Consider the following 57671-nt stretch of genomic DNA (forward strand, 5'->3'; position numbering starts at 1 on the left):
TCGAATCGACACTCAGATCCGCCTCCAGATCCAGATCCGCCTCGATCATCTCCACCGGATAACCCGTGCGTTCCGCGATCACCGCGAGGACCGTCCCCAGGACGTCCGTCTCGGGCTCGACGGGAGCGACGGGAGCCGCGGACACCGGAGCCGCCTCGACGGGCACAACCACCGCCGGAGCGACCGGGGCCACCGGAGCCGCAGGCGCCACCGGCACCCCGCCCGAACCGAAGTACGTCAGGAGTACGTCCCGCTGCGCCGCCACCATCTCGCGGCTGCTGCGCAGGAATTCGTGGAGGAGGGCGTCCCGGTCCACCGGGGCTCCCGTCGTGTTGTCCGTACCGGAACCGGTCACAGTCGTCGTCTCCGTGATGAGTCGGGAAAGCCCTGGGATGCGCCGTGCGGGGTGCAGCGCGCCGGGCAGGAGGTCGCCGCCCGCCGTGCGGACTACGTGGCCGTCCACGGTCCAGCCGGGCCGCGCCGGGATCGCGCTCGCGTCGACGGCCACCGCGTCGCGGCCCGCGAAGAGCCGTGCCGCCGCGACCGGGACGCCCGCCACGGCGAGCCCGGCCAGGCATTCGAGGAGGCCGTGCAGGCCCGCGTCGGGGCGGGGCTCGAAGGGCAGTGCCGCGTGCGGCCGGTCGCCGAGGACCTTGCCGACCAGGCCGGTGAGGACCGTGCCCGGCCCCGCCTCGACGAAGACCCGGGCCCCCGCGTCGTACATCGCCTCGATCTGCTCGGCGAAGCGGACGGGCGCGCCGATCTGCTCGGCGAGCTGACCGCGGACGTCGTCGGGGGCGGACGGATAGCGCGTGCCGGTGAGGTTGGCCCAGACCGGGAACTCCGGTGTCCGGACGGGGACGCGGCCGAGCGCCTCGGCGAAGCGGGGCACCGCACCGGCGACGAGCGGGCTGTGGAAGGCGCAGGCGACGGGCAGTGCGCGGGCGCCGTACCCGGCCGCCGTCAGCGCGTCGACGGCCCGGCCCACGGCCCCGGTCGGGCCCGAGATCACCGTCTGGGAGGGCGCGTTGTGGTTGGCGGCGACGACGTCGCGTACGAGATGGGCCTCGGCGAGCACGCGCGCCACCTCGTCGGCGGACGCGGCGACCGCCGCCATCGTGCCGGGGTCGGCGTCGGGGCCCGGGCCGGTCGCCGCGAGGATCGCGTCGGCCCGTTCGCGGCTGAGCGCGCCGAGTCCCGCGGAGTCGATGGCGCCCGCCGCGCAGAGGGCGACGAGTTCGCCGTAGGAGTGCCCGGCCGCCATGTCGGGGTGCACGCCGAGCCCGCCCAGTACGTCGTACGCGGCCAGGGACACCGCGCCGAGCGCGGGCTGCGCGCTCCGGGTGTCGGTGAGCCGGGCCCGCTGCGCGGCGCGTTCGGCGTCGTCGAAGGCGGCGGGCGGGAACATCGCGTCGACGGGGGCGTCGCGCAGGTGCCGCTGGGTCTCGGGGAACGCGGCGAACAGTTCGGCGAGCATGCCGGGGCGCTGGCTGCCCTGTCCGGGGAAGAGGAAGGCGACCTGTCCTTCGGCTCCTTCGGCGAGGGGCTTGTCGCCGTCGGCGCGGAAGATGCCGGGGGCGCTCTCGCCCGCCTTCAACTTCCGGAGCAGGGCGGGCAGTTCCTCCAGGGAGCGGGCGACCACCGCCGACCGCACCGGGCCCGCGCCCGCGCCCTGTTCGGCCCTGTGCGCCGCGCTCAGTGCCAGGTCGCGCAGGCGCCAGGGGCGTCCGGCCCGCTCGCTCGCCTCGCAGAGTTCGATGAGGTCGTCGACCGCGGCGTCGGTACGGAAGAGGAACAGCTCGGTGGGCCAGGCGTCGGCGCCCTGCCGGGGCGGTGCGCCTCCTTCGTACCCCTTCATCACCACATGGAAGTTGGTGCCGCCGAAGCCGAACGCGCTGACGCCCGCGACGCGTTGCCCCGCGGGCTCGGCCCAGGGCAGCGCGCGGTCGTGGAGGGCGAAGGGGCCTTCCGCGGACCAGGCGGGGTTGGGTTCGGTGACGTGGAGGGTGGCCGGGCGGACGCCGGTGTGCAGGGCGAGGGCCGTCTTGATGAGTCCGGCGAGGCCCGCGGCGCACTTGGTGTGGCCGATCTGCGATTTCACGGAGCCGACGACGCAGCCGCCCGGTGCGGCGCCCGCCTCCTCGAACACCCCGCTGAGGGTGGCGAGTTCGGTGCGGTCGCCGACGACGGTGCCGGTGCCGTGCGCCTCGACGAGGCCGACGTCGGCGGGCGAGACGCGCGCCTGGGCGTACGCGCGTTCAAGGGCGGCCCGCTGGCCCTCGGGGCGCGGCGCGGTCAGGCCGAGCGAGCGGCCGTCGCTCGCGCTGCCGACTCCCTTGATCACGGCGTACACGCGGTCGCCGTCGCGCTCGGCGTCCGCGAGCCGCTTCAGGACGACGCAGGCGACGCCTTCGCCGAGCGCGATGCCGTCGGCCGCGGCGTCGAAGGTGCGGCAGCGGCCCGTCCCGGAGAGGGCGTGGACCGAGGAGAAGAGGATGAAGTCGTTGATGCCGTTGTGCAGGTCGGCGCCGCCGCACAGGGCGACGTCGGCGGCTCCGGACGTCAGTTCCTTGCAGGCGACGTCGACCGCGGTGAGCGAGGAGGCGCAGGCCGCGTCGACGGTGTAGTTGGCGCCGCCGAGGTCGAGGCGGTTGGCGATGCGCCCGGAGATGACGTTGGCGAGCATGCCGGGGAAGGAGTCCTCGGTGAGCTTCGGCAGCTGGTCCGCCAACTCCTCGGGCAGGCGCCCGAGATAGGAGGGCAGGACGGTCCGCAGCGTCGTCGCGTTGGAGGTGTCGCTGCCCGCTTCCGCGCCGAAGACGACGCAGGTGCGCTCGCGCGGGAACTCGCGCCGGTCGTAGCCCGCGTCGGCGAGCGCGCGCCGTGCCGCTTCGAGCGCGAGCAGTTGTACGGGCTCGATGCTGGCCAGTGAGGTCGGCGGAATGCCGTAGGCCAGCGGGTCGAAGGGGATCTCGGGCAGGAAGCCGCCCCAGCGGGACGCGGACACGTCGTGCACCTCGGCGTCGTCGCCGTAGTGCAGGTCCTGGTCCCAGCGGCCCGCGGGCACCTCGGTGACGGCGTCGGTGCCCGCGAGGACGTGCGCCCAGAACGTCGCCAGGTCGGGGGCCTGCGGGAACATCCCGGCCATGCCGACGACGGCGATGTCCAGCGGTTCGGGGGCGGGCTGTTCGGGGGCGGCGTCGTGCCGGGCCAGTTCGCGGGCGCGGCGGGCGTAGAAGTCGGCGGCGCCGTCGGCGACCGAGGCGTGCAGGCGGGCGACGGTGGTGGTGGCGCCGCGAAGGACGGCGACCTCGCCGGCCATGAACATGCCCTCGCCGAGCTGGCGTTGCTCGTCGACGTCGAGGAGTTCGTCGCCGATCCGCTCGATGCCCTTGCTGGCGATGCGGAGCCGCCCGACGTTGAGCCGCTCCAGCTCCTCCCAGGCCTGCCGGTCGGGTACGCCCTGCTCCCGCAGCTCGTCCTTGAGCGCCTGGTAGGCGTCGCTGAACGGGCTGGGCACGCAGCGGGTGGCGTGTCCTGGGGCGGTGTGCAGGAGCGCGGTGCTCTCGGCGGTGATCACCTGGCGCTGGAAGAGCGGCTGGATCGCGCCGGACGCGACGGCCTCCTCGGTGAAGAGGTAGGCGGTGCCCATCAGGACGCCGATGGACACCCCGCGCCCGGTGAGCCCGGCCGCGAGCGCGGCGACCATCGCCGCCGAGCGCTCGTCGTGGATGCCGCCCGCGAACAGGACCTGCACGTCGGCCGGGTCCACCGCGTCGTCCGCGTGCTCGTCGAGGTAGTCCTCGATGACGGCGAGCTGCGCCTCCCACAGCGGGAAGCTGTTGCGCGGCCCGATGTGCCCGCCGCACTCGGCGCCCTCGAAGACGAAGCGCCGTGCGCCCGCCGCGAGGAACTGGCCGAGCAGTCCGGGCGAGGGCACGTGCAGGAAGGTCTTGATCCCGTCGGCTTCGAGCGCCGCGGCCTGCGAGGGGCGGCCGCCCGCGATGATCACGTGGGTGGGGCGCAGTTCGCGGACCGCGTCGAGCTGGGCGGTGCGCACCTCCTCCGGCGCGAAGCCGAGGATGCCCACGCCCCAGGGGCGGTCGCCGAGCGCGGCGCGGGTCTGCTCCAGCATGCTGCGGGTCTGCGCGGGCGCGGCGAGCGCGAGGGCGATGAACGGCAGCCCGCCGTCGTCGGCGACCGCCGAGGCGAACCGCGCCTGGTCGCTGACGCGGGTCATCGGGCCCTGCGCGATCGGCAGGGCGGTGCCCATCGCACGGCACATCGCGGAGCCGGAGCGCAGGACGCCCGGATCCGCGTGCAGCGATCCCTCGATGCCGTCGCGCACGCCGCGTACGGCCGCGTCGACCGTGCCGTACCGCTCGGCGAACCGGGCGGCGAGGAAGGCGTCCTGGCCGAGCGGGAGCAGCCGTTCGCGCAGGGCGGCGGGGACGCCGGGGCGGCGCCGGTCGAGGACCCGGTGGCCGCCCACGACGACGGTCTCCGAGCCGTCGGCGGTGCGCAGCAGCGCGGCGACGGCGGGCGGCGGCTGCGCCTCGTCGAGGAGTGCGAGCTGGACGTCGAGGACGACGCCGCGGGCCCCGGCGAGCACGGCGGCCGCGGCGGTGCGCGGGCCGATGCCGCCGCAGGCCCAGACGGGGACGGTCACGGCGGCGTCGGCGAGGACGTGCTGGAGCAGCACGAAGGTGGAGAGCTCGCCGCAGGGGCCGCCGCTCTCGCTGCCGCGCACGACGACGCCCGCGGCGCCCTGGGCGACCGCGTCCCGCGCCTCGGCGACGCTGCGGACCTCGGCGAGGACGGTCGGCGCCGGGACGTGGGCGATGCGCCAGGGGGCGTCGGGGGCGAGCAGGACGGTGTGGGGGCCGGTGCCGTCCGGGGAGTTGAGCTCGTCGATGTGCAGGGCGCAGCCGGCGGGGACGCGGACGCCGAACTCCCCGGGGCACCACTGGCGGGCGAGGTCGAGGGCTTCGCGGGCGCGGCGGTCGCCGGGGCCGAGGTCGAGGATGCCGAGCCCCCCGGACCGGCTGACGGCGGCGGCGAGCCGGGCGTCCGGCTCTCCGAACGGGCTGACGCCGATGACGGTGTGCGTCACGGGAGGAGACTCCTCTGTGCGATCAGTTCTGTGCGATCAGTGCGGCGGTACACGGTGCAGCGATACGACAATCCGATACAAACGGGAACGTAAGGGATCATCAGCACCGGCGCAATGACGCTACGAAGCCAATGCATCACATGGCGTAACTCGATCGCGCCGGTGCCACGACCGGCCCTGACGGACCGTCACTTCAGTGGCCGCGGCCCCCGCAGGACCGTTCGAGCAGCACCGCCGCCGCTCCCGGTACTGTTCGCCGAATGAGCTCGCTGAATCTCGACGACTTCACCGACCTGATCGAGCGGCCCGACGGCGGGGTGCGCCGCGACGCCGAGGAGCGCAGGGAGCGGCAGGTGCTGCCGCCCGGATCCCTGGGCCGCCTCGACGAACTCGGCGAATGGCTCTCGGCGGCCCAGTCGGCGGTGCCGCTCCGTCCCGTGGAGCGGCCGCGCGTGGTGCTGTTCGCGGGTGACCACGGGATCTCCGAACTCGGCGTCTCGGCGCGGCCCGCGGGCGGCGCCGCCGATCTCGTACGGTCCGTGCTCGCCGGTGAGAGCCCGGTGGCCGTCCTCGCGCGCCGCCTCGACGTGCCCGTCCGCGTAGTCGACATGGCGCTCGACTGCGACCCCGGCGAACTGCCCGCCGAGGTCGCGGGCCACCGGGTGCGGCGCGGCTCGGGGCGCATCGACATCGAGGACGCGCTGACCGCCGAGGAAGCGGAGCAGGCGGTGCGCGCGGGCATGGCCGTCGCCGACGAGGAGGCCGACTCCGGCACCGACCTGGTCGTGCTCGGCGATGTGAGCGTCGGCGGCACGACGCCCGCGGCGACGCTGATCGCCGCGCTCTGCGGCACCGACGCGTCCGTGGTCACCGGGCGGGGCGGCGAGGCCATCGACGACCTGGCGTGGATGCGCAAGTGCGCGGCGGTGCGGGACTCGCTGCGGCGGGCCCGGCCCGTGCTCGGCGACCAGCTGGAGCTGCTCGCGGCGGTGGGCGGCGCCGACATCGCCGCGATGACCGGGTTCCTGCTGCAGTGCGCCGTGCGGCGTACGCCGGTGATCCTCGACGGCGTCGTGGCATCGGCGGCCGCGCTGGTGGCCCAGCGGGTGGCCTTCCGGTCGCCGGACTGGTGGCTCGCGGGGCACGACAGCGGGGAGCCCGCGCAGGCGAAGGCGCTGGACCGGATGGCGCTCGAACCCCTCCTGAACCATGGGGTCAAGGTCGGCGAGGGCGCCGGGGCGCTGCTCGCGCTGCCGCTGGTGCAGGCCGCCGCCGCCCTGTCGGCGGAGTTGCCCCTGCGCGCCGAGTAGGCACTCCGTGCCGGGCTCGCGACGCCTCCGTCGCGGCGCCCGGCACCGTGGTGTCGTGCCCGCCTGTTCCGCCCTGCGGAACGCTTGCCCACAACGCGGCCCATATGATCCCTTTTCATGGGAGATGAGCAGGTCGTCGCCGGGCGACAGAAATCACGGACCGTCATACAGCGCCGCGCCGCCGGTTTCGCCGTCTGGTACCTCCGCGCCGTCACCTTCATCAATTTCCTGAGCGCGGTCTGGGTCTCCCTCGGGCAGGACCTGCGCCAGCACAACACGGCGAACTACTTCACGCCCTACATGCTGACCGCGGGCTTCGGCTCCGGTGTGTTCACGATGATCCTGGCGGTCACCATGCGGCGCCGAAAGCGCGCCGCGTGGATCCTCAACCTCGTGCTCAGCGGGCTCTTCCTGCTGCTCTTCGCCTTCGCGATGATCTTCCCGGAGATCCGTCAGCACGCGCAGAACTGGATCTCGCTCGTGCTGACCGCCGCGTTCGTCGCGGCGCTGCTCGTCGGGCGCAAGGAGTTCTACGCGAAGGGCGACCGCTCCAACCCCAAGCTGGCGTCGGCCGTCGCGGTCGGCGGCCTGCTCGCGACCTCGCTGATCGCCACGCTGCTCGTCACCGTCACCAACCGCGCCCACGACGACTACCGTTCGACGTTCCTCGACCGCTGGCGCTACGGCACGATGCGGCTCGTCTCACTGGCCGCCGACGACAAGCGCTTCGAGGGCATCACCACGCCCGGCTGGGTCAACGTCACCATCAACGTCCTGAGCGTGCTGCTCCTGTTCGCCGTCCTGTACGCCGCGTTCCGCTCCCGCAGGGCCGTCGACCCGCTCACCGAGGAGGACGAGGAGAAGCTGCACGCGCTGCTCGACCAGCACGGCGAGCGGGACTCGCTCGGCTACTTCTCGCTGCGCCGCGAGAAGAGCGTCGTGTGGTCGCCGACCGGCAAGGCGGCCGTCGCGTACCGCGTGGTGGGCGGGGTCTCACTGGCCTCCGGCGATCCCATCGGCGACCCGGAGGCCTGGCCCGGCGCGATCGAGCCGTGGCTCGCCGAGGCCCGCGAGCACGGCTGGATCCCCGCCGTGATGGGCGCGAGCGAGGAGGCGGGCACGATCTACGCCCGGCACGGCCTGGACGCCCTGGAGCTGGGCGACGAGGCGATCGTGGAGATCGCCGCCCGAGGCGAAGCCTCTAAAGAGCACTTCACCTTGGAGGGGCGGGCCATGCGCACCGTCCGCCAGGCGTACAACCGCGTCAAGCGCGCCGGGTACACGGTCCGCATCCGCCGTCACGCGGACATCCCGGCCGACGAGATGGCGTACCTCCTGGAGCGCGCCGACGACTGGCGCGACGGGGCCACCGAACGCGGCTTCTCCATGGCGCTCGGGCGGCTCGGGGACCCGGCGGACGGGCAGTGCGTGATGCTGGAGTGCTCCGACGGCGACGGCGAGTTGCGGGCGCTGCTCTCCTTCGTGCCGTGGGGCCCGCACGGGCTCTCCCTCGACCTGATGCGGCGTGACCGCGACTCCGAGAACGGCCTGATGGAGTTCATGGTCATCGAACTCCTGCAGCGCGCCCCCGAGATCAAGATCACCCAGGTGTCACTGAACTTCGCGATGTTCAGGTCGGTCTTCGAACGTGGTTCGCGGCTCGGCGCGGGCCCGGTCCTGCGCATGTGGCGCTCGCTGCTCAGCTTCTTCTCCCGCTGGTGGCAGATCGAGTCGCTCTACCGCGCCAACGCGAAATACCGGCCGATCTGGGAACCCCGGTTCCTCCTCTTCGAGAAGAGCGGCGACCTGCTGCGCATCGGCATCGCATCGGCCCGCGCCGAGGGGTTCCTCGAAGCGCCGGGCCTGCCGAAGTGGCTGCACCGCAAACACCTGGAGTCGAGACGATGAGCACCCTGGCCCGCTACGCCCGCGCCGAGTGGGGACCCCTGTTCTCCACCGTGCGGGACGCGCTCGTCGCCCGGCGGTGGCGTGCGGTGCCCATGACGCTGACGGCGGTCTGTCTGACGGCGGCCTTCCAGTACGTGCAGAACCAGCCCTGGGGCTACCAGTTCGTCCAGAACATCGGCTCCGTGCGCGCCGAGGAACCCCTCTGGCTCGCGCTGCTCCGCACCCCGCTCTCCCTCTTCGTCCCCGCCCTCGACCTGCCCGTATGGGGCGCGCTCGCGCAGATCCTGCTGGTGTTCGGCATCGCCGAGATCTGCCTCGGCTGGTGGCGCACGCTCGTCATCGGGTACGCGGCCACACTCGCCGGCACGCTCTACGCGCGCGTGGGCATCGAACTCGGCCCGGGGAACCCGTTCGGGCTTCCCGCGTCCGACGCGCAGGTCGTCGACACGGGCCCGTCGGCCGCGGTCGTCGGCCTCGCCGTGTTCGTCTGCTGGCGCTACCGGGCGTACTTCACCGCGGCCCTGGTCACCGCCATGATGGTCGCCGAGCTGCTGGTCAAGGACAACCTCGCGGGCAAGGAGCATCTGGCGGCGATCGCGGCCGTCGTCGTGCTGTGCGCCGTCTCGGCGGCCTTTCACCGGGGCGGCGGCACCCGCTCCGGATCCGGCTCCGCTTCCGGCTCCGGGGCCGCGGCGGGACCCGGCTCCGAGAATCCGCCGACCCAGTCCTGAAACTTGCGGCGCGGGCCCGACCAGCGCCGGTCGTGCCGGAAGGCCCGCAGGCCCGCGCGGGCCCTGGCGCGGTGCCGGTTGCGGTAGAACCGCCGGGCCCACGCCGAGCCGGGGCGGGCCAGCCGGATCGCGCCGACCAGCGCGACGAACGGGACGACCATGCCGATCAGGGCCGTCCGCAGCTTGCCCTTGAGCAGCGCGATCAGGGCGAAGCCGCAGTTGATGCCGATGTTCAGCGCGAGCAGGGCGCGGTTGTGCCGCTCGGTGACCGACAGGTCGTTGACCCCGAACGGCGTGAAGCCGGTGAGCACGAGCACCACCAGGGCGGCCGTGAGCATCACGACCTCCACGCTCTTGCGGCCCTGCTCGCTCCAGTAGACGTCGTCGAGATGGAGGATCAGCGCGAACTCGTCGAGCACGAGCCCCGCGCCGATCCCGAAGATGACCGCGGCGTACAGCGCCCCGACGCCGTGCCGCCCCGCGGCCACCGCCCAGAACCCGCCGACCAGCATCAGGAAGATCCCCGGTACGACGTGGTGGATGTGCACGTCGCCCGAGCTGATGTTCCGGAACGGCCCCTTGCCCGCGCGGATGAGCCGCGTGATGGTCCGGGTGACCAGGAACGAGCCCACGAAGGAGAGCAGCGCGAGCAGCAGCGGCAGCTTCCCCGGCTCGACGATGTTCCGGTACCACCAGTCACCCATGGGCTCATCCTCCGTCCCCGAAGAGCGATCCGCAGGGCGGGACGTTCCCCCGGGGTAGCCTGCCGCGGTGTCCAGAACCTCCCCCGCCGACGGCATACGTTTCGCCTTCGGCACCCTCACCGCGCTCCCCGTCCGCGTCACCAGGTGGGACCGCGACGCGGCCCGCGCGGGCATGCAGTGGGCTCCCCTGCCCGGCCTGGTGATCGGCCTGTGCGCGGCCGCGCCCGGCGGCGCGCTGCTCGCCCTCGGCGCGGGCCCGCTCCTCGCGGCGGTGGCGAGCGCCGCGGTCCCGGCCGCGCTCACCCGCGGCCTGCACCTCGACGGCCTCGCCGACACCGCCGACGGCCTCGGCAGCGCCAGACCCGCCGACGACGCGCTGCGCATCATGAAGCAGTCCGACATCGGCCCCTTCGGCGTCATCACGCTGCTCTTCGTGCTGCTCGCGCAGGTGGCGGTGCTCTGCCAGCTGTACGACGAGTCGTGGGCCAAGGGCGCCGTCGCCGCGGTCGTCTCGGCCGTCGCGGCCCGGCTCGCGCTCACCCTGGCCGCGCGCGCCGGTGTGCCGCCCGCCCGGCCCGAAGGTCTGGGCGCCGCGGTCGCAGGGGTGGTGCCGAGGGGGCGCGCGCTGCTGGTCGCGGGCGTCGGGGTGGCGGCCGCGGGGGCCGCGGGCGCGCTCTTCGGGGCGTCCGGGGCGGTGCGCTGCGCGGCCGCCGTCGTGCTCGCGTGCGGCGCGGCGGAACTGCTGCTGCGGCACTGCGTACGGCGCTTCGGCGGTGTCACCGGCGATGTCTTCGGCGGCCTCGCGGAGACGGCGGCGACCGCCTCGCTGATCGTGCTCGCACTGGGCTGAGGCCGAGGCCGTACGAAACCCTGGCGTACCCGACACCGCGCCGAACACGCACAGTGAGGCGCACCGCAGCGCTCACGGGCGTAGGCTCGCGACGGGCTCACCACCCCACAGCCCGCCGCAACTCACTGAAAGAGGACCTCACCACCGTGACTGCTCTGACTCTCAGCACCGCCGCCGCGTCCGGTCTCCGTGCCGACGCGATCGTCGTCGGTGTCGCCAAGGGCGCTGGATCAAAGGGGGGCCTGGTCGTCTCCTCCGGCGCAGAGGCCGTGGACAAGGCGTACGACGGCAAGCTCGCGTCCGTCCTTGAGACCCTCGGCGCCACTGGTGCCGAGGGCGAGGTGACGAAGCTGCCCGCGCCGTCCGGCTTCAAGGCGCCGGTCGTCGTCGCGGTCGGCCTCGGCGAGGTCCCGAAGAAGGACGAGACGTACGGCACGGACGCGCTGCGCCGCGCCGCCGGTACCGTCGCCCGCGCCCTGACCGGCGTGAAGAAGGCCGCGTTCGCCCTGCCCGTCGAGGACGCCGGGGACGCCGGTGCCATCGCCGAGGGCGCCCTGCTCGGCGCGTACTCCTTCGACGCCTACAAGGACCAGGGCGACGCCAAGGGTGCGAAGAAGAAGGGCAAGGACGCCAAGGCCCCGCTCGCGGAGATCGCCGTGCTCGGCGGCAAGCCCCGCGACAAGGCGTACAAGGCGGCCGTCGACCGTGCCGTCGCCGTCGCCGAGGAGATGAACCGCGCCCGCGACCTGATCAACACCCCGCCGAACGACCTCGACCCCGAGGCCTTCGCCGCGGTCGCCACCGCCGCCGCCAAGGAACACGGCATCAAGATCCAGGTGCTCGACGAGAAGGCGCTCGCCAAGGGCGGCTTCGGCGGCATCCTCGGTGTCGGCGTGGGCTCCGAGGCCCCGCCGCGCCTGGTGAAGCTCTCGTACACGCACTCCAAGGCGAAGAAGCACCTCGCCTTCGTCGGCAAGGGCATCACGTACGACTCGGGCGGCATCTCGCTCAAGCCCGCCGGTCACAACGAGACCATGAAGTGCGACATGGCCGGTGCCGCCGCCGTCTTCGCCGCCGTCGTCGCCGCCGCCCGCCTGGGCCTCGAGGTGAACGTCACCGGCTGGCTCGCGCTCGCCGAGAACATGCCGTCCGGCTCCGCGACCCGCCCCGGCGACGTCCTGCGGATGTACAGCGGCAAGACCGTCGAGGTGCTGAACACCGACGCCGAGGGCCGTCTCGTGCTGGCCGACGCGATCACCAAGGCCTCCGAGGACAAGCCCGACGCGATCGTCGACGTGGCGACCCTGACCGGCGCCATGATGATGGCCCTGGGCAGCCGCACCTTCGGCATCATGGCCAACGACGACGCCTTCCGCACGTCGGTCCACGAGATCGCCGAGGAGGTCGGCGAGCCCTCCTGGCCGATGCCGCTCCCCGCCGACCTGCGCAAGGGCATGGACTCCCCCACCGCCGACATCGCCAACATGGGCGAGCGGATGGGCGGCGGCCTGGTCGCCGGCCTGTTCCTGCAGGAGTTCGTGGGCGAGGGCATCACCTGGGCCCACCTGGACATCGCGGGCCCCGCCTTCCACGAGGGCGCCCCGTTCGGCTACACCCCCAAGGGCGGCACCGGTTCCGCGGTCCGCACCCTGGTCCGGCTCGCCGAGTGCACCGCCGCGGGCGACCTCGGCTGATTCGCGTACGACGCCGTGGGGCCCCGGACGTTCCCTCGTCCGGGGCCCCACGCGATTTCGCCCTCGACGAAATCCGTACGTTCATACGCCCACCCGTCTCCCGCCACCACCCTTCCAAGGCCGCGCTTCGCGCCTTCCCCTACCGTCGAGACGGTGGATCAGACGTCTCACAGCCCGGCCCGGCGTCCCGTCTCCCGCCGACAAGTGCGAAGATGGGTTCTCGGCAGGACAGGGCCCCCACCAAAGGGCCGAAACAAGAGCGGCCGAATACCAGCCGACCGACCGGTCGTCCCCGGCGAAACGGGGTCCGGCGTACGGCGCACATGCATGGAGGACGTGACGTGGCGAACGACGCCAGCACCGTTTTCGACCTAGTGATCCTCGGCGGCGGTAGCGGCGGTTACGCCGCGGCCCTGCGCGGAGCGCAGCTGGGCCTGGACGTCGCACTGATCGAGAAGAACAAGCTCGGCGGCACCTGCCTGCACAACGGCTGCATCCCCACGAAGGCGCTGCTGCACGCCGGCGAGATCGCCGACCAGGCGCGCGAGGCCGACCAGTTCGGCGTGAAGGCCACCTTCGAGGGCATCGACATCGCCGCCGTCCACAAGTACAAGGACGACGTGATCTCCGGCCTGTACAAGGGCCTGCAGGGTCTCGTCGCCTCCCGCAAGGTGACGTACATCGAGGGCGAGGGCAAGCTCTCGTCGCCGACCTCCGTGGACGTGAACGGCCAGCGCATCCAGGGCCGCCACGTGCTCCTCGCGACCGGCTCCGTGCCGAAGTCGCTGCCGGGCCTGGAGATCGACGGCAACCGCATCATCTCCTCGGACCACGCGCTCACCCTGGACCGCGTCCCGCAGTCCGCGATCATCCTGGGCGGCGGCGTCATCGGCGTCGAGTTCGCCTCGGCGTGGAAGTCCTTCGGGACCGACGTCACGGTCATCGAGGGCCTCAAGCACCTCGTGCCCGTCGAGGACGAGAACAGCTCCAAGCTTCTTGAGCGCGCGTTCCGCAAGCGCGGCATCAAGTTCAACCTCGGCACCTTCTTCGAGAAGGCCGAGTACACGCAGGACGGCGTCCGCGTCACCCTCGCCGACGGCAAGACCTTCGAGGCCGAGGTCCTCCTGGTCGCCATCGGCCGCGGCCCGGTCTCCGCCGGTCTCGGCTACGAGGAGCAGGGCGTCGCGATGGACCGCGGCTACGTCCTCGTCGACGAGTACATGCAGACCAACGTCCCGACCATCTCGGCCGTGGGCGACCTGGTGCCGACCCTCCAGCTCGCGCACGTCGGCTTCGCCGAGGGCATGCTGGTGGCGGAGCGCCTGGCCGGTCTCAAGACCGTCCCGGTCGACTACGACGGCGTGCCGAAGGTGACGTACTGCCACCCCGAGGTCGCCTCCGTGGGCATCACCGAGGCCAAGGCCAAGGAGATCTACGGCGCGGACAAGGTCGTCGCCCTCAAGTACAACCTCGCGGGCAACGGCAAGAGCAAGATCCTCAAGACCGCGGGCGAGATCAAGCTCGTCCAGGTCAAGGACGGTGCCGTGGTCGGCGTCCACATGGTCGGCGACCGCATGGGCGAGCAGGTCGGCGAGGCCCAGCTGATCTACAACTGGGAAGCGCTGCCGGCCGAGGTCGCCCAGCTCATCCACGCCCACCCGACGCAGAACGAGGCGCTGGGCGAGGCCCACCTCGCCCTGGCGGGCAAGCCGCTGCACTCCCACGACTGACCCTTCAGTCACACGGGCGCGACGACCAGACTTTCCGCAAATTCGTAAGGAGCAACAGAAACCATGGCGGTTTCCGTATCCCTTCCGGCGCTCGGCGAGAGCGTCACCGAGGGCACTGTCACCCGTTGGCTGAAGGCCGAAGGCGAGCGCGTCGAGGCCGACGAGCCGCTGCTCGAGGTCTCGACCGACAAGGTCGACACCGAGATCCCCTCGCCGGTCGCGGGCGTGCTGCTCGAGATCGTCGTCGGTGAGGACGAGACCGCCGAGGTCGGCGCCAAGCTCGCCGTCATCGGTGCGCCGGGTGCCGCTCCGGCCGCTGCCGCTCCGGCCGCGCCCGCCGCCCCGGCTCCGGCTCCGACTGCCCCCGCGGCTCCGGCTGCCCCGGCCGCTCCCGCCGCCCCGGCCGCCCCCGCCGCTGCCGCCCCGGCTCCGGTGCAGCCCGCGGCCCCGGCCGCCCCGGCTGCGCCCGCCGCTCCGGTCGCGCCGTCCGCCCCGGCCCCGGTCACCCCGGCCGACGACGGTGCCTACGTGACCCCGCTGGTCCGTAAGCTCGCGTCCGAGAACGGCGTGAACCTCTCCGATGTCAAGGGCACCGGCGTCGGTGGCCGCATCCGCAAGCAGGACGTCATCGCCGCCGCCGAGGCCAAGAAGGCCGCCCCGGCTCCGGCCGCCGCCGCGGGTTCTGCCTCTGGCCCTGCAGCCTCGAAGGCCCCGGCCCTGGAGGTCTCTCCCCTCCGCGGCCAGACCGTCAAGATGACCCGCATGCGCAAGGTCATCGGCGACAACATGATGAAGGCGCTGCACTCGCAGGCCCAGCTGACCTCGGTCGTCGAGGTCGACATCACCAAGCTGATGAAGCTGCGCGCCAAGGCGAAGGACTCCTTCGCGGCTCGCGAGGGCGTCAAGCTCTCCCCGATGCCGTTCTTCGTCAAGGCCGCCGCCCAGGCGCTGAAGGCCCACCCGGTCATCAACGCCCGGATCAACGACGACGAAGGCACCATCACGTACTTCGACTCGGAGAACATCGGCATCGCCGTGGACGCCGAGAAGGGTCTGATGACGCCGGTCATCAAGGGTGCGGGCGACCTGAACATCGCCGGTATCTCCAAGAAGACCGCCGAGCTGGCCGGCAAGGCCCGTGGCGGTGGCCTCACCCCGGACGACATGTCCGGCGCCACCTTCACGATCTCCAACACCGGTTCGCGCGGCGCCCTGTTCGACACGGTCATCGTGCCGCCGAACCAGGCCGCGATCCTCGGCATCGGTGCCACGGTCAAGCGCCCGGTCGTCATCAACCACCCGGACCTCGGCGAGACCATCGCCGTACGGGACATGACGTACCTGTCGCTGTCCTACGACCACCGTCTGGTGGACGGCGCGGACGCCGCCCGCTACCTGACCGCGGTCAAGGCGATCCTCGAGGCCGGCGAGTTCGAGGTCGAGCTCGGCCTGTAGGTCACCTGCACAGACGCTGTAACACTCGTCTCATCAGCGCGTACGCCCCCGTCCGGAGTCCTCCGGGCGGGGGCGCCGCCGTATTGTCTAGGGGTCAAACGCCCTTGGGGTCCCAAGCCCCTGCCGGAGGAGCCCACATGACCGCGCCCGTCGTTCACTCGCTGCGCGAACAGATCCGCGAGCACATCGTGGAGGGGATCGTCAGCGGGCGCTGGAAGCCGGGCGAGCGGATCGTGGAGCGGCGGATCGCGGTCGAGCTCGAGGTGTCCCAGACTCCCGTACGCGAGGCGCTGCGCGAGCTGGAGACGCTGCGGCTGATCGAATCGGCCCCCAACAAGGGCGTACGCGTACGCAACCTGACGGCCGCCGACCTGGAAGAGAGCTACCCCGTCCGGGCGGGCCTGGAAGCGATCGCCGCGGAGCTCGCGGCGGAACGGCTCGCCGAGGACTGCTCGGCCCTTGAGCCCCACGTCACGGCCCTCTACGAGGCGGACCGCGCCGCGGACGGCACCGGGCAGGTGCGGCACACCGTCGCCTTCCACCGGGAGCTGGTGCGGGCCGCGGACAACTCCGTCCTCCTGCACACCTGGGAGGGCCTCGGCATCGAGGTCTTCACCGCGCTGTCCATCCGGTGGCTCGGCACGGTCCAGCAGTCCTACGCGGAGGAGCACGAGGCCCTCGTCTCCGCCTTCCGCCGCCGTGACCCCGCGATCGCGGACCTGGTCAAGTCGCACGTCCTGGGCTGCGCGCCCCGGGCGTAACGCCTTCGCCCCGGGGGGCCGGGCCCCCTGCGCTCATCCGTGCCCCCAGACCGGCATCCGTGCCCCTACCTGCGCAAACCCTTCAATTCCAAGGCACCCGGTGCCCCATTTCCTGGCACCGGATGCCGACTTTCTCGATCTGGAGAAGTTTTTCCCTCAACGCTTTGATCGATCATCGATCACGGGCTTACAGTCGACGACGGCCCTGTTGCAGGAGCGACACAAACGCTTCCGCGCCAGAGCCCCACGCCCTGTCCTGCCAAGACAAAGGCACCCCCACCCCTTACCGAAACAGGGGACCCCCTCCGACTCAGGAAGGCGGCGCAATGACCGACCCCTCCGCAATCCAGCCGAGCGAGCTCGACCAGCTCCCGGACCGCGACCCCGAGGAGACCGCCGAATGGCAGGCCTCCCTGGACGCCGTCACCGAGGCGGCCGGGCCGCACCGTGCCGCGTACTTGATGCGCCGCACGCTGGAGCGCGCCGAGGGCGCGGGCCTGGCGCTGCCCAAGCTGCTCGAGACCGACTACGTCAACACCATCCCCACCTCCGCCGAGCCGTCCATCGACGGTGACGAGGAGATGGAGCGGAAGATCACCGCGTGGAACCGCTGGAACGCGGCCGCGATGGTGACCCGTGGCTCCAAGCACGGCGTCGGCGGCCACATCGCGACCTTCGCGTCCGCGGCCTGGCTGTACGAGACCGGCTTCAACCACTTCTTCAAGGGCAAGGAATCCCAGGAGTCTCCCGGATCGGGTGACCAGCTGTACATCCAGGGCCACGCCTCCCCCGGCATCTACGCCCGCGCCTTCCTCGACGGCCGTCTGAACGAGGCGCAGCTCGACAACTTCCGGCAGGAGTCGGGCGGCAACGGCCTCCCCTCCTACCCGCACCCGCGCCGCCTGCCCTGGCTGTGGGAGTTCCCGACCGTCTCCATGGGTCTGGGTCCGCTCTCCGCCATCTACCAGGCGCGCTTCAACCGGTACCTCACCAACCGCGGCATCAAGGACGTCTCCGCCTCGCACGTGTGGGCGTTCCTCGGTGACGGCGAGATGGACGAGCCCGAGTCGACCGCGGCCCTCGCTCTTGCCGCACGTGAGGGTCTCGACAACCTCACGTACGTCATCAACTGCAACCTGCAGCGCCTCGACGGCCCCGTCCGCGCCAACTTCCGCGTGGTGCAGGAGCTGGAGGCCCAGTTCCGCGGCGCCGGCTGGAACGTCATCAAGGTCCTGTGGGGCAACGCCTGGGACGAGCTGTTCCAGCTCGACACCACGGGCGCCCTGGTCCGCCGCCTCCGCGAGGTCCCGGACGCGCAGTTCCAGACGTACGCGACGCGCGACGCCGCGTACATCCGCGAGCACTTCTTCGGCTCCGAGCCCGCCCTCGTGGCCCTCGGCCAGCTGCTCAGCGACGACAAGATCAGCGAGTGCTTCCACCTCTCGCGCGGCGGCCACGAGGCCCGCAAGGTCTACGCGGCCTACCGCGCGGCGCTGACCCACAAGGGCGCGCCGACCGTGATCCTCGCGCAGACGGTCAAGGGCTTCACGCTCGGCAAGGGCTTCGAGTCCAAGAACGCCAACCACCAGATGAAGAAGCTCACGGTGGACGAGTTCAAGGACATGCGCGACCTGCTTGGTCTGCCGATCCCGGACAGCGACTTCGTCGACGGCCAGGTGCCCTACGGCCACCCCGGCGCCGACTCCCCCGAGGTCCGCTACCTCCAGGAGCGCCGCGCGGCGCTCGGCGGTCCGGCCCCGGCCCGTCGCACGCAGCCGCTCGCCCCGCTGCCCGCCGCCGCGGACAAGGCCTTCGCGTCCTTCGACAAGGGCTCCGGTGCGCAGTCCGTCGCGACGACCATGGCCTTCGTACGCCTGGTCAAGGACCTCGTACGCGACAAGGAGACCGGCAAGCGCTGGGTGCCGATCGTCCCCGACGAGGCGCGCACCTTCGGCATGGAGTCGCTCTTCCCGTCGCTCGGCATCTACTCGCCCAAGGGCCAGACGTACGAGCCGGTCGACCGCGACCAGCTGATGTACTACAAGGAGGCCAAGGACGGCCAGATCCTCAACGAGGGGATCACCGAGGCCGGTTCGATGGCGGACTTCATCGCCGCCGCGTCGTCGTACGCGACGCACGGCGAGGCGATGATCCCCTTCTACATCTTCTACTCGATGTTCGGCTGGCAGCGCACCGCCGACCAGATGTGGCAGCTCGGCGACCAGCTCGGCCGCGGCTTCCTGGTGGGCGCCACCGCCGGTCGTACGACGCTGACCGGTGAGGGTCTGCAGCACGCCGACGGTCACTCGCCGGTGATCGCCGCGACGAACCCGGCCGCCCTGTCGTACGACCCGGCGTTCGCGTACGAGATCGCCGCGATCGTCAAGGAGGGTCTGCGCCGTATGTACGGCGAGGCGGCCCCCGGTGAGGACCAGGACGTCTTCTACTACCTCACCGTCTACAACGAGCCGATGCCGCAGCCCGCGAAGCCCGCGGGTGTCGACGAGGGCATCATCAAGGGCCTGTACCGCTTCAACACGGCCGAGACCGCCGGGCTTTCGCCTGCCGCCAACGCCGCGCGCATCCAGCTCATCGGCTCGGGCACCGCGATCCACTGGACCCTTGAGGCCCAGAAGCTGCTCGCCGAGGAGTGGGGCGTGGCCGCCGACGTGTGGTCCGCGACGTCCTGGACCGAGCTGCGGCGCGACGCCCTGGAGGCGGACGAGGCGCTGCTGCGCGGCGAGGAGCGTACTCCCTTCGTGCGCAAGGCACTTGAGGGTGCGCAGGGCCCCGTGCTCGCCGTCTCCGACTACATGCGCCAGGTTCCCGACCAGATCGCGCAGTGGGTCGAGCAGGACTACTCCTCGCTCGGCGCGGACGGCTTCGGCCTCTCCGACACGCGTGAGGCGGCGCGTCGCCACTTCGGCGTCGACGCGCAGTCGATCGTCGTCGCGGCGTTGGCTCGGCTCGCCGCGCGGGGTGAGGTTCCCGCCTCCGCGGTGAAGGAAGCTCGCGCCAAGTACGGGCTGTAGTTCTGCGGGGTTACTGAGCCGCCGCTTCGCGGCGGATTTCCCCCACCCGCCCGCCCTTTCGTCCCGCTTCGCGGGTGAAGGGCGGGCGGGTGTTTTGGTACGCGGCATCATGGGGGCCATGCGCGCTGCCCGCCTCATCAAGATGGTGCTTCTCCTTCAGGCCCGGCCCTCCATGACCGCCGCCGAGCTGGCCGCCGAGCTGGAAGTGTCCGAGCGGACCATCACACGCGACGCCCAGGCGCTGTCCGAGGCGGGCGTGCCCGTCTACGCCGACCGGGGGCGCACCGGTGGGTACCGGCTCATCGGCGGCTATCGCACCCGTCTCACCGGGCTCGGCCGCAGTGAGGCCGAGGCGTTGTTCCTGTCCGGGGTGCCGGGCGCGCTGCGGGAGATGGGGCTGGAGGACGCGGCGTCGGCGGCGCGCCTGAAGGTGTCGGCGGCGCTGATGCCCTCGCTGCGGGACGCCTCGCAGAACGCCTCGCAGCGGTTCCATCTGGACGCGCCCGGCTGGTTCAAGGAGACGCCCGCGCCCGAGCTGCTGCCCGCCGTCGCGGACGCGGTGTGGGACGACCGGCGGGTCACGGCCCGCTACCGCCGCCAGGAGGCCGAGGTGGAGCGGGAGTTGGAGCCGTACGGTCTCGTGCTCAAGGCGGGCGTCTGGTACTTGTGCGCGCGGGTGCCCGACGTGCCCTCGTCCTCGGGGGCGTACCGCGTGTACCGCATCGACCGCTTCACCGCGGTCGCTGTCGGCGAGGAACGCTTCGTACGCGACGAGGAGTTCGACCTGCCGGGCTTCTGGGAGGAGCGTGCGGCGCAGTTCGAGCGGGCGATCCTGCGGGCCGAGGTCGTGGTGCGGCTCTCCCCCGCGGGGGTGCGCCAACTGCCGTACGCCACCGAAGCCGCGTCCGCGCGCGAGGCGATGGAGTCGGCGGGCGAGCCGGACGCGACGGGCCGGGTGACGGTCACCCTGCCCGTCGAGAACGAGGACGTGGCGTACACGCAGCTCATGGCGCTCGGGCCTGAGGCGGAGGTGCTTGAACCCGCCGCCCTGCGCAAGCGGTTCGCGGACGCCGCCGCGCGGGCCGCCGCGCTCTACCGGTAGCTCTACCGGTAGCCGGTGACGTCCGCCTCCTTGCTCTCCTGGTCGACCTCGGTGATGTAGCGCCAGGCGTCGGGCGCGGAGCCGTCCACGTCCGTGAAGCCGTACTCCTTGGCGAGTCCGCCGCTGGAGAGCGACTTGCCGTTGTGGCGTGCCACGTCGGGGTCGGCGGCGAGCGCGACGAGGGCCCGGCCCACGAACGTCGGGGTCTCGGAGATGGCGAAGTGCGGGTTCTGCTCGGTGCCCGCGAGCCAGTTCTCCTCGGTCACCTTGAAGTAGGTGTCGAGCATCGCCTCGGAGCGCAGCCAGCCGGGCGTCAGACAGAGCGCCGTGCAGCCGTACTCCTCGACCTCCTGGGCGAGGTCGTGCGCCATCCGCAGCGGGGCCGCCTTGGCGAGGTCGTAGTAGAAGGGCTTGCGGTAGTTCGCGCGGTTGTACTCCTCGGTGCCGTCGGTGACCTCGACGACCAGGCCGCCGCGGTTCCTGATCAGGAGCGGCAGCGCGTACCTGCTGGTGACGATGTGGGTCTCCATGCCCAGGCGCAGGATGCGCAGCCCCTTGTCGAGGTCGTGCTCCCACATCTTCTTGTCCCACTCGACGTGGCCGTCGCCGCCCCAGATGTCGTTGACGAGGATGTCGAGGCGGCCCTGTTCGCGGTCGATGCGCTCGACGAGGGCCTCGACCTGCTCGGGCTCCAGGTGGTCGGTGGGCACGGCGATGCCCTTGCCCCCCGCGGCGTCGACGAGCTCCGCCGTCTCCTCGATGGTCTCGGTGCTCCGGCCGATCTCGCTGGTGTGCTCGCGGGTGGTGCGTCCCGTCACGTACACGGTGGCTCCGGCGCGGCCGAGCTCCACGGCCATCGCGCGGCCCGCGCCGCGGGTGGCGCCCGCGACGAGGGCGATCTTTCCGGTCAGTGTCTGCGTGGTGTCCATGCCTTTGACGCTTCCACCAAAAGCCGACATCCCCTGTCGGTTTTTCCATGGGCATGTGCACGCATAACGAGACAGCCGCATTCCGGCGCACTCCGCGTGCGCCCCCACTCCGCAGGACCGATGCTTGTCCCGTGATGGACGAGACCGAGTTCTGGGAGATGGTGGACGGTACTCGCGAGGCCGCCGGCGGCGACCCCGAGGATCACGCCGAGCTGCTCGTCGAGCGACTGCTGCAGTCCGACCCGGACTCCGTCCTCGACTTCGCCCGTCACTTCGAGTCCCGCTACAACCGCGCCTACCGCTGGGACCTGTGGGGCGCCGCCTGGGTGCTGCTCGGCGGCGCGAGCGACGACGCCTTCGACTACTTCAGGTGCTGGCTGATCGGCCAGGGCCGCGAGGTCTTCGAGGGCGGTGTGCACGACCCGGACTCGCTCGCCGAGCTCCTGGACGAGTTCGACGAGGAGCTCGACGGCGACGGCGAGGAGCTCGGCTACGCCGCCGACGAGGCGTACGAGCAGCTCACCGGCGTCGTCGCCCCGGACCTCGGCATTCCGCCCGCGCCCCCGGAGCCGGAGGGCACGCCCTTCGACTTCGAGGACGACGCGGTGATGGCACAGCGCTATCCGAAGCTGTGGGCACGGTTCATGGCGGACTGACGTACGACGGATCCGTACGGCTCAGGATCATCTCCGTGCGCCGCGGCAGGCCCGCGTCGATCATCTCCGGCTGCGGCGTGACCCAGTAGCGGCCGTCGGCGATCTGCTCGAAGCAGCGGCGGGCGTGCTCCTCGGCGGTGATGCCCTGGGCGTCGGCGCGCTCCTGGAGCCGGGCGCGGAAGCCCGCGACCTCGGGCGGGGTGCCGTCGCCGGGCCCGGCCGCCCGGAAGATCTCGCTGCGCACGGAGTCCGGCAGTACGACGGAGACCTGGATGTCGGCCTGCTTCATCCGCAGTTCGTGCGCGAGCGACTCGGTGAGCGCGAGCGTGCCGAACTTGGTGACGCTGTACGGCGCCATCAGCGGGCTCGGGAAGAGGCCGCCGACGGAGGAGACGTCGACGATCCACGCCTTGGTGCCGCGTTCGAGCAGCCGCGGCACGAAGGAGCGGATGCCGTTGACGTACCCGCCGACGTTGACGCGCAGGGCGGCGTCCCAGCGTTCGGCGGGGATCTCCCAGGAGTAGCCCATCGCCATGATCCCGGCGTTGTTGACGAGCAGGTCGACGGCGCCGAACCGCTCGTACGCACGGTCGGCGAGCGCGTCGACCGAGGCCGGGTCGGCGACATCGGTGGGCACCGCCTCGACCTCGGCGCCCTCCTTCGCCAGCTCGCCCGCGAGGTCCGCGAGGCGCTCGGCCGCGATGTCGGCGAGGACGAGCTTCATGCCGAGGGACGCGGCGTGCCGGGCGAACCCGGCGCCGATCCCGGCCGACGCCCCGGTGATGACGGCGACCTTGCCGCGGAAGGTCTCTGCTGCGCTGCTCATGGTCGGGTGACCTCCGTGGTCCGGGATCCGTGGCTCAGAAGTGGGTGCCGCCGTCGATGCGGACCTCGGTGCCGGTGATGAAGCGGCCGTCGTCCGAGGCGAGCATCGCGACGACGGAGGCGACGGTCTCCGGGCCCGCGAAGCCCTGGCCGAGCGCGGGGGCGAGCTTGATGAACAGGCTCATGTCGGCGTCCTCGGGCAGGCCGGGGCCGACGCTCTGGCGGCTCGCGCCGGAGCCGTCCGTCATGCCGGAGGAGATGGAGCCGGGCTGCACGGCGGTGAAGCGGATGCCCTGCTTGCCGTACTCGCTGGCGAGGGCGTGCGTCATGGACTGGATGCCGCCCTTGCTCGCCGCGTACGCCGCCATGTACGGGTGGGCGAACATCGCGGAGGTGGAGCTGAAGTTGACGACCGCGGAGCCGTTGCCCTCCAGGAGCGCCGGGATCGACTCGCGGATCATCAGGAAGGTGCCGGTGAGGTTGACCCCGATGACCTGGTTGAAGGCGTCGAGGGTGGTCTCGTGGGTGTGCGAGGAGCGCAGGATGCCCGCGGCGTTCACCAGGACGTCCAGGCCGCCGAGCGCGGCGGTGGCGGCGGCGACGCCCGCGCGGACCGACTCCTCGTCGGCGATGTTCACGACGACGGTGGTGAGGCGCCCGGCGTCGGCGCCCGCCTTGGTGACGGTGTCCTTCAGGCCGTCCTCGCTGACGTCGGCGGCGACGACCCTGCCGCCCTCGGCCAGCAGGCGCAGCACGGTGGCCTGCCCGATGCCGGAGCCGCCGCCGGTGACCAGGGCGCGGCGTCCTTCGTAGCGGTTCAGGGTCTGCATGGCGTTCTCCCACTCTCGCAATCTTGCCTTCGATTACACGGTACGCCTGAGTGGCACGATCTGCCACTTCGGCCAAACATGCCCATGTGGCCGGGGCGGCGTAGGCTTCGGCAGGTGAGCACCCAGTCGACCGCCCCGCCCCTCTCCCTCACGGAACGCCGCAAGCTGGCCACCCAGCTGGAGATCGCGCACGCCGCAGCCGAGCTCTTCACCGAGCACGGGCCCGACGGCACCACGGCCGAGGCCATCGCGGGCCGGGCCGGGGTCGCGCTGCGCACCTTCTACCGGTACTTCCGCAACAAGCAGGACGCGGTGGGACCGCTGCTCGCCGTCGGCGGGGAACGCTGGCGTGCGCTGCTCGCCGCGAGCGAGCCGGGCGCGGGACTGCCGAAGGCCCTGGAGGCGGCGATCGCGGAGGCGCTCGCCGCACCGGACCTGGCCGCCGCGGACGGCCTGCGCCAGGCACGCGGTCTGCTGCGCGCCGCGGCGGACGACCCGGCGCTGCGGGCGGTCTGGTACCGCGTGAACCAGGAGTCCGAGGAGAAGCTCCGCCCCGTGGTCGCGGACCTCGCGGGCAAGGACGCGCCCGCCCTGGAGGTCCGCCTCGCCGCGGCCGCCGCGACCGACGCGATCCGGATCGCCCTGGAGACCTGGGCGGAATCGGACGCGGACGTCACGGGCCCGGACTCACCGGCGGACCTCGCGGTGCGGTGCCTGCGGGAACTCATGGGCGGGATGGGGCTGTTGACGCGGATGAGCACTCCGCCGGAGGTGCGGTCGTGAACCTGCGGGCCGGTGGGGGCCGATCGCGCAGTTCCCCGCGCCCCTTACGGGCCCCGGTGCCCGCCCATGCCCGCGTCCCCCGCAGGGTCCGGCGCGAACACCATCATGGTCACGTCGTCCCGCACGGTGCCCGCGTAGCCGACCACGTCCGCCCAGACCCGTTCGGTGAGGGCCGCCGGATCGTCCAGGAGGACGGCGTCCGCCTTGAGCATCGAGGTGAGCCGCTCCGGCAGCGGATAGAACGCGCCGGTCGCGTCGCGGGCCTCGCTCACCCCGTCGGTCAGACCCAGCAGCAGATCGCCCGCGAGCAACGGCACCGTCAGCTGCTCGGGCGGGGAGAGCCCCGCGAGACCGAGGCCGAGCGGGGCGCCCGCGGCGACGGCCAGCTCGGTGACCTCGGTGCCGCGGAGCAGCAGCGGCGGCGGGTGACCGCAGGAGACCACGCGTACGACGGAGGAGTCGTCGGGGAACTCCAGGAGCACCGCCGTGGCGAACAGCTCGGCGTGCTCGTCCCCCGCCGAATCCACGACGAGCCTGCGGTCCAACCGGGCGGCGACGCCCTCCAGGTCGGGCTTGTCGAGCACCGCCTCGCGGAACGCGCCGAGGAGCGCGGCGACGGTGCCGACCGCGGCGAGGCCGTGCCCCTGCACATCACCGACCAGGGCGCGCACCCCGCACGGCCCCCTGCGGACGTCGAAGAAGTCGCCGCCGACCAGCGACTCGTGCTGCGCCGCCTGGTACAGGCCCGCGCACCGCACCCTGCCGACCCGCTCCGGCAGCGGCGGAAGGACCGCGAACTGGGCCGCCTCCGCGACCGTGCGGACCGTGACGAGCTGGGCCTCGCGGCGGCTGCGCACCCAGGCGAAGAGCACGCTGAGCAGCGAGATGAAGGTGATCGTCAGCTCGTCGCTGCTGCCCGGGTGGCCGAGGCCGAACCCCGGCAGGGACAGCATCATCACCACGACGCCGCCGAGGAGCGCGGTGGCGGCGGGCCCGTACGACAGGGCGGCCAGCGGCGGGGCCGCCGCGACCAGGAAGCTCAGGTCCACCGTCTTCGGGGTGAGCAGCTGGATGAGGACGATCGCGACCAGGAGCAGCGGCGGGGGCCAGTGCACCCAGGGCGGGGGCGGCGTGCCGCGCAGCAGCCAGTCCCGCTGGCCCGCGTCGCGCCGTCTGGACGCAGCCCTGATCATGCCCTCACGCTCCTACGGCGGGGGACACACCGCACCCCGGGCCGGTCCGTCGGGTGCGCCGTCCCCGCAGCTCACAGGGGGCGGCCCATGAGGACGTCGTCGACGTACACGCCGTCGAGCAGGAACTCCCCGGGCAGCACGCCCTCGGTCACGAACCCCTCCGCCTCGTAGAGCCTGCGGGCGGGGGTGTTGTGCCCGAGGACCCGCAGCGTGATGCGGAGCGCGCCCTGTCTGCGGGCCTCCTCGATGGCCGCCCTGATCAGCCCTCTGCCGACGCCCTTGCCGCGCGCGTCCTCGGCGACGGCGATGCCCTGGATCTGCCGGACGTGCGCGTTGACGAGCAGCGGGGTGGGATAGCCGAGCTTCACATAGCCGACGATCCGCCCGTCCACCTCGGCGACCAGGTGGTCACGGGGCCCGAAACGGTCGTTGAAGAAGGGTTCGTACGGCGGCTGGGGGCGCGGCTGCACCGCGTGCAGCGTGGACCAGGTGGCGCGGTCGAGGCGGGCGAGGGCGTCGTCGTCCTCGGGCAGGGCGGTGCGTATGTGCATGTCCGGCATGGCGCCACTGTACGGCGGCCGGAGCGGGCCTCTCCGACGTTTTTGGGGGCAGGATGGGCCCATGGAAACCACACGGTCCCGCGTCGCCGTGGCCGGCGCGTCCGGGCTCATCGGTACGGCGCTGACCCGCTCCCTCACCGAGGACGGGCACGAGGTGGTACGGCTGGTGCGCAGGGCGCCCCGCGCGAAGGACGAGGTGCGCTGGGACCCCAAGAAGCGATACGTCGACACGGCCGGGCTCACCGGCTGCACCGCGGTCGTCAATCTCGCGGGCGCCGGCATCGGCGACCACCGCTGGACGGCCGCGTACAAGCGGGAACTCCGCGACAGCAGGGTGCTCGGCACCGCCGCGCTCGCCGCCGCCGTCGCCTCGCTCGACGAGCCGCCGCGCGTGTTCCTGAACGCCGGCGCGATCGGCTACTACGGAGACACCGGACAACACGCGGTCGACGAAAGCGCCCCTCCCGGAGAGGGCTTCCTGCCGTCCCTGTGCGTCGCCTGGGAAGGAGCCGCCGACGCCGCGCAGCAGGCGGGCATCCGCACCGTCATCGCACGCAACGGCCTGGTCGTGGGCCGCGACGGCGGGGCCTGGGGGCGTCTCTTCCCCCTCTTCAAGGCGGGGCTCGGCGGGCGTCTGGGCAGTGGACGGCAGTACTGGAGCTACATCTCCCTGCACGACGAGGTGGCCGCGCTCCGGCACCTCATCGACACCGAGTCGCTGTCCGGCCCCGTGAACCTGACGGCACCGGACCCGCTCACCAACCGGGAGATCACGGCCGCGATGGGGCGGGTGCTGCACCGCCCCACCCTCCTGACCGCGCCCGCGGTGGCGCTCCGCGTGGTGCTCGGGGAGATGGCGGGGGACGTCCTCGGCAGCCAGCGCGTACTCCCCACCCGGCTCCTGGAGTCCGGTTTCTCCTTCACCTACCCGGGCATCGAAGAAACCCTCCGGGCGGCCCTCCGCTGACACCCCGCCCCACCTGCACCGGGCTTGCGCCTGCGTGCACGACCACCGGCGCCGTGGGCTGTGCCCACGGTGCCGCCCCGCGGCACGATTGCCCGCAGCAGAAACCCGAGGCGGGACGCCCCCGCGCCCCCGCGCCCCCTCCCGACGTGCGACCCACGTGCGACCGTGCCCGGTGCATGCGCGACTGCCTCCGCCCCGCCCCGCTCCTACCCTCGTCCCGAACTCGTGGATTCCGGAGCCCTGTCGGGGGCATCAGGCCCCCACAAGCCCGCACGACCTCTGGAGGGGCACGTGCTAGAGCCTGCGCACCATGCCGATGTCGTCATCGTGGGGGCCGGGGCCGCGGGGCTCTCGGCCGCACACCGGCTGACCAGCGCCGGTGTAACGACCGTAGTCCTGGAGGCCGCCCCTTGCGTAGGCGGCCGCATGTCGACCGAGAAGATAGACGGGTTCCGGCTCGACAGGATCGGTCAGCTGCTCACCACCTCGTATCCGGAACTGCGGCGCACCCCGGGCCTGGACTCCCTCGTCCTGCGCCCCTTCGCACCCGGCCTCCTCGTGCACAGCGAGGGCAGGCACCACCGCGCCGCGGAGCCCCTGGCCGCACGGAGCGCAAGGGGCGCACTCACCGCGGCACGCGCCCTGGCGAGCGCCCCCCGGGCGTCCCGAGCGGCCAGGCCCCCCGGCAGGACGGCGCAGGGCACCCCCACCCGCACGCCCGCCGCCCGCACCACCCCCCTGGGCACCCCCTTCGACCAGGCCCGGCTCGGCTCCGCGCTCGCCCGCATCGCGGCGACCCCCGTCGAGCGCCTCCTGGACCGCCCCGAACTCCCGGCCAGGGACGCCCTGTTCGCCCGCGGCCTGCCGTCCCGCACCATCGACGGCTTCCTGCGCCCGCTGCTCTCGGCGCTCCTGTGCGACCCGGGCCTGACGACGTCGAGCCGCTGCGCGGACCTCGCGCTGCACGCCTTCGCGCGCGGTCGCCTCTGCCTGCCGGAGGGCGGCGCCGAGGTGCTGCCCGAACTCCTCGCCGCCGCCCTGCCGCCCGGCACGGTCCGCACCGGCGTCCGCGTCACCTCGGTCTCCACGACCTCCGTGACCACCGCGGGCCACGGCGAGATCTCCTGCCGGGCGGTGCTGCTCGCCACGGACGCGCGGGCCGCCGCGGAACTCCTGCCGGGGCTGCGCGTGCCGCCGTTCCACGAGGTGACGGTGGTGCACCACACGGCGCCCGAGCCGCCGCTCGACGGCCCCGCACTGCTGCTCGACGCCGACCGCGCGGGCCCGGTCGCCCATACGGCGGTCATCAGCCAGGTCGACCCGTCGCGCGCCCCCGCGGACCGCGTGCTCGTCTCGTCGACGGTGCTCGGCCCGCCGCCCGACCAGCGCGCCGTCCTCAGCCACCTCGCCGACCTGTACGGCACCCCGACCGACCGCTGGGAGCTGCTCGCCGTCCACCACACCCGCGAGGCCGTCCCCGCGATGCCGCCCCCGCACGACGTGCGCCGCCCGGTGCGGCTGCTCTCGGGGCTGTACGTGTGCGGGGACCACCGGGACACCAGCACGGTGCAGGGCGCACTGCACTCGGGCCGACGCGCGGCCCACGCCGCGCTCACGGACTTCGGCATCGTCACGGCGTACGCCCCGGAGTCGCTGCCCGCGGCCGCCTGACCCATCCGACCTCTGTCCCGCTCCCCCGGAAGCCCCTGCGCCCCCCACGCGGGGGCTTCTCCCTTCCCGCCCGCCGCCCGCACCCGACACCCCACTCCCACAGAACCCTGCAACTCCCCTTGCCACACGGGTAGTACGCGGTTACGTTCCCCCGGGATCGCCCAGCAGCGGGAGGACTGACGTGCGTCGTACCTTGCCGGTGATATCGCTCATCCTCGGCCTATTCATGGGAGCTATGTCCTTGCCCGGTGCCCAGGCCGACGCGCCACCCAAGGAGCCCGCAGGGGCGCGGACGCCGCCGGACGTCGTCCCCCGCCCGACCGACTGGACCGCGCTCGAGGGCCGCACCGCGCTCACCCGCACCACCCGCATCCTCATCGACCCGCGCACCGCACAGGCCACCGCGCTGCCCGCCGGACGCGCCGAACTCCCGGGCCCCGCACGGCAGTCCGTACGACAGCTCGCCACCCAGCTGCGTACGGAGATCGAGCAGGTCACCGGCATCGCCCCGCGCATCACCAGCGGTGGCCTGCCCGCCCCCGGCGACATCGCGCTCACCCTCACCGACCAGGGCGCACTCGGCGCCGAGGGCTACCGCTTCGACAGCAGGGGACCCGTCCGCATCGAGGCCGCGTCCACCCACGGCCTCCACTACGGCACCCGCACCCTGCTCCAACTCCTGCGCGCCACCGCCAGGAACCATCGCGAGGTGCCGCGCGCCACGGCCGTCGACAGGCCCGCGCAGGCGATCCGCATGGTCCACCTGGACGCGGGCCGCAAGTACTGGAAGATCCCGTACCTGGAGAACCTGATCCGCAGGATGGGCGACCAGAAGCTCAACACGCTCCTGCTGCACCTCTCCGAGTCCGAGGGCTTCCGCCTGTACAGCCCGAAGTTCCCGGGCCTCGCCGACCCCGGGCACAGCTACAGCCGCGCCGACATCGAGCACCTCAAGGCCTTCGCGGCCCGCCATCACGTCCAGCTGATGCCCGGCCTGGAACTCCCCGGCCACGCCACCGTGATCAGCCAGGCCTTCGGCATCGGCTTCGGCGCGGGCCGGAACCCGTGCACGGGCGCGCACACGCACTCCCACCTCACGCCCGACTGGATCATCGACATGACCAGCGAGAAGGCGGTGGCGAAGTCGAAGGAGATCGTGGCGGAGTTCGTGGACTGGTTCGACGCGCCGCTGTTCTCCATCGGCGCGGAGGAGGTCCCCGGCCAGCTCGCCGAGTGCCCGCGCGTCAAGGACCACCTGGCGTCCGACCCCGACGTCTCCACGCTCGGCGACCTGCTCAACCGCTACATCAACACCCTTGACGACGTGGTCGCTTCGCACGGCAGGCGCACCGCCGTCTACAACGGCTCCGAACACCTGACCGCACCCCAGCAGAAGGTCCACGCCCCGGTCGTCTTCCTCACCTGGGAGGGCACGGGCGCGGAGCCCGCCGTCCCCGGCCACGACGAGATCGCCATCGGCCCGTTCTACGACACCCCGAACAACTACCACCACAAGTATCCGGACGAGCCCTGGATGTACGACAGTTGGGCGCCGAGCACCGCCCCCGACATGCTCGGCTCCGGCGTCACCAACTGGGCCGACTACAACTTCTGGGCCGACGACGGCTACTTCGAGCAGCACATGGCGGGCGCCCGCGCGATCCTCGCCGACCGCGCCTGGAACCGGTCCGCGACACCGGACACCCTCACCGGCTTCCGGGCCCGCGCCGCCCGCATCGGCGACCCTCCCGGCACCACCCCGGCGCCCGTGCCGCCCCGCGTCGAGGGGCGTCCCAGCCACCACTGGACCTTCGACGACGCGTCGTACCCGAGCGGCTGGACGTACGCGGGCAGCCCCGGCAACACGATCCTCGCCGAGGACACGGCCGGTGACCTGCCCGGCACTTCGTACATCATCGACAACCCCACCCCCGTGCCCGGCGTGCGCGGCCAGGCCTGGCGCTTCGACTCCGACCGGGACGGCGTGGGCTTCGGCGGCCTCGACGTCGCCGAGCCGTGGACGGTCTCGGTGCGGGTCCGCGCCGCGTCACGGACCTCCGACCAGGTCCTGCTCAGCTCGAAGGCGGGCGCCCTGAAGCTGATGCAGCACGGCACGGGCAAGGTCGGCCTCACGCGCTACGGCGCCGCGGACCACAGCTTCGACCACACCCTGCCGCTCGACCGCTGGACGCGGCTGACCTGGGTCGCGACGCCGGGACACACGGTCCTGTACGCCGACGGGGAGCGGGTCGGCGCCGTCGCGGCGTCGATCCCGCTCCCCCTGCGCTCCATCGGCACGGAGAAGGCGAGCCTGCGGGGCGACCTCGACGAACTGCTCACCTGGGACGAGGCGTTGACCCCGGCGCGGGTCGCCCGCCTGAGGTGACATCGGCGCCGGGTCTCAGCCGAGCGCAGCGACCCGGTCGCGGTACCCCCTCACCGGCGCCGCGTCCCGGTAGGGCTCCAGGCGCCGCTCGAAGTCGCGTACGTACTCGTGCGCGCGCGCCGACCGCATCTCGCCCGCCGCCTGCGCCGCCTCGGCACCCAGCTGGCAGGCCTGCTCCAGCTCGCCGAGGCCGAGCCTCGCAGTGGCGAGGACCACCCGGCAGAACAGCCGGCTGCGCGCGAAGGCGGGTGCGCGCAGCTGGAGCGAGCGCTCGGCGTACTGGGCGGCGGCGCGGTACTGCTGGAGATCGCGGTAGCTGTGCCCGAACTCGTCCGCGAGCTGTGCCTCGTCGAAGAAGCGCGCCCAGTGCGGCACCTCGTCGCCGGGCCGCGCCGCTTCGAGCGACCGCTCGGCCCGCACCAGCGATGCCGTGCAGGCCCGCACCTCGCCGAGCACCCCGTGGCCGCGCGCCTCGGCCGCGTACAGGAGGGCCTGGACGACGGGCGGGGCCGATGAGCCGACGCCCTGCTGGGCGACGCGGGCCAGCTGCACGGCCTCGCGCCCGTGCCCGAGATAGACGGCCTGGCGGCTCATGGTGACCAGGACGTACGAGCCGTACGCACGGTCGCCCGCGGCCTGCGAGAGGCGCAGCGCCTGGACGTAGTACCGCTGGGCAAGGCCGTGCGCCGCGATGTCGTACGAGGTCCAGCCCGCGAGCCGGGTCAGGTCGGCGGCGGCCGCGAAGAGCCGTCGTCCCGCCTGCTCGCCGTAGGTACCGCGGAGCATCGGCTCGGCCTCGTGCTCCAGATAGCGCACCAGGGCCTGCCGGGCGTGCCCGCCGCCGTACGCGTGGTCGAGGGCGCGGAAGAGTTCGCCGACGGCCCGCAGCGCCGCGATGTCACCACTGGTGACCCGCTGCCCGGGGCCGCGTTCGGAACCCTGGCGCTGGCGGGGCACGACGGGCCGCCCCTGGACCGGCACGCGCGAGTGGCCGGGATCGGACTCTCCCCGCCCCACGCGCTCGTCGGCGCGGCCGATCAGCCAGTCCCTGCTGGGCACGACGAGGCCCGCCGGGGTGAACGCGATCTTCCGCAGTTCCGCGTGGCTGCCGGAGTCCTTGCGCCACAGGCCTCCGACGATGTCGACCGCCTCTTCCGGGGAGGCCGCGAACTCCAGGCCCGCGTACACCGGCGCACATGCGTCGAGGCCGAGGTCCTGCGCGGAGAGGCGTCGCCCGAGCCGCCGGGTGAAGACCTCTGCGATCAGCGCGGGCGTGGTCCCTCTGGGCTGCTGGCCGCGCAGCCAGCGGGTCACGGACGTCTTGTCGTAGCGCAGGTCGAGGCCGTGCTCGAGCCCGAGCTGGTCGACGCGGCGCGCGAGGCCCGCATTGGAGAACCCGGCTTCCGAGATGAGCGCGGCTAGCTGGCGGTTGGGGGTGCGCTGCGGGGGTCGTTCCGTCATCGGCTGTGCGGTCTCCTGCCTTCCGGGCCTGCCTTGAGCAGCCCTTATGGCCTCGTGAACGGCGCGAATGTAACGGCCATCACAGCCTTCATCGGGTCCTTCGCCCCGCATTCATCCGATCGTGTGAGGAACCCGGGTCGAAGTTGCCGGTCGAGGGGGCCCGTACAGTGGCAGAGGCGCGATATGTGCACGGTGAACGTTCAGGGAGGCACTGCCGTGAGTGAGTTTCGGTTCGTCCGGCTGGGGTTCGGCCCGGACGCCGTGGAGTACCAAGAGGCGTGGGACGAGCAGCGCCGCGTGCACGCCGCCCGTTTCACCGACGAGGTCCCGGACACCTGCCTGCTCCTGGAGCACCAGCCGGTCTACACCGCGGGCCGCCGCACGGAGGCGAGCGAGCGCCCGCTCGACGGCACCCCCGTCGTCGACGTGGACCGCGGCGGCAAGATCACCTGGCACGGCCCGGGCCAGCTCGTGGGCTACCCGATCCAGAAGCTGCCGCGCCCGGTGGACGTCGTAGCACATGTGCGCCGCCTGGAAGAGGCACTTATCCGTACGTGTGCGGAGTTCGGCCTGGAGACCTCGCGCGTCGAGGGCCGCAGCGGCGTATGGGTCCTCGGTGACCCGGTGGAACAGCGTCCGGCACTCGGCGGGCTCTCCCTGGACTTCGATCCGCGGCTGCAGGACGACGAGTTCGACGCCCGGTTCAACGGTCCCGAGTACGCCCCGTCCAACGCGGGCCAGCGCCGCGAGGACCGCAAGCTCGCCGCGATCGGCATCCGCGTCGCCAAGGGCGTGACGATGCACGGCTTCGCGCTGAACGTGAACCCGGACAACACCTGGTTCGACCGGATCATCCCGTGCGGTATCCGCGACGCGGGCGTGACGTCCCTCTCGTACGAGCTGGGCCGCGAGATCACCATCGCCGATGTGCTGCCCGTCGCCGAGCGGCATCTGCGGGACGTCCTGGAGAACGCGGAGCTGAAGCCGCGCGTCATCGAGCAGGCCGCCGTCTAGACGGGACCGGGGCTCGGGGGAATGCACCCCCTTGGCCAGAGGTTGGCCAGAAGTAAGCCCAACGACATCACGGGCGTACCCTGGTGTGCGCCGAAGAATCGAAGATTACCTCGACAAACAGGAGCCGATGTGTCCGCAGTCGCACCCGACGGACGCAAGATGCTGCGCCTGGAGGTCCGGAACAGCCAGACCCCCATCGAGCGCAAGCCCGAGTGGATCAAGACCCGGGCAAAGATGGGCCCCGAGTACAACGCCCTGCAGAAACTCGTGAAGAGCGAGGAGCTGCACACGGTCTGCCAGGAAGCGGGCTGTCCGAACATCTTCGAGTGCTGGGAGGACCGCGAGGCCACGTTCCTCATCGGCGGCGACCAGTGCACGCGACGCTGCGACTTCTGCCAGATCGACACCGGCAAGCCGCAGGCACTCGACCGCGACGAGCCGCGCCGCGTCGGTGAGTCCGTCGTGAAGATGGACCTGAACTACGCCACCATCACCGGCGTCGCCCGCGACGACCTGGCGGACGGCGGCGCCTGGCTGTACGCGGAGACCGTGCGCCAGATCCACGCGATGACGGCGGAGCGCGAGGCCGGTTACACCAAGGTCGAGCTGCTCATCCCCGACTTCAACGCCGACCCGGACCAGCTGGCCGAGGTCTTCTCGTCCCGCCCCGAGGTCCTCGGGCACAACGTCGAGACGGTGCCGCGCATCTTCAAGCGGATCCGCCCCGGCTTCCGTTTCGAGCGCTCCCTCGAGGTCATCACGAAGGCCCGCGAGGCCGGTCTGGTCACCAAGTCCAACCTGATCCTGGGCATGGGCGAGACCCGTGAAGAGGTCAGCGAGGCGCTGCGCCAGCTGCACGAGGCGGGCACCGAGCTCATCACCATCACCCAGTACCTGCGCCCCACGCCGCGCCACCACCCCGTGGAGCGCTGGGTCAAGCCCGCCGAGTTCGTGGAGCTGAAGGACGAGGCCGAGCAGATCGGCTTCTCCGGAGTGATGTCCGGGCCGCTGGTCCGCTCCTCGTACCGGGCGGGCCGCCTGTACCAGATGGCCATCGAGAAGCGCGGTGCGTACGTCGCGTCGCAGGCGGTCTGACCCGGCCGGTCCGCCACTGTGTGAATCGGCGCACAAGTGACTACCAACCAGTAGTGGCCGTAATGACGCGGCCCATACGATCCCCGCAGGTGAACGGGATCGTATGGGCCGCGTCAGCGTTTTGGGCCCTCGCGTCAAGGTTTCATCGGTGTTTGACCGGTCGGTCACGCCCTGGTAACACCAATCAGTGACCCTGGAATTACCGCACGTACAGCCTTACCCATAGCCGCTCCCCACCCGAGCCGCTCCCCAGGAGGGCCCCATCATGCAGGCCGCGCCCGTACGCGCCACCGCGATCCCGTCCGTCACCGACGCACTGCGCGCCGTCGAGTCGCTCCTCATGAGCGGCGGCCAGCGCACCGCACGCCGCAATGCCTGGACTTCCGTGCTCGAGGACCGGCGCCGCGCCAAGGACCGGGTCGAGGCGGAGCGCGTGCTCGAAGAGGCCGTGACAACCCGCACGTCGTAGTCGGTTCCGGGGACACGTAGACTTCACGGCATGGCGAGGAAGGAAACCACCGCGGCGGCTTCGGCCGCGGAACCAGGGCGACTCAAGCAGATTGCCCTCACCTACAAGATGACCCGGCGGGCCGACCCGAAGATCGGCCTCATCATCGCGGCTGTGGGAATCGTCACCTTTGGTGTCTTCCTCGCGATCGGCTTCTGGCTCGGTCACCCGGTCTACCTGGGCATTCTCGGCTTCCTGCTCGCCTTCCTCGCGATGGCGATCGTCTTCGGACGCAGGGCCGAGCGGGCCGCCTTCGGTCAGATGGAGGGCCAGCCCGGCGCGGCGGCCGCGGTGCTCGACAAGATCGGCCGCGGCTGGACGACCACCCCGGCGGTCGCGATGAACCGCAGCCAGGACGTCGTGCACCGCACCGTCGGCAAGGCGGGCATCGTCCTGGTCGCCGAGGGCAACCCGAACCGGGTCAAGGGCCTGCTGGCCGCCGAGAAGAAGAAGATGGCGCGCATCGTCGCGGACGTCCCCGTGCACGACGTCATCGTCGGCACCACCGACGACACGGTGTCCCTGAAGAAGCTGCGCACCACGCTCCTGAAGCTCCCCCGCGTCCTCACGGGCCCGCAGGTCACCGCGACCAACGACCGCCTGCGCGCGATGGGCGACCTCATGTCGAACATGCCGCTCCCGAAGGGTCCGATGCCCAAGGGCGCGCGCATGCCGCGCGGCGGCCCGAAGATGAAGTAGCCCTCGCTCCACGTACACGGCATACACGAAGGCCCCGGAACCGATCAGGTTCCGGGGCCTTCGTCGTCGGTCTGCTGTCTGCCGGTCTGCTGTCTGCTGTCTGCTGTCTGCTGTCTGCTGTCTGCTGTCTGCGCTCAGATCCGGATCTGGACGGCGCGGGCGAGGCGGTCGTGCAGGCCGCGGCCGTCGCGGTCCCAGATGAGGGCAGGGATGGCGACGCACAGCAGGACGCTGCGGAGCAGGACCCGGCCGGCGCCGAGGCGGCCGCCGCCCTCGGCGATGACGCGCAGCCGGAAGAGGGCCTTGCCGGGCGTGCAGCCGATCGTGCCGACGGTGAGCACGCTCATGACGAAGAAGATGCCGAGGGCCCAGTTGCCCATCGCCTGCTGGTCACCGCGAGCGAACAGGCCGTATGCGATGACCATGCACAGGCCCCAGTCCACGGCGATGGCGCCGATGCGGCGGCCCGGGCGCGCGATCGACCCCGGCCCCTCCTCGGGCAGGCCGAGCTGCTCGCCCCGGTACCCGAAGTCGACACCGGCCTCCTCCGCGGCCGCGCGCGGTCCTGACAGCCACGATCCGATTGCTTGCCTGTTGTCCACCCGTCCACGGTACTGCGCCCGTTTTCGTACGGGGACGGGCGGGGTCGTCCACGGCGTCGTACCCGAGGGGCCGGGACGGGGCCGGGCGCACCCGGGCCGGTTAACTTCGGCGAAACAAATGGGTCATGCTTGAGAAATCCCCCGTCCCTATGGTCGGGTCCCAGCGTGTGCCACCGCACTGGCCGCACAACAAGCTGCAACCCCGTCCCGCCCCGGGCGGGAGTAGGAGGAGTTGGATGTTGTTCCAGAACGCCGACGACGCGAAGAAGTTCATCGCGGACGAGGACGTCAAGTTCATCGACGTCCGCTTCTGCGACCTGCCCGGAGTGATGCAGCACTTCACGATCCCGGCGGCGGCGTTCGACCCGGACGAGGAGCTGGCCTTCGACGGTTCGTCGATCCGCGGCTTCCAGGCCATCCACGAGTCCGACATGGCGCTGCGCGCCGACCTGTCGACGGCTCGCGTGGACCCCTTCCGCCGCGACAAGACCGTCAACATCAACTTCTTCATCCACGACCCGATCACGGGCGAGCAGTACAGCCGTGACCCCCGCAACGTCGCCAAGAAGGCGGAGGCGTACCTGGCCTCCACCGGCATCGCGGACACGGCCTACTTCGGCCCGGAGGCGGAGTTCTACGTCTTCGACAACGTCCGCTTCCAGACGTCGGCGAACGAGAGCTTCTACCACATCGACTCCGAGGCGGGCGCCTGGAACACCGGTGCGGTCGAGAACAACCGCGGCTACAAGGTCCGTTACAAGGGCGGCTACTTCCCGGCCCCGCCGGTCGACCACTTCGCCGACCTGCGCGCCGAGATCTCCCTCGAACTGGACAAGAACGGCCTCCAGGTCGAGCGCCAGCACCACGAGGTGGGCACGGCGGGCCAGGCCGAGATCAACTACAAGTTCAACACGCTGCTCGCCGCGGCCGACGACCTGATGCTCTTCAAGTACATCGTGAAGAACGTCGCCTGGCGCAACGAGAAGACCGCGACCTTCATGCCGAAGCCGATCTTCGGCGACAACGGCTCGGGCATGCACGTCCACCAGTCGCTGTGGTCCGGCGGCGACCCGCTCTTCTACGACGAGCAGGGCTACGCGGGCCTCTCGGACACCGCCCGCTACTACATCGGCGGCATCCTCAAGCACGCCCCCTCGCTGCTCGCCTTCACCAACCCGACGGTGAACTCCTACCACCGCCTGGTCCCCGGCTTCGAGGCCCCGGTCAACCTGGTCTACTCGCAGCGCAACCGCTCCGCGGCCATGCGCATCCCGATCACGGGCTCGAACCCGAAGGCCAAGCGCGTCGAGTTCCGCGCGCCCGACCCGTCCTCCAACCCGTACCTGGCGTTCTCCGCCCTGCTCCTGGCGGGCCTGGACGGCGTCAAGAACAAGATCGAGCCCGCCGAGCCGATCGACAAGGACCTCTACGAGCTCGCCCCCGAGGAGCACGCGGGCGTCCCCCAGGTCCCGACCTCCCTCCCCGCGGTCCTCGACGCCCTCGAGGCGGACAACGAGTACCTCCAGGCCGGCGGCGTCTTCACGTCCGACCTCATCGAGACGTGGATCGACTACAAGCGCACGAACGAGATCGCCCCGATCCAGCTGCGCCCGCACCCGCATGAGTTTGAGCTGTACTTCGACATCTAAACCGCAGGCCCGGTTACCCCGGGCCAGAGCCACAGATGCCAGCAGCGAGGGCTGCTTCCCGGAATCGGGAAGCAGCCCTCGCTGGCTTGTAGAGACCCCCATTCCCGCCCTTAGCGATCCGCCACGATCCGCCATGCGGCGCATGCGGGCAGATTGCTGTCATCGGCCATGTGGGGTGGCGGGCCGGGGCAAGCTTCCGTTCTTGGTGCACGCAGTGGGTGTGGGGCCGGGGCGAGGAGGGTGGGTGTGGCGGTGGACGGGCGGCACGGTGGGCGGCGGGTGGGGAATGTGGCCGGGCCGCGGACGGGGACGGTCGATCGGCTTGCGGAAGTCGCGGAGATCGAGCGGCTGTTCATCGGGCCCTCGCTCGAAGGGCCGACGCGGCTTGTGACGTTGACCGGGGTCGGTGGGGTGGGGAAGACGCGGGTGGCGCTGGATGCCGCCGCCGCGCTGCAGCCGCGGTTCCGGGACGGGGCGTGGCTGGTGGAGCTCTCGCCGTTGCGGCAGCAGGGGGGTCTGCTGGCGCATGTCATCGCGGAGGTTCTGCCGCTGGCCGATCAGAGCACCCGTCCGATGATCGAGGTGCTTACGGAGTATCTGGCCGAGCGGGAGCTGCTGTTGGTGCTCGACACCTGCGAGCACCTGACCGATGACTGCGCGCTCGTCGCCGAGGCCCTGTTGGGGGCAGCGCCCGGTCTGCGGATCCTGGCCACCAGTCGGCGTGTCCTGAACGTGGTGGGTGAACGGGTGCTCACGGTCGAGCCGTTGCCCGTGCCCGATGCCGACGACGCCGGGGCGGGCACGGCCGATGCCGTGGTCCTGCTGACCATGCGCGCCGCGGAGGCGGTGCCCGGCTTCACGGTCACCGATGCCGAGCGCGCGGAGCTGGTGCGGCTGTGCCGCCGTCTCGACGGGCTGCCGCTGGCGATCGAGCTGGCCGCTGCCCGGCTGCGCGATCTTCCGGTGCGGGAGCTGACCGCCCGCCTCGACGACCGTTTCGCCGTCCTCGGCGACACGGAGGGCGCCGTCACCGACGCCGATCCGCCCTGGCACCAGGCCCTGCGTACGGCGATCGGCTGGAGCCACCAGCTGTGCACCCCCGCCGAACGGCTGCTGTGGGCCCGGCTCTCGGTCTTCGCCGGGAGCTTCGACGCCGAGACGGCCCGGCAGGTCTGCGCCGACGGCCATCTCCCCGCCCACGAGATCCCCGCCGTGCTCGGCACGTTGGTGGAGGAGTCGATCCTGATCTGGCAGCCCACCGGGGACGGCGAGCGCTACCGGATGCTGGACACCATCCGCGAGTACGGGGCCCACTGGCTGCGCGGCATCGGCGAGGACGACGCGCTGCGCCGCCGCCACCGTGACCACTATCTGGCCCTGGCCCGCCGGGGCGACGCCGCCTGGATCGGGCCCGAGCAGTTCGCCTGGTACGACCGGATGACCGCCGAGCACGACAACCTCCGTGCCGCGCTGGAGTACAGCCTGGCCGAGGCCGATGGCCACAGCGCGCTGGAGATGGCCGCGGCGCTGTGGTTCTTCTGGTACGGCTGCGGGTTCGTGAAGGAGGGCAGGCACTTCCTGGACCAGGCGCTCGCCGCCGACACCGCCCCCTCCCCCGCCCGGGTCAAGGCGCTGTACGTCTGCGGTCCTGTGCTCGTCTACCTCGGCGATCTGCCCGCCCTTGAGGAACGGGCCGCCGAATGCACCGCCCTGGCCGGGCACTTCGGGGACGCGGAGCGGAGGTACGCGGCCGCCACCGAGCTGCGAGTGTCGGTCATGCGCGGCGACCTGGCGCAGGTGGTGTCCCGGGTCGAGGCCCAGCTCGCCACCGACTGGCGCGAGGAAACGCTCACCCTGATTCCGCTGGCGGCCCTGGTCTTCGGTTCCCACGCGCTCGTCGCCTCGGGCCGCTTCGAGGAAGCCGTCGTCCGGCTGGACGAGTTGAGCGCCGCCTGCGACCGGGCGGGCGAGCGCAGCATGCGTGCCTGGGGCGACTACGTCCGCTGCCAGGCCGAGCTGGCCCTGGGCCGCTTCGAGGAGGCCCACGAGCATGCCCGGGCCGCGCTGCTCGTCAAGCACCGGCTGCGCGACGGTGTGGGCACCGGCCTGGCCCTGGAGTCGGTGGCCCGCGCCGCCACCGCCACGGGCCGCCGCAGGGACGCCGCGTGGCTGCTCGGTCTGGCCGCACAGCTGTGGGAGACGCTGGGTCTGCCGCAGGCGGGCATCCCCGCGGCGGTGGCCGCCTACCAGGCCTGTGAACGCCAGACCCGCGAAGCCCTCGGGGAAGACGCCTACCGGCGCGCCTTCGACGCAGGTCATGACGGCGACCTGAACACCGGCATCACCTACGTCCTGAACCACTCCTTCGCGCCGCCGCGCTAGCGGGCGGCGGCAAACGAACAGCATCGGGGAGGAGGACGATGGAAGTGACCTGAGGAAGAGGTGAGGCGACGTGGTGGCGGCGCGTATGGGGCTTGAGCCCAGTGGGCAGGGGTGGCTGCAGGTGGCCGAGTTCGGCATCGCCTTTGTGCTGTCGAGCCTCATCGGGCTCGAACGGGAGATCCGGCAGAAGGCCGCGGGGCTGCGTACGTACACGGTGGTCGGGGTCGGCGCCGCCCTGTTCACGCTGGTGAGCAAGTACGGCTTCAGCGATGTGCTGCACTCCGGCACGGTCTCCGTCGACCCTTCGCGCGTGGCCGCGCAGATCGTCTCCGGGCTCGGCTTCATCGGCGCGGGCGTGATCTTCGTGCAGCGGGGTTCGGTCCAGGGTCTGACCACCGCGGCGACGATCTGGCTGACGGCCGCGGTGGGCTCGGCGGCCGCCGCGGGCCTGCCGCTGCTCGCCGCCCTCGCGACCGCGTCCTACTTCCTCGTCTCGTACGGGGTCAGGCCCCTGGCCCACCGGCTCGCCGCCCTGCGGTCGGTGCCCGCCGGTTTCCGGATCACCTGTCTCCAGCGGCCACGGCTGCTGCACGACCTCCTGGAACAGTGCGAGCACGCCGGTTTCGACGTCGCCGAGCTGCGGACCGTCTCCGCGGACGGCACCACGACGGAGGTGGTCGTCTCCGTGCTGGGGCGGGGCGACCTCGGCGGGCTGACCGTACGGTTCGCCGAGGTCCCCGGGGTGGTGGCCTGCCGACGCGAGCGCCCCGCCGACGAGTGACGGTCAGCCGGCCGGCAGCGGCACGGGCCGGAAGTGGGTCGTGAGGCGTCCCGTCCCGTCCAGGACGTGGAAGGCGACCGCGGGAGGGAGATCCCGGTGGACGTGGTGGGAGGCGTGGTCCTGGGCCTCCCAGGGGAGGCGGAGGGTGGAGACCACTCCTGGGGCCACCAGGAGGGGGCGGTTCGCGAAGGTGGTGGCGGCGGGCGTGTGGGCGTGTCCTGCCAGGAACGCCGTCACGTTCGGGTGGCGTGCGGTCAGGTCCGCGAGGCGGTGCTCGTCGAACTGGCGGATCCCGTCGACGTACGGCGTGTGCAGCGGGACCGGCGGGTGGTGGAAGGCGATCAGGACGGGACGGTCGGGCGGGGTGTCGGCGAGGAGGCCGGAGAGCCACGCCAGGGTCTCGTCCGCCAGGCGGCCGTGGTCCTCGCCGGGGACCGATGTGTCGCACAGGGCCAGGGTGAAGTGGTCGGTGACGTACGACTGGTCGACCGGCCCCTTCGCGGCGCCTTCGCCGATGAGGTGCGCGCGGAACGCGGTGCGCTCGTCGTGGTTGCCGGGGCAGGTCAGCAACGGGTGGCGGGAGGTGAGGAGTTCGCGGGCCGCCGCGTACTCGGCGGGGGCGCCGTGGTCGGCGATGTCGCCGGTGACGACGACGGCGTCCAGGTCGTACGGGAGGTCGTTCAGGTAGGTCATGACGGCGCGGGTGCGGTCGGCACTGCGGCCGCCGTCCTCGGCGCCGGTGTCGATGTGGATGTCGCTCACGTGGGCTATCACTGGCATGCCGCGAACCTACGGGGCCCGCGGGGCCGGGTTAAGAGCCAACCGCGGGTGCTTGGACTGGTCCGCGGACCGTGGCTCAGCCCCGCAGGAAACGCACCGAAGGCCGCTCGCCGCACCCGTCGCCCGCCCGCGTCACCACCGCCCGCACCCCGTACACCTCCGCGATCAGCTCCTCGGTGATCACCTCGGCGGGGGTTCCCGCCGCGTACGCCCTGCCCTCCTTCAGGACGAGGAGCCGGTCGCAGAACATCGCCGCCAGATTGAGGTCGTGCAGCGCGACGACGCTGGTCACGGGGAGCTCGGCCACCAGCGAGAGCAGCTCCAACTGGTGCTGGATGTCCAGGTGGTTGGTGGGTTCGTCCAGGAGCAGCTCGCGGGGTTCCTGGGCGAGGGCGCGGGCGATCTGGACGCGCTGGCGTTCGCCGCCGGACAGGGTGTGCCAGGACTGCGTCGCGCGGGCGGCGAGGCCGGTGCGCTCCAGGGCCTCCCGGACCGCGCGCTCGTCGTCCGGCGTGGGCGCCGACCAGGCGCGGCGGTGCGGGATGCGGCCCAGGCGCACGACGTCCCCCACCGTCAGCTCGACCTGGGTGGAGGCATGCTGCCCGACGACGGCGATCCGGCGCGCGACGGTGCGGCGGCCGGTGTCGGCCAGCGGGCGGCCGTCCAGGGTGACCACTCCGGAGGCCGGGGCGAGGACGCCCGCGAGGATGCGCAGGAGCGTGGACTTGCCGGAGCCGTTCGGGCCGAGGAGGCCCACGGTGGCGCCCGCGGGCGGGGCGAGGCTGACGCCGTCGACGACGAGGCGGCCGCCCGCCTCGCGGCTGACGCGGTCGGCGCGCAGGCCGTGGGTGTTCGGTGCGCCGGCTGCGTACGTCATGTCGCCCGCCTCGTCCGGTAGAGCACGGCGACGAACGCCGGTACGCCGATCAGGGACGTCACCACGCCCACCGGGACCTCCTGCGGGTCGAGGACGGTGCGGGCCAGGGTGTCCACCCAGACGAGGAAGACCGCGCCCGCGAGCGCCGTGACGGGCAGCAGTCGGGCGTGGCCCGAGCCGACGAAGGCGCGGGCCGCGTGCGGCAGGACCAGGCCGACGAAGCCGATGGCGCCCGCCGAGCTGACCAGGGCGGCGGTCAGCAGGGCCGTGGTGCAGAGCAGGATCAGTCGGGTGCGGGCGACGCGGACGCCGAGGGTCGCCGCCGCCTCCTGGCCGAACGCGAAGGCGTCGAGGGTGCGGGCGTGGGACAGGCAGACGAGCAGGGCGCAGGCCAGGACGGCGGCGCACAGCCACACATCGGTCCAGCCCACCCCGCTGAGCGAGCCGAGCAGCCAGAACAGCACCCCGCGGGTGGTCTCCGCGTCGCCCGCCGTGAGGATGACGAAGGACGTGAGGGCGGAGAAGAGCTGCATCGCGGCGACGCCGGACAGGACCACGCGGTCCGTGCTGCCGCCCAGCGTGTGGCTCAGGAGCAGCACGAGGGCGAACGAGCAGAGCGCGCCCACGAAGGCGCCCGCCGACACGGACACCGCTCCCCCGCCCACGCCGAGGACGACGACCGCGACCGCGCCCGTGGACGCCCCGGAGGAGACCCCGAGCACGAAGGGGTCGGCGAGGGGGTTGCGGAGCAGGGACTGCATGACCGCGCCGCACACCGCGAGTCCCGCGCCGCAGACCGCGGCGAGCAGGGTGCGCGGCATCCGCAGGTTCCAGACGATGCCGTCCCTGATCGGGGTGAGCCGCGCCTCGCCCCAGCCGAGGTGCGCGGCGAGCGCCGACCACACGTCGGGCACGGAGATGTCCGCGGGCCCGATGGTGACGGCGACGGCCACGGAGAGGACGAGCGCGACGGTCCCCGCGAGGCACAGCAGCCCCTGCCGCGCGGTGGCGGCCGCGGTCGCCCTGCTCACCTGGCGAGCCCGAACTTCCGCAGCCCCGCGGCCACTTGCTCGATGCCGTCGACGGTGCGGATCGTGGGGTTCATGGCCTGGCCGCTGAGGAGTACGTAGCGCTTCTTCCGCACGGCGGTCAGGTTCTTGGTCACCGGGTTGGTCTCCAGGAACTTGATCTTCGCGGCGGCGCTCTCGGCGGACTGCGACTTGCGGGTGAGGTCGCCGATGACGAGGACGTCGGGGTCGCGGTCGGCGACGGTCTCCCAGTTGATCTGGGGCCATTCCTCGCGGGTGTCGTCGAAGACGTTCTGCGCGCCGAGCTCGCGGGTGATGATGCCGGGGGCGCCGCAACAGCCCGCCATGTAGGGGGCGTCGGAGTTGGCGAACCAGTAGAGGAGCGTGGCGTCGGAGGCGTCGATGTCCTTGGTGGCCTTGGCGACGCGGGCCTTCATGCCGGCGATCAGCTTCTCGCCGCGCTGCTCGACGCCGAACACCTTGGCCAGGTCGCGCACTTCGCCGTAGACGGTGTCCATGGTGAGGGTCTTGACGCGCTTGCCGTCGCCGCCGCCGTCGTTGTCCTTGCCCGCGCAGTCGGTGGGCGAGACATAGACGGGCACGCCGAGTTCGGTGAACTTCGTGCGGTCGGCGACGCCGCCCTTGCCGACCGTGTAGAGGAAGGAGGCGCTGACGAAGTCCGGTTCCTCGGCGAGGACCTTCTCCAGGGACGGGTAGCGATCGGAGAGCCGCTCCACCTTCGCGTTGTCCTTCGCGAGGTTCTTCAGAACGGGGTCGGTCCAGGTGCCGGTGCCCGCCATGCGGTCGGCGAGGCCGAGGGAGAGCAGGATCTCCGTGGAGCCCTGGTCGAGGGAGACCGCACGCCGCGGTGGGGCCTTGACCTCGGCCTTCTTGCCGCAGGACGCGACCGTGACCGGATAGCCGTCGGCGCTCTTGCCCGCGGGCCGCTGTGCGGAGCCGTCGCCGCACGCGGTGAGCGCGAGCGCCGCGGCGCAGAGCAGGGCGGCCTTACGTATACGGTCTTTCGAGGACACGCGATCCCTTGAGTCTCACGGCTCATACGCGGAGCCTGGCCTGCGTCACGCCCTCCGGCCGCCCGGTGTGCGGGCGGAGGCGCCAGCAGGTCTTCGGACTCGGGGATCGGCCGGGCGGGGCGCCTTCCCAGGCGTCGTCGGACGCCCAGTGGCCGTGGCCCCGCCCGTCCCCCTCACCGCTGCGCGTCAGTTCCGGATTCTCACCGGATTCCCTGGCCCAGGTGTGGGTTTGACTGGCTTGCGCAAGTTATCACGCGTGGTCAGGGGGCCGGTTCCGGCCTCGGCTCGCCGCGGTAGGTGCCGAAGGACCAGCGGTTTCCCTCCGGGTCGAGGATCGCGAACTCACGGCTGCCGTACGGCTTGTCCTCGATCTCGGCGGTGATCCGCACGCCCGCCGCGACGAGGCGTGCATAGAGCGCGTCGACCTGGTCGGTGACGACATAGGCGCCGGACGTGCCCGGCGTTCCGCAGGTGCCTTCGGGCGCGGCCGGATCGTACGAGCCGAGCATGATGCCGCCGCCCTCGGGCCAGTCGAGCTGGGCGTGGGCGACGCGGCCGCCGTCCTCGTGGACGGCGGTGCGCAGGAAGCCGACGGTGCCGACGAGGAAGTCGATCAGGGCGGGGGCGTCCTGGGCCTGGAGGCCCGGCCAGATGGCCGGGGCGGGGGTGCCGGGCCGCTGTTCCGCCGGGGTCTTCGGTGTGGTGTTCATGTGTCCCAGTCTTCGCCCGCGCCATGCGCCCCGGCTTGGATATTCCGGCACTCTTCGGCCAGCCAGCGGGTGGGGCTCACTCCCGTGTACTGCCGGAAGTCGCGGACGAGATGGGAGTGGTCGTAGTAGCCGGAGTCCGCCGCGACCCGGGCGATGTCGGGCCCCGTGCCCGCCGTGACGGAGCGGACCACCGCGGCCTTGGCGTGCTCGAAGCGCATCAGGCGCGCGGCCTGCTTGGGGCTCAGTCCGGTCTCGGCGCGGAACAGCGCGGTCAGCCGTCGCTCGCTGAGCGCGACGTGCCGGGACAGGCCGCCCACGGTGCCCGCGCCCCGGTGCCGGCCCAGCCAGGCCCAGGCCTCGGCGACCTCGGGACGTACGGAACCCGCGGCCCGCTCGTCGGCCGCGCGCCGCCTCAGATACGCGGACAGGAGGGCGAAGCGGTCCTCCCAGCGGTCGAGGGCGCACAGCCGCTCGCGGACCTCGGCGGCGCGGGCGCCGAGGACGTCCGTGCCCGCGGTGACGAGCTGCCCGGTCAGTGCGGCGGCGGGCAGTCCGAGGAGGGTGCGGGCGGCGAGGGGGTGCACGGCGAGCTGGATGCCGGCCTCGTGCTCGGGACTGACGAGGTACGCCGGGCTCTGGTGCAGGCCGCCCACGACGATGTCGGTGCGCACCGCGTCCGCACCGGTCGCCTGGCCGGGCGTGACGCCGCTCGCGATGTCCCCGTCGAGGGAGAAGACCAGCGTCAGATACGGCGACGGCAGGCCCTTGTGCAGGGTGGGCCGCTGCCCGGCGGTGCGGTAGCCGACCGCGGACACGACCATGCCGTCGAGCCGGGGAACGGCCCGGACGAACTCCTGGGAGCCCATGCGTCCCAGTATGCGCGGCCGGGGCGGCTCGGGTTCGGCTACCCGTATTCACCGGCCCCATGCCCCGCGTTCACGGTGACTTCGATCATGGGAAATGGCGGCGCGGCCCCATAGCATTGCGCGCCGCTCCGGACGGGGCCGCACATCGCTCTCAGGGAACGGCAGGGACGTAGAGACATGGCAGTACGGGCAAAGAACAAGCTGGCCGTCATCGGCGCCACGGGGGCGCTCGCCGCCGCCGTCCTCGCGGGCAGCGCGCTCTGGCCGACCGCCGAGGCGAACGCGGCGGGCTCCTCCGCGAAGACCGCCGCGGGCGAGCTCTCGCACTGGCCGAAGCCCGTCGCGAAGCAGCTCGGCAAGGTCATCGCGAAGAACGACCACAAGGGCGCGTACGCCGTCTTCGACGCGGACAACACGACGTACCGCAACGACCTGGAGGAGTCGCTGCTGCCCTTCCTGGAGATGAAGGGCGTCCTGACCCGCAAGACGATGGACCCGTCCCTGAAGACCATCCCCTTCAAGGACACGGCCACGCACAAGGAGAGCCTCTACAGCTACTACAACCGGCTGTGCGAGGTCGACGACCAGGTCTGCTACCCGTGGGCCGCGCAGATCTTCTCCGGCTTCACGCTGAAGGAGCTCAAGGGGTACGTCGACGAACTCCTCGCGTACAAGAAGCCGATCCCCGCCGAGTACTACGAGGCCGGGAAGCTGACGAAGACCGAGGTGAAGGCGCCCGAGTTCTCGCGCGGCATGCAGCAGCTCTACAAGACGCTGCGCGCGCACGGCATCGAGGTGTACGTCGTCAGCGCGGCCAGCGAGGACCTGGTGCGGATGGTGCTCGCCGACCCGAAGTACGGCTACGACGTGAAGCCGCAGAACGTCATCGGCGTCGCCATGCAGCTCAAGGACCGCAGGACCGGCGAGGTCACCAGCTCCCGCAAGGAGATCGCCGAGGGCCGCTTCGGCGAGAAGGACCGCGCGAAGCTCGCGGGGCGCGAGCTGACGCCGAACCTGTGGGCGCCGCTGACCTGGTACGAGGGCAAGCCCGCGGCGATCAACACCTACATCGACGAGTGGCGGAAGCCGATCCTCGCGGCCGGTGACACCCCCATCAGCGACGGCCCGATGCTGTTCCACTCCGCCGATGTGGAGCACGGCGGAGTGCGGGTCTGGGTCAACCGCAAGGACGCGTACATGAAGCAGCTCGACGGGATGAAGAAGGAGAACGCCGACCGGCAGCGCGAGCTCGGCCAGAAGGTGACCGCCGACAAGCGGTGGCTGACGGTCACGCCCGACCAGATCGGCTAGCCGCCCGCCCCCTGGAGGCGTCCGAGCGGGTCCGCGCCGGTGCGGGTCCGCTCAGACGCCCGGCAGCGCGCCGATCACGCCCGACGCGATCGCCGCGTTCAGTGCCGCGTGGTCGCGCGCGTTCTGTGCCGCGTAGCGCAGCGCGAAGTCCGTGACGGCGCGGTCGAAGGTGTCGGAGCCGCCGAGGTAGGCGGCTATCGCGATGCGGTCGCCCGAGCGGGCGTGGGCGCGGGCCAGGGCCGTGCCGCAGAGCCCCGCGTACAGGCGGAGTTCCGCGGGCGACATGGCGGCGAGGTCCGCGGAGCCCTTCATGTCGCGCAGCTGGCGCCAGTAGAAGGCGCGGCCCTGGGGGCCCGTCATCCAGCCGAGGAAGATGTCGCCCGCGGCCTGGATCAGCCGCTGCCCCGCCACGACGCGGTGCCCGGGGTGGAGGTAGGGGCCGCTCGGCAGGTGGTCCTCGATGACGGACCTGACCGCCTCCTTGATCTGGAGGAAGAGCGGATCACCGGCGTCGCGCCCGGCGAGCAGCACGATGTAGCAGCGGGTGCCGACGCTGCCGACGCCGACGACCTTGCGGGCGGCGTCGACGAAGCGGTAGCGGTCGAGGAGGAGGCGGCGTTCCTCGGCGAGCGTGGAGCGGTAGTCGCCGAAGATCTTGCGCAGGGCGGCCAGGTCGGGGGCGCCCGCGGGTTCGAGCAGCGGCGGGTCGTGGGCGATGCGGTGCACGCCGTCCACGACTTCGGTGAGCTTGCCGAGCGCCTGCAGGCTGGTGCGCCGCCGGGCGTGCGCGAGGCCCGCCTCGACGCGCTTGCGGTGGTCGGGCGAGCGGATGAGGGAGAGCAGTTCCTGGGCGTCGATGCGCTCGTACCAGACGGCGAGTTCACCGAGCCCGGCCAGGCGCCGCATCCCTTTGCGGTAGGCGGCCACGGCGTTCTGGGCGGCGTCGCGGGCGCCGTTCTCGCCCGCCCCGTTCTCGCGGGCGGCGACCGCGACGCTGGCGGCGAGCCGTTTGACGTCCCATTCGAAGGGGCCGGGGCAGGTCTCGTCGAAGTCGTTGAGGTCGAAGAGCAGGGCGCGTTCCGGTGAGGCGAAGACGCCGAAGTTGAGGAGGTGGGCGTCGCCGCAGAGCTGCACGGTGAGGCCGGTGTGCCGCTGGACGGCGAGGTCGCCCGCCATGACGGCGGCGGCGCCGCGCAGGAAGGCGAACGGGGACGCGGCCATCCGTCCGTAGCGGATGGGCAGCAGTTCCTGGACGCGGTCCGCGCCCTGGCGTTCCAGGACGGCCACCGGGTCGGGGCGGTCGGCCGAGGGGATCCAGGCCGCGTGCGAGGAGCGCGAGGCGCGCTTGCGGGCCGCCTTGCCCGCGAGGGCGCGTTCCTGCGGGGTGGTCATGCTCGCTCCCCTCTCGCGCTCGCGGACAGCCGGTCGCCCGGCGCTCGCCGCGGGCGCCGGTCGGCCCTCACCAGCAGCCAATGCGGCCGCGGTCCCTTCCGCATGCCGGGTACGCCGAACGAGTGAGCGATCCGGCATGCCGCGCGGCGCCCGGGCTCAGTGTCCCGGAGGCGTCTCCTCGGCCACCGCCCAGGCCGCGACCTGCTTGGCGAGCACGCCGCCCGCCCGGGTCCACGCGAAGTGGTCGAGGCGGCCGCCCGCTTCCTGGACGGTGTAGTGGCGGCGGGTGAGGCGGGCCCGCGGGACCTTGCCGACGAGGTGGTCGATCGCGCCGGACGGGGCGAAGGTGTCGTCCTCGACGGAGACGGCGAGCACCGGCAGGGCGAGGGCGCCGAGGGCCGCTTCGTAGTCGAGTACGGAGCCCTTCGCCGCGTAGCGGCCGGTGCGCCCCTGCCTCGCCCAGTCGCGCATGACGCCCTTGGTCTGGTTGCCGCCGAAGCCGAGCCGGGCGCCGGGCCAGCGTCCGAGCACCGTCGAGAGCGCCACGATGGACAGCTCGCCGAGGAGCAGGGCGGGGCCGCGCAGCCTGCCGTACGCCCGGTACCAGACGGATCCCGAGGCGACGAGGGCCACTCCGTCGACTCCGGGGCCGACGCCCAAGGCGGCGTGCACCAGGGCGAGTTGGCCGCCGAGGCTGTGGCCGAGGAGGTGCAGGGGCGGCTCGGGGCCGAGTTCGGCGCGGATCGCCGCGACGACCGCGGGGAGGTCCTCCTCGACGATGGTGCGGTAGCCGTGGTCGGCGGCCGCGCGGTCGGTGACGTGCGGGGTGGTCTCGCCCTGGCCGCGCAGGTCGACGGTGAGCACCGTGAGTCCCTCGTCGTGGAGTTGGTGCGCGAAGTGCCGGTAGAAGCGGGCGGGGGTGCCCATCGCGGGGACGATGAGCACGGCGGGGGCGGGTGGCGGGCCCGGTGCGGGGCCGGAGCCCGATGGCAGGAAGCGGTCGGGCGCCGGGGCGAGCAGGGCGCGGATCGGAAAGCGGGCGCCGTCCGGGAGTTGGGCGGTTGTCAGGAGCGGCAGTTCGCCGACGGGGTCGGTCCTGTCCGTGCCGACCGGTCGCTGCTGGGTCATGGGGCACAGCATGCCCCGTCGCACAATTGTCCGCACAGGGCCTTGCTGTGGCCGTACGGGAAAATCGGGGGAAAGCGGGGGCCCGCCGGGTCAACTCCCCCGGCGGGCCCGGCACTTCCTCAGCGGCTGTACCGCATCAGGGCGCGCACCATGTGGCAGGTGATGTCGGAGGGCGGGTGGATCCCGATGTCCTCCGCCATGCTCCGTATCGTGCTGTTCCTGGCCTGGTTCGGCAGCCATACGCCCGAGTCGAGCAGGGCGATGGCCAGGCGCATGGCCTTGAGGCGGCGGTTGTGGGTGATGTACCACTCCCGGGGGCGCCCGGCCGGCAGGGCCTTCTTCTCCAGGGGTGCGTACGGCAGGTCGATCAGGACGGGTTTCGGTACGGTCTGGGACACACGCTTCGATGTGAGTGCGGCAGCGGGCACAGGCATCCTCCTGTCGCGGTCAGGACCCCCCGTCGGGTGCCCTCGAACACTACTGTGATTCTACTGCGGGGCACTGACAATCGCCGCTGGCCAGACGGTCTTTGGGGTGTTCGAATACGTCCCTGTCGCACGGCCTGGGACGGGTGTTTCGGAGGTAGCGTGTGCGGCATGGAGATCTGGATCAACCCCGCCTGCTCGAAGTGCCGCAGCGCCCTCACGCTGCTCGACGCGGAGGGCGCCGACTACACCGTGCGCCGCTACCTCGACGACGTGCCCACCGAGGACGAGATCCGCGCCGTGCTCGCCCGGCTCGGCCTCGAACCCTGGGACATCACCCGCACCCAGGAGGCCGCCGCCAAGGAGCTCGGCCTCAAGGACCGCGAGGCGTGGCCGCGCGACGCCTCCGGCCGCGACCGCTGGATCAGGGCCCTGGCCGAACACCCGAAGCTGATCCAGCGCCCGATCATCACGGCGGACGACGGCACGGCGGTGGTCGCGCGGTCCGAGGAAGCGGTGCGGGACGCGCTGTCGCGCTGAGGGCGCCGGGGACGGGGCGGGAGGCCGGGCGGCGCGCGGTTGACCGCCGACCGATGACTCAAGTCCGGCAAATCGTTACATATGCCTGCCTAGCGTGGAAGGCTCCACAGGCCGCCGACCGGACGAGGGTTCCGGGCAACGGAAAGGAGCGCGCCGTGCGGAGCTGGATGTTCGGGGGCGTATACGGAACGGTCCTCGCGAGCGCGCTGCTCGCGGCGCTGCACTCGGAGGGCACCGCCTACACGCCCTACTACGACGCGGCCTGGATCCTGGTGACCGCGGGCACGGCCGCCCTCGCGCACGGCTACGCGCACCACATGTCCACGCACCGGCCGGGCTCCGGCATCCACCGCTGGCGCCAGCTCGCCCTCGCGCTCGTCGACGAGTGGCCGGTGATCGTCGCCTGCTGGCCGACCGTGGCACTGCTGCTGCTCGCGGGCGCCTTCGGCTGGCCCGAGTCCCCCGTCACGTACACCGGGCTCTTCCTGAACGCCGTGCTCCTCTTCGCCTGGGGCACATCGGCCGCGCTGCGCGTCGGCTACCGGCGGCGCTCGGCCGTCCTGATCGGCGGCGCGGACGCGACGATCGGCCTGGCCATCGCGGCCGCCAACGCCGTCATCAAGTGAGCCGGGCCACAACCGTCCCAGGTAACACGGGGTTCACATGAGGGCAACGGTCGGGAAATCGCCGGTTGCCAGGCTGCCGCTCATCACCACGGCACCGCAGCACCCGCACGTTCTGCGCCGTACCGAGCTTTAAGGATGAGGCCCCCGTGACCTTCAAGGCTGAGTACATCTGGATCGACGGCACCGCGCCGACCGCCAAGCTCCGTTCGAAGACGAAGATACTGACGGACGACACCAAGGGCGCCGAGCTGCCGCTCTGGGGCTTCGACGGGTCCAGCACGAACCAGGCCAAGGGTCACGCCTCCGACCGCGTCCTCAAGCCCGCCTTCAGCTGCCCGGACCCGATCCGCGGCGGCGACGACGTACTCGTCCTGTGCGAGGTCCTCAACACGGACATGACGCCGCACGAGTCCAACACCCGCGCCGAACTGGCCGAGGTCGAGGCCCGCTTCGGCGCGCAGGAGCCGATCTTCGGCATCGAGCAGGAGTACACGTTCTTCGAGGGCGACCGCCCGCTCGGCTTCCCCGTCGGCGGCTTCCCCGCCGCGCAGGGCGGCTACTACTGCGGCGTCGGCTCGGACGAGATCTTCGGCCGTGACGTCGTCGAGGCGCACCTGGAGAACTGCCTCAAGGCCGGTCTCGGCATCTCCGGCATCAACGCCGAGGTCATGCCCGGACAGTGGGAGTTCCAGGTCGGCCCGCTGGCGCCGCTGGAGGTCTCGGACCAGCTGTGGATCGCCCGCTGGCTGCTCTACCGCACCGCCGAGGACTTCAAGATCTCCGCGACGCTCGACCCGAAGCCGGTGAAGGGCGACTGGAACGGCGCGGGCGCGCACACGAACTTCTCCACCAAGGCGATGCGTGAGGGTTACGACGCGATCATCACCGCGTGCGAGTCCCTCGGCGAGGGCTCCAAGCCGCTCGACCACGTCAAGAACTACGGCGCGGGCATCGACGAGCGCCTCACCGGCCTGCACGAGACCGCCCCGTGGAACGAGTACAGCTACGGCGTCTCCGACCGCGGCGCCTCGGTCCGCATCCCGTGGCAGGTCGAGGTGGACCGCAAGGGCTACATCGAGGACCGCCGCCCGAACGCCAACGTCGACCCGTACGTCGTGACGCGGCTGCTCGTCGACACCTGCTGCGCCGCCCTGGAGAAGGCCGGGCAGGTCTGATCCTCAGCTCCTCCGCGTGCTCTCCGTACGTCGAAGGGGGCGTCCGCCGGTTCCGGCGGGCGCCCCCTTCGGCATGCGGGCCCCGAGTGAGGTCGCCCACCTCGGCGGGGGGCAATTCACGCCAAGTGCCGCCAAGGGTTCGTATCGGTGTGCGAGAGGGAACTGCCAGTAACCCGCCCATCTGATTCAATGGGGCCATGGGCAGCCACCAGAACACCGCGACAGGTCGTCATGACCTCGAGCCTTTCTGGCCCTCCCGGCAGCATCACGACTTCGACCGGGTGTGTTGCCGCGCGATGAACGCGCGGGCCCTCTAAAGCCGTTCACCCGGCCTTCGCCTGACGCGCACGACGTACGTCTCGTTCTCGATGACTCCTTCTTCGCGCGAAAGAGCTGACCTCACATGGCGAACTCTCGTTCCTTCACTGCCACCGCCACCGCCACCACCGCCGTCCCCGCCGCCCGGGGGCGCCTGCGGGCCGTCGCGCCCGACGAGGTGGTGCAGATCTCCGACTTCCTCCCGCCGGGTGCCACGTGGCTGCCCGCGCCGCAGCACACCCTGCCGAGCCTGCCCGGGCAGCCGCCGATGGTCGGCTACCTCGTCCTCGTGCCCGCCGGGCAGGAGCCGGTCGCCGCGCAGCCCGTCGTCCCCGAGCCGCGGACCGCGCAGGACGGGCCCGTCAGGATCGACACCGTGCAGCGCGCCGCCGAGGTCGACGGGCGCGCCCTCGACCTCACGTACCTGGAGTTCGAGCTGCTCGCGCACCTCGTCGCGCACCCCCACCGGGTGCACACCCGCGACCAGTTGGTGACCACGGTGTGGGGGTACGGGCACGTGGGTGACGGGCGCACCGTGGACGTCCACATCGCCCGGCTGCGCCGCAAGCTCGGCGCCGACCACCGCAGGACGATCCAGACGGTGCGGCGCGTCGGCTACAAGTACGCGCCGCCCGCCGCCAACTGAGGCTCTGCTCCGAGCAGAAACGGGTTCCCTCGGCACGGGTCGCCCGGGCAGAGTCGGCGTATGAGACTTCTGATGCTGGGTGGTACGGAATTCGTGGGGCGCGCCGTCACCGAGGCGGCGCTCGCCAGGGACTGGGACGTGACCGTCTTCCACCGCGGCCGCCACGCGGCGCCCGAGGGGGCCAGGACCGTGCACGGCGACCGCCTCGCCGAGGGCGGCCTCGCGGGGCTCGCGGACGGCGAGTGGGACGTGGTGGTCGACACCTGGTCGGCGGCGCCCCGGGTGGTCCGCGAGTCCGCCCGGCTGCTCGCCGGGCGGGCCGGGCGGTACGTCTACGTGTCCAGCGGCTCCGTGTACAGCTATCCGGGCGAGGCCGGGTCCGACGAGAACTTCCGCCTGGTGGACGGCGATCCGGACGCGGAGGCCTCGACGTACGAGCGGGACAAGCGGGGCGGTGAGCTCGCCGCCCTCGCCGAGTTCGGCGCCGAGCGCACACTGCTCGCGCGGGCCGGTCTTATCCTCGGCCCCTACGAGAACATCGGGCGCCTGCCGTGGTGGCTGAACCGGGTCGCGCGGGGCGGGCCCGTGCTGGCCCCCGGCCCCCGGGACGCGGGCATCCAGTTCATCGACGTACGGGATCTCGCCGAGTGGATCCTGGACGCCGCGTCCGCCGGGCTGCACGGTCCCTACAACCTCGTCTCGCCCGTCGCGCACACGACGATGGGGGAATTCCTCGACACGTGCGTGAGCGTGGCGGGGGCGCCCGACACGGAGCTTCGGTGGACCTCGGCGGAGGCGATCGCCGGGGCCGGGATCGAGCCGTGGTCGGAGCTGCCGGTGTGGGTGCCGACCGGCGGTGAGCTGTACGACACGCTGCACGTCACGTCGTCGGAGAAGGCGGTGGCCGCCGGGCTCAGGGCGCGGCCCGTCGGCGAGACCGTCGCCGACACGTGGGAGTGGCTCCGGAGCCTCGGCGGGGTCGCGCCGCAGCGTGCCGACCGGCCCGTCGTGGGGCTCGACCCCGCCAAGGAGGCCAAGGCGCTGGGGCTGTAGCCGCGCGTATCCCCCGGTGCGTGTGCTCCGCACCGGGGGATACGCATGTTCCGTGGCTGCCTCGTCAACGGCCCGTCCGCACCGGGGCGTCGTGCCCACCGGCGCCGCCCTGCGGCACGCCTGCCCACGACGGCGCGGCCTCCGTCTCCTCGCCGTGCGAGACCTTCGGGAGCCACCGCAGCCAGTGCGGCGTGTGCCAGTTGCGGTCACCCAGGAGCGTCATCAGGGACGGCAGCAGGATCATGCGGACGACCGTCGCGTCCAGCAGGACCGCCACGCCGAGGCCCACGCCCATCTGCTGCATGTCCTGCATGGACAGCGTGCCGAAGACCGCGAAGACGGCCACCATGATCACGGCCGCGCCCGTCACCGCACCCGCCGTGCGCGTGATGCCCTCGCGGATCGCGGAGCGGTTGTCCATGCCGCGGTCGCGCGACTCGCGGATCCGGGAGACCACGAAGACGTGGTAGTCCATGGAGAGTCCGAAGAGGACGACGAGGACGAACAGCGGCATCCAGTTCTCGATCGCGCCGACCTGCTCCGAGCCGATCAGCTCCGCGCCCCAGCCGTGCTGGAAGACCGCGGTCATCACGCCGTACGCGGCGCCCACCGAGAGCAGGTTCAGCGCGATCGACGTCACCGCGATCACCACCGAGCGGAAGCTGAGGAGCATCAGGAGGAAGGTCACCGCCGCGATGAAGGCGAAGACCGGCACGATGCCCTTGCCGAGCTGATCGCTGAAGTCCTCCGACTCGGCCAGGTCACCGCCGACGTACGCCGTGGCGTCGAGGCCCTCGAAGGCCGCGGGCACCGTGTCGTCGCGCAGCTCGTGCAGTGCCTTCTTCGCCTCGGCGTCCGTGCCGTCGCCGGGCAGCGGCACCGCGATCTCGGCGACGTCCGCCGCCCTGTGGACGGTGAGTTCGGCGTCCTTGCCCGCCTTCTTCGTCAGGGAGCCGAGCGCGGCGCGCACCGGCTGTGCGTCGATGTCGTCGGCCTCGACGACCACCCTGGCCGGCGCGGGACCGCCGGGGAACTCCTCGGTGATCTTCTTGTACGAGACGGAGAGCGGGGCATCGGAGCCGAACTGCTTCTCCAGGCCGAGCTGTTCGGTCTTCATGCCGAGCGCGGGCGCCGCGAGGGCGAGCAGCAGGACGGCCGCGCCGATCGCGAAGAACTTCGGGCGGGCGAGGACCGGCTTCAGGACCTTCGCCGCGGTGCTGCCGCTGGCGTGGGCGCCCCGCTTGGCGCGGCGGTTCAGGAAGGGGATGCGTCCCGCGTCGATGCGGTCGCCGAGCCCGGCGAGCAGCGCGGGCAGGACCGTGACCGAGCCGAGCATCGCCACGCACACCACGAGGATGGTGGCGACGGCGAAGCCCTTGAAGAGCAGCAGGCCGGACAGGAACATGCCCGCCATCGCGACCATCACCGTCAGGCCCGAGACCAGGACGGCACGGCCGCTGGTGGCCGCCGCGATCCGCAGCGCGGTGTCCGCGTCCCGTCCCGCCGCCCGCTCGTCGCGCTCGCGGCGCAGGTAGAAGAGGCAGTAGTCGACGCCGACCGCGAGGCCCATCAGGAACATCACGGAGTACGTCGTCTCGAACAGGTGCAGCTGGTGGCTGGCGAGCGAGAGCAGGCCGAAGGCGGCCACGCACGCGGTGAGCGCGAGGCCCACCGGGAGCAGCGCGGCGACCACGGCCCCGAAGGCGACGAGGAGGATGCCGAGCGCCAGCGGCACCGCCGTGAACTCGGCCTTCTTCAGGTCGTCGGCGAGCAGGTCCGACAGATGCTTCTCGGAGCTCGCGTCGCCGAACTGGTAGACGGAGATGCCGTCCGCGGCCCCGGCCTTCTCGGCCTGCGCGACCGCGTCGAGCACGGGCTGCACCCGGTCGGTCGCCTCGTCCGGATCACCCTTGATCACGAAGCGGAGCAGGGCGTCCTTGCCGTCCTCGGAGGGCAGCGGCGCCTGGACGTCGCGCACCTCGCCGGTCGCGGTCAGCGCCTTCGACAGGTCACCGGCCGCGTCCCGCCAGCCGTCGGCCGTACGGGCGCTGACCATGACGAGTTCGCCCGCGGGCTCGTCGACACCGGCGTCCTTGAGGATCGCCGCGGCCCGGCCGGACTCGCCCACCCCCATCTCGTCGTCGGACGCGGTCACCATGCCGGAGGACCCGCCGATCACCGTGGCCAGGACCACGAAGAGCAGCCAGCCGAGGACGGCCGTCTTCCTGTGGTGTGCGCTCCACACACCGAGTCGTGCCGCGAGGTTCCGCCTCATGGCGATTCGCCCCCATAAGTCTGCGTAAGTAAGCGTCGGATAAGACGTGTCCCACGCTAGAAATCGGCGGCTCGGCGCCCCAGCCGCCGAGGCCCCCTCTCGGCGA

At 72.2% G+C, this 57671-nt stretch carries 47 protein-coding genes and 1 riboswitch; of the genes, 28 read left to right on the forward strand and 19 right to left on the reverse strand.

Annotation, left to right across the window (positions count from 1 at the left end; genetic code table 11):
* The coding region (locus tag ACFWZ2_RS26160) for a beta-ketoacyl synthase N-terminal-like domain-containing protein (RefSeq protein ID WP_384549614.1) at positions 1-5113 on the reverse strand (5113 nt) is incomplete at its 3' end.
* A 260-nt stretch (positions 5114-5373) separates the two neighbouring features.
* Here ACFWZ2_RS26160 and cobT point away from each other — a divergent pair.
* The 3 genes from cobT to ACFWZ2_RS26175 all read left to right on the forward strand — a co-directional run bounded on the left by cobT (position 5374) and on the right by ACFWZ2_RS26175 (position 9062).
* Positions 5374-6423, forward strand: coding sequence for a nicotinate-nucleotide--dimethylbenzimidazole phosphoribosyltransferase (gene cobT / locus ACFWZ2_RS26165; RefSeq protein ID WP_384549616.1), 1050 nt, complete (start codon positions 5374-5376; stop codon positions 6421-6423).
* A 117-nt stretch (positions 6424-6540) separates the two neighbouring features.
* Positions 6541-8331: a phosphatidylglycerol lysyltransferase domain-containing protein gene (locus ACFWZ2_RS26170; protein ID WP_384549618.1), complete on the forward strand. Its 1791-nt coding sequence runs from the start codon at positions 6541-6543 to the stop codon at positions 8329-8331.
* The gene (locus ACFWZ2_RS26175; protein ID WP_384549620.1) at positions 8328-9062 is read left to right on the forward strand and encodes a hypothetical protein; all 735 of its coding nucleotides are present in this window, start codon (positions 8328-8330) and stop codon (positions 9060-9062) included. The genes ACFWZ2_RS26170 and ACFWZ2_RS26175 overlap by 4 nt, the downstream gene beginning before the upstream one ends.
* Here ACFWZ2_RS26175 and ACFWZ2_RS26180 read toward each other — a convergent pair.
* Complete coding sequence (locus ACFWZ2_RS26180; RefSeq protein ID WP_384549622.1) at positions 8966-9766, reverse strand: hypothetical protein; 801 nt, start codon at positions 9764-9766, stop codon at positions 8966-8968. The genes ACFWZ2_RS26175 and ACFWZ2_RS26180 overlap by 97 nt on opposite strands.
* Positions 9767-9833: 67 nt before the next feature.
* Between ACFWZ2_RS26180 and ACFWZ2_RS26185 the strand changes: the two genes are divergently transcribed.
* The 7 genes from ACFWZ2_RS26185 (at position 9834) to ACFWZ2_RS26215 (ending at position 20390) form a co-directional block, all read left to right on the forward strand.
* Positions 9834-10616 carry an adenosylcobinamide-GDP ribazoletransferase gene (locus ACFWZ2_RS26185; protein ID WP_384549623.1) on the forward strand — a complete coding sequence of 261 codons (783 nt, stop codon included), beginning with the start codon at positions 9834-9836 and terminating at the stop codon, positions 10614-10616.
* Positions 10617-10762: 146 nt separating this feature from the next.
* Positions 10763-12310: a leucyl aminopeptidase gene (locus tag ACFWZ2_RS26190; protein WP_384549625.1), complete on the forward strand. Its 1548-nt coding sequence runs from the start codon at positions 10763-10765 to the stop codon at positions 12308-12310.
* 341 nt (positions 12311-12651) lie between these two features.
* A complete protein-coding gene (gene lpdA, locus ACFWZ2_RS26195) occupies positions 12652-14040 on the forward strand; it encodes a dihydrolipoyl dehydrogenase (RefSeq protein ID WP_384549627.1) in 1389 nt (462 codons plus the stop codon).
* A gap of 63 nt (positions 14041-14103) precedes the next feature.
* Positions 14104-15495: a 2-oxoglutarate dehydrogenase, E2 component, dihydrolipoamide succinyltransferase gene (gene sucB / locus ACFWZ2_RS26200; protein ID WP_384549629.1), complete on the forward strand. Its 1392-nt coding sequence runs from the start codon at positions 14104-14106 to the stop codon at positions 15493-15495.
* Positions 15496-15632: 137 nt separating this feature from the next.
* Positions 15633-16256 (forward strand): GntR family transcriptional regulator, encoded by a 624-nt coding sequence (locus ACFWZ2_RS26205; RefSeq protein ID WP_384549631.1) that lies wholly within the window; start codon positions 15633-15635, stop codon positions 16254-16256.
* Positions 16257-16582: 326 nt separating this feature from the next.
* On the forward strand, positions 16583-19288 hold the full coding sequence (gene aceE, locus ACFWZ2_RS26210; protein WP_384549633.1) for a pyruvate dehydrogenase (acetyl-transferring), homodimeric type: 2706 nt from the start codon (positions 16583-16585) through the stop codon (positions 19286-19288).
* A gap of 118 nt (positions 19289-19406) precedes the next feature.
* Entirely contained in the window at positions 19407-20390 is a 984-nt protein-coding gene (locus tag ACFWZ2_RS26215; RefSeq protein ID WP_384549635.1) for a helix-turn-helix transcriptional regulator, read from the forward strand.
* Positions 20391-20392: 2 nt separating this feature from the next.
* On the opposite strand, the gene ACFWZ2_RS26220 is transcribed toward ACFWZ2_RS26215, so the two are convergent.
* Positions 20393-21319 (reverse strand): SDR family oxidoreductase, encoded by a 927-nt coding sequence (locus ACFWZ2_RS26220; protein ID WP_384549637.1) that lies wholly within the window; start codon positions 21317-21319, stop codon positions 20393-20395.
* 134 nt (positions 21320-21453) lie between these two features.
* On the opposite strand from ACFWZ2_RS26220, the gene ACFWZ2_RS26225 reads away from it, so the two are divergent.
* Positions 21454-21975: a DUF4240 domain-containing protein gene (locus tag ACFWZ2_RS26225; protein WP_384549733.1), complete on the forward strand. Its 522-nt coding sequence runs from the start codon at positions 21454-21456 to the stop codon at positions 21973-21975.
* Here the strand turns inward: ACFWZ2_RS26225 and ACFWZ2_RS26230 are convergent.
* Positions 21962-22801: an SDR family NAD(P)-dependent oxidoreductase gene (locus ACFWZ2_RS26230; protein ID WP_384549639.1), complete on the reverse strand. Its 840-nt coding sequence runs from the start codon at positions 22799-22801 to the stop codon at positions 21962-21964. The two genes, ACFWZ2_RS26225 and ACFWZ2_RS26230, sit on opposite strands and share 14 nt — an antisense overlap.
* Positions 22802-22835: 34 nt before the next feature.
* Positions 22836-23630, reverse strand: a complete 795-nt coding sequence (locus ACFWZ2_RS26235; protein ID WP_384549641.1) for an SDR family NAD(P)-dependent oxidoreductase — start codon at positions 23628-23630, stop codon at positions 22836-22838.
* A gap of 84 nt (positions 23631-23714) precedes the next feature.
* Here ACFWZ2_RS26235 and ACFWZ2_RS26240 point away from each other — a divergent pair, with 84 nt between their 5' ends.
* Positions 23715-24413 carry a TetR/AcrR family transcriptional regulator gene (locus ACFWZ2_RS26240; protein WP_384549734.1) on the forward strand — a complete coding sequence of 233 codons (699 nt, stop codon included), beginning with the start codon at positions 23715-23717 and terminating at the stop codon, positions 24411-24413.
* Between the two features lie 44 nt (positions 24414-24457).
* On the opposite strand, the gene ACFWZ2_RS26245 is transcribed toward ACFWZ2_RS26240, so the two are convergent.
* Both ACFWZ2_RS26245 and ACFWZ2_RS26250 read right to left on the reverse strand, forming a co-directional pair.
* Positions 24458-25606, reverse strand: coding sequence for a PP2C family protein-serine/threonine phosphatase (locus ACFWZ2_RS26245; protein WP_384549643.1), 1149 nt, complete (start codon positions 25604-25606; stop codon positions 24458-24460).
* Positions 25607-25677: 71 nt separating this feature from the next.
* On the reverse strand, positions 25678-26166 hold the full coding sequence (locus ACFWZ2_RS26250) for a GNAT family N-acetyltransferase (protein WP_384549645.1): 489 nt from the start codon (positions 26164-26166) through the stop codon (positions 25678-25680).
* A 61-nt stretch (positions 26167-26227) separates the two neighbouring features.
* On the opposite strand from ACFWZ2_RS26250, the gene ACFWZ2_RS26255 reads away from it, so the two are divergent.
* From ACFWZ2_RS26255 to ACFWZ2_RS26265, 3 genes are all read left to right on the forward strand, one after another.
* Positions 26228-27133, forward strand: coding sequence for a TIGR01777 family oxidoreductase (locus ACFWZ2_RS26255; RefSeq protein WP_384549647.1), 906 nt, complete (start codon positions 26228-26230; stop codon positions 27131-27133).
* 291 nt (positions 27134-27424) lie between these two features.
* Positions 27425-28804, forward strand: coding sequence for an NAD(P)/FAD-dependent oxidoreductase (locus ACFWZ2_RS26260; RefSeq protein WP_384549649.1), 1380 nt, complete (start codon positions 27425-27427; stop codon positions 28802-28804).
* Positions 28805-29045: 241 nt separating this feature from the next.
* Positions 29046-31190, forward strand: a complete 2145-nt coding sequence (locus ACFWZ2_RS26265; RefSeq protein ID WP_384549651.1) for a family 20 glycosylhydrolase — start codon at positions 29046-29048, stop codon at positions 31188-31190.
* 15 nt (positions 31191-31205) lie between these two features.
* On the opposite strand, the gene ACFWZ2_RS26270 is transcribed toward ACFWZ2_RS26265, so the two are convergent.
* Entirely contained in the window at positions 31206-32651 is a 1446-nt protein-coding gene (locus ACFWZ2_RS26270; RefSeq protein ID WP_384549653.1) for a regulator, read from the reverse strand.
* Between the two features lie 216 nt (positions 32652-32867).
* Between ACFWZ2_RS26270 and lipB the strand changes: the two genes are divergently transcribed.
* The 4 genes from lipB (at position 32868) to ACFWZ2_RS26290 (ending at position 35967) form a co-directional block, all read left to right on the forward strand.
* On the forward strand, positions 32868-33665 hold the full coding sequence (gene lipB, locus ACFWZ2_RS26275) for a lipoyl(octanoyl) transferase LipB (RefSeq protein ID WP_384549655.1): 798 nt from the start codon (positions 32868-32870) through the stop codon (positions 33663-33665).
* A gap of 129 nt (positions 33666-33794) precedes the next feature.
* On the forward strand, positions 33795-34760 hold the full coding sequence (locus ACFWZ2_RS26280; RefSeq protein WP_384549657.1) for a lipoyl synthase: 966 nt from the start codon (positions 33795-33797) through the stop codon (positions 34758-34760).
* A gap of 265 nt (positions 34761-35025) precedes the next feature.
* Positions 35026-35229: a hypothetical protein gene (locus ACFWZ2_RS26285; protein ID WP_384549659.1), complete on the forward strand. Its 204-nt coding sequence runs from the start codon at positions 35026-35028 to the stop codon at positions 35227-35229.
* Between the two features lie 30 nt (positions 35230-35259).
* Complete coding sequence (locus ACFWZ2_RS26290) at positions 35260-35967, forward strand: DUF4191 domain-containing protein (protein WP_384549661.1); 708 nt, start codon at positions 35260-35262, stop codon at positions 35965-35967.
* Between the two features lie 134 nt (positions 35968-36101).
* Here ACFWZ2_RS26290 and ACFWZ2_RS26295 read toward each other — a convergent pair whose 3' ends face one another.
* Positions 36102-36569, reverse strand: coding sequence for an RDD family protein (locus ACFWZ2_RS26295; RefSeq protein ID WP_384549663.1), 468 nt, complete (start codon positions 36567-36569; stop codon positions 36102-36104).
* Positions 36570-36808: 239 nt separating this feature from the next.
* Here ACFWZ2_RS26295 and glnA point away from each other — a divergent pair, with 239 nt between their 5' ends.
* The 3 genes from glnA to ACFWZ2_RS26310 all read left to right on the forward strand — a co-directional run bounded on the left by glnA (position 36809) and on the right by ACFWZ2_RS26310 (position 41381).
* A complete protein-coding gene (gene glnA, locus ACFWZ2_RS26300) occupies positions 36809-38218 on the forward strand; it encodes a type I glutamate--ammonia ligase (RefSeq protein WP_384549735.1) in 1410 nt (469 codons plus the stop codon).
* A gap of 246 nt (positions 38219-38464) precedes the next feature.
* Positions 38465-40600, forward strand: a complete 2136-nt coding sequence (locus tag ACFWZ2_RS26305) for an ATP-binding protein (protein WP_384549665.1) — start codon at positions 38465-38467, stop codon at positions 40598-40600.
* A gap of 85 nt (positions 40601-40685) precedes the next feature.
* Positions 40686-41381 carry an MgtC/SapB family protein gene (locus ACFWZ2_RS26310; protein WP_384549737.1) on the forward strand — a complete coding sequence of 232 codons (696 nt, stop codon included), beginning with the start codon at positions 40686-40688 and terminating at the stop codon, positions 41379-41381.
* A 3-nt stretch (positions 41382-41384) separates the two neighbouring features.
* Here ACFWZ2_RS26310 and ACFWZ2_RS26315 read toward each other — a convergent pair whose 3' ends face one another.
* The 6 genes from ACFWZ2_RS26315 to ACFWZ2_RS26340 all read right to left on the reverse strand — a co-directional run bounded on the left by ACFWZ2_RS26315 (position 41385) and on the right by ACFWZ2_RS26340 (position 46676).
* Complete coding sequence (locus ACFWZ2_RS26315) at positions 41385-42161, reverse strand: metallophosphoesterase (protein ID WP_384549667.1); 777 nt, start codon at positions 42159-42161, stop codon at positions 41385-41387.
* Between the two features lie 76 nt (positions 42162-42237).
* Positions 42238-43038, reverse strand: a complete 801-nt coding sequence (locus tag ACFWZ2_RS26320) for an ABC transporter ATP-binding protein (protein WP_384549669.1) — start codon at positions 43036-43038, stop codon at positions 42238-42240.
* Positions 43035-44069, reverse strand: coding sequence for a FecCD family ABC transporter permease (locus ACFWZ2_RS26325; protein ID WP_384549671.1), 1035 nt, complete (start codon positions 44067-44069; stop codon positions 43035-43037). Before ACFWZ2_RS26325 ends, ACFWZ2_RS26320 begins: the two co-directional genes overlap by 4 nt.
* Entirely contained in the window at positions 44066-45100 is a 1035-nt protein-coding gene (locus ACFWZ2_RS26330; RefSeq protein WP_384549673.1) for an ABC transporter substrate-binding protein, read from the reverse strand. The genes ACFWZ2_RS26325 and ACFWZ2_RS26330 overlap by 4 nt, the downstream gene beginning before the upstream one ends.
* Positions 45101-45166: 66 nt before the next feature.
* Positions 45167-45353: riboswitch (cobalamin riboswitch) on the reverse strand.
* 7 nt (positions 45354-45360) lie between these two features.
* Positions 45361-45810: a VOC family protein gene (locus tag ACFWZ2_RS26335; RefSeq protein WP_384549675.1), complete on the reverse strand. Its 450-nt coding sequence runs from the start codon at positions 45808-45810 to the stop codon at positions 45361-45363.
* Positions 45807-46676 (reverse strand): helix-turn-helix domain-containing protein, encoded by an 870-nt coding sequence (locus ACFWZ2_RS26340; RefSeq protein ID WP_384549677.1) that lies wholly within the window; start codon positions 46674-46676, stop codon positions 45807-45809. The genes ACFWZ2_RS26335 and ACFWZ2_RS26340 overlap by 4 nt, the downstream gene beginning before the upstream one ends.
* A 177-nt stretch (positions 46677-46853) precedes the next feature.
* On the opposite strand from ACFWZ2_RS26340, the gene ACFWZ2_RS26345 reads away from it, so the two are divergent.
* Positions 46854-47987 carry a haloacid dehalogenase-like hydrolase gene (locus ACFWZ2_RS26345; protein ID WP_384549679.1) on the forward strand — a complete coding sequence of 378 codons (1134 nt, stop codon included), beginning with the start codon at positions 46854-46856 and terminating at the stop codon, positions 47985-47987.
* A 51-nt stretch (positions 47988-48038) separates the two neighbouring features.
* Here ACFWZ2_RS26345 and ACFWZ2_RS26350 read toward each other — a convergent pair whose 3' ends face one another.
* From ACFWZ2_RS26350 to ACFWZ2_RS26360, 3 genes are all read right to left on the reverse strand, one after another.
* Complete coding sequence (locus ACFWZ2_RS26350; protein WP_384549681.1) at positions 48039-49379, reverse strand: DUF2252 domain-containing protein; 1341 nt, start codon at positions 49377-49379, stop codon at positions 48039-48041.
* A gap of 156 nt (positions 49380-49535) precedes the next feature.
* On the reverse strand, positions 49536-50507 hold the full coding sequence (locus ACFWZ2_RS26355; RefSeq protein WP_384549683.1) for an alpha/beta fold hydrolase: 972 nt from the start codon (positions 50505-50507) through the stop codon (positions 49536-49538).
* Positions 50508-50626: 119 nt separating this feature from the next.
* Positions 50627-50935, reverse strand: a complete 309-nt coding sequence (locus ACFWZ2_RS26360; protein WP_384549685.1) for a hypothetical protein — start codon at positions 50933-50935, stop codon at positions 50627-50629.
* Between the two features lie 168 nt (positions 50936-51103).
* On the opposite strand from ACFWZ2_RS26360, the gene ACFWZ2_RS26365 reads away from it, so the two are divergent.
* From ACFWZ2_RS26365 to ACFWZ2_RS26385, 5 genes are all read left to right on the forward strand, one after another.
* Entirely contained in the window at positions 51104-51472 is a 369-nt protein-coding gene (locus ACFWZ2_RS26365) for an arsenate reductase family protein (RefSeq protein ID WP_384549687.1), read from the forward strand.
* A gap of 155 nt (positions 51473-51627) precedes the next feature.
* On the forward strand, positions 51628-52098 hold the full coding sequence (locus tag ACFWZ2_RS26370) for a hypothetical protein (protein WP_384549688.1): 471 nt from the start codon (positions 51628-51630) through the stop codon (positions 52096-52098).
* Positions 52099-52244: 146 nt separating this feature from the next.
* On the forward strand, positions 52245-53273 hold the full coding sequence (gene glnII / locus ACFWZ2_RS26375; protein WP_384549690.1) for a glutamine synthetase: 1029 nt from the start codon (positions 52245-52247) through the stop codon (positions 53271-53273).
* Between the two features lie 403 nt (positions 53274-53676).
* Entirely contained in the window at positions 53677-54237 is a 561-nt protein-coding gene (locus ACFWZ2_RS26380; protein WP_384549692.1) for a winged helix-turn-helix domain-containing protein, read from the forward strand.
* 60 nt (positions 54238-54297) lie between these two features.
* Complete coding sequence (locus ACFWZ2_RS26385) at positions 54298-55290, forward strand: NAD-dependent epimerase/dehydratase family protein (RefSeq protein ID WP_384549693.1); 993 nt, start codon at positions 54298-54300, stop codon at positions 55288-55290.
* Positions 55291-55354: 64 nt separating this feature from the next.
* Here ACFWZ2_RS26385 and ACFWZ2_RS26390 read toward each other — a convergent pair whose 3' ends face one another.
* On the reverse strand, positions 55355-57565 hold the full coding sequence (locus ACFWZ2_RS26390) for an MMPL family transporter (RefSeq protein WP_384549694.1): 2211 nt from the start codon (positions 57563-57565) through the stop codon (positions 55355-55357).
* Between the last annotated feature and the right edge of the window lie 106 nt (positions 57566-57671).

Source organism: Streptomyces sp. NPDC059002 (genome assembly GCF_042740435.1).
GTDB lineage: Bacteria > Actinomycetota > Actinomycetes > Streptomycetales > Streptomycetaceae > Streptomyces.

Excerpts from the sequence above, each read along its gene's own strand:
- ACFWZ2_RS26255 (WP_384549647.1), top strand. The coding sequence starts at position 26,228 with ATGGAAACCACACGGTCCCGCGTCGCCGTGGCCGGCGCGTCCGGGCTC.
- ACFWZ2_RS26240 (WP_384549734.1), top strand. The coding sequence starts at position 23,715 with ATGTGGCCGGGGCGGCGTAGGCTTCGGCAGGTGAGCACCCAGTCGACC.
- ACFWZ2_RS26230 (WP_384549639.1), bottom strand. The coding sequence starts at position 22,801 with ATGAGCAGCGCAGCAGAGACCTTCCGCGGCAAGGTCGCCGTCATCACC.
- ACFWZ2_RS26310 (WP_384549737.1), top strand. The coding sequence starts at position 40,686 with ATGGGGCTTGAGCCCAGTGGGCAGGGGTGGCTGCAGGTGGCCGAGTTC.
- ACFWZ2_RS26315 (WP_384549667.1), bottom strand. The coding sequence starts at position 42,161 with ATGCCAGTGATAGCCCACGTGAGCGACATCCACATCGACACCGGCGCC.
- ACFWZ2_RS26380 (WP_384549692.1), top strand. The coding sequence starts at position 53,677 with ATGGCGAACTCTCGTTCCTTCACTGCCACCGCCACCGCCACCACCGCC.
- ACFWZ2_RS26170 (WP_384549618.1), top strand. The coding sequence starts at position 6,541 with ATGGGAGATGAGCAGGTCGTCGCCGGGCGACAGAAATCACGGACCGTC.
- cobT (WP_384549616.1), top strand. The coding sequence starts at position 5,374 with ATGAGCTCGCTGAATCTCGACGACTTCACCGACCTGATCGAGCGGCCC.
- ACFWZ2_RS26270 (WP_384549653.1), bottom strand. The coding sequence starts at position 32,651 with ATGACGGAACGACCCCCGCAGCGCACCCCCAACCGCCAGCTAGCCGCG.
- ACFWZ2_RS26340 (WP_384549677.1), bottom strand. The coding sequence starts at position 46,676 with ATGGGCTCCCAGGAGTTCGTCCGGGCCGTTCCCCGGCTCGACGGCATG.
- ACFWZ2_RS26250 (WP_384549645.1), bottom strand. The coding sequence starts at position 26,166 with ATGCCGGACATGCACATACGCACCGCCCTGCCCGAGGACGACGACGCC.
- ACFWZ2_RS26290 (WP_384549661.1), top strand. The coding sequence starts at position 35,260 with ATGGCGAGGAAGGAAACCACCGCGGCGGCTTCGGCCGCGGAACCAGGG.
- ACFWZ2_RS26385 (WP_384549693.1), top strand. The coding sequence starts at position 54,298 with ATGAGACTTCTGATGCTGGGTGGTACGGAATTCGTGGGGCGCGCCGTC.
- ACFWZ2_RS26355 (WP_384549683.1), bottom strand. The coding sequence starts at position 50,507 with ATGACCCAGCAGCGACCGGTCGGCACGGACAGGACCGACCCCGTCGGC.
- ACFWZ2_RS26285 (WP_384549659.1), top strand. The coding sequence starts at position 35,026 with ATGCAGGCCGCGCCCGTACGCGCCACCGCGATCCCGTCCGTCACCGAC.
- ACFWZ2_RS26365 (WP_384549687.1), top strand. The coding sequence starts at position 51,104 with ATGGAGATCTGGATCAACCCCGCCTGCTCGAAGTGCCGCAGCGCCCTC.
- ACFWZ2_RS26345 (WP_384549679.1), top strand. The coding sequence starts at position 46,854 with ATGGCAGTACGGGCAAAGAACAAGCTGGCCGTCATCGGCGCCACGGGG.
- ACFWZ2_RS26205 (WP_384549631.1), top strand. The coding sequence starts at position 15,633 with ATGACCGCGCCCGTCGTTCACTCGCTGCGCGAACAGATCCGCGAGCAC.
- ACFWZ2_RS26225 (WP_384549733.1), top strand. The coding sequence starts at position 21,454 with ATGGACGAGACCGAGTTCTGGGAGATGGTGGACGGTACTCGCGAGGCC.
- sucB (WP_384549629.1), top strand. The coding sequence starts at position 14,104 with ATGGCGGTTTCCGTATCCCTTCCGGCGCTCGGCGAGAGCGTCACCGAG.
- ACFWZ2_RS26220 (WP_384549637.1), bottom strand. The coding sequence starts at position 21,319 with ATGGACACCACGCAGACACTGACCGGAAAGATCGCCCTCGTCGCGGGC.
- ACFWZ2_RS26350 (WP_384549681.1), bottom strand. The coding sequence starts at position 49,379 with ATGACCACCCCGCAGGAACGCGCCCTCGCGGGCAAGGCGGCCCGCAAG.
- ACFWZ2_RS26180 (WP_384549622.1), bottom strand. The coding sequence starts at position 9,766 with ATGGGTGACTGGTGGTACCGGAACATCGTCGAGCCGGGGAAGCTGCCG.
- ACFWZ2_RS26245 (WP_384549643.1), bottom strand. The coding sequence starts at position 25,606 with ATGATCAGGGCTGCGTCCAGACGGCGCGACGCGGGCCAGCGGGACTGG.
- ACFWZ2_RS26175 (WP_384549620.1), top strand. The coding sequence starts at position 8,328 with ATGAGCACCCTGGCCCGCTACGCCCGCGCCGAGTGGGGACCCCTGTTC.
- ACFWZ2_RS26215 (WP_384549635.1), top strand. The coding sequence starts at position 19,407 with ATGCGCGCTGCCCGCCTCATCAAGATGGTGCTTCTCCTTCAGGCCCGG.
- ACFWZ2_RS26390 (WP_384549694.1), bottom strand. The coding sequence starts at position 57,565 with ATGAGGCGGAACCTCGCGGCACGACTCGGTGTGTGGAGCGCACACCAC.
- ACFWZ2_RS26320 (WP_384549669.1), bottom strand. The coding sequence starts at position 43,038 with ATGACGTACGCAGCCGGCGCACCGAACACCCACGGCCTGCGCGCCGAC.
- ACFWZ2_RS26335 (WP_384549675.1), bottom strand. The coding sequence starts at position 45,810 with ATGAACACCACACCGAAGACCCCGGCGGAACAGCGGCCCGGCACCCCC.
- ACFWZ2_RS26235 (WP_384549641.1), bottom strand. The coding sequence starts at position 23,630 with ATGCAGACCCTGAACCGCTACGAAGGACGCCGCGCCCTGGTCACCGGC.
- aceE (WP_384549633.1), top strand. The coding sequence starts at position 16,583 with ATGACCGACCCCTCCGCAATCCAGCCGAGCGAGCTCGACCAGCTCCCG.